Origin of the sequence: Mesorhizobium sp. B2-7-2 (assembly GCF_006440775.1) — a bacterium.
Taxonomy (GTDB): domain Bacteria; phylum Pseudomonadota; class Alphaproteobacteria; order Rhizobiales; family Rhizobiaceae; genus Mesorhizobium.
The window spans coordinates 1-57,671 of the sequence record NZ_VFTZ01000027.1; the positions used below are offsets into that span (position 1 = coordinate 1).

Genomic DNA, 57,671 nt, shown 5'->3' on the forward strand with positions numbered 1-57,671 from the left:
TAACCCCTGCGGGTCAGCGGTCATCGAAAGCGACCGCACTAAAGGCCGAATACATGACCGCTCCAGACTTACGCCGCCGCCGCCATTTTGCCTCTTGCCCAAAAGGGGCCGTCCATACATGACGATGTTGGGTTGGCTTCAACCAATCCCCAGCGTTTGCGCTGATTTCACGGAAATGAACGGAAAATCCTGCTCGAAGACAAACGGCAACCTCTCAAAATCCCTGTGTTGGTGAACCAGTTCCTCGGCACGGGATTTTCATTTCCGCAACGTCAGCACAAACGCCAGGGTGGCCGAAGCCTCCCAACCTCGTCATTCCAGGGCGGAGCAGCCGCGAAGCGGCGTCGCGGAGACCCTGGAATCCATTCCGTGACCTTGATCGAAGGTGCAGCGGAGCAGAATTCTGCACCGTGGCAACGCTCGGATGCCACGGAGTGGATCCTTGGGTCTACGCGTCCGCTTCGCTCCCGCTCCGCCCGTGGATGACGACGGTGGGGCGTTCCGCGCCGGCGGTCCGTGATCGGCACGGCGATCGAGCGCAGGCTCCAGTTGCTCGTCGACAATGGCGAAGGCATCGGCCCTCGCCTTGTCGATGGCTTGCCCGGAGCGGCACGACCGGTGATAAGACTATGTTCGCAATGCGAACTTTCTTGCATCTCCGGAGCCGCCCCGATGGTCAAGTTCCTGCCGCTGAAAGAGGCGGTCGCGGAAAACCTGCATGACGGCGATACGGTCGCCTTCGAGGGTTTCACCCATCTGATCCCGACCGCCGCCGCGCATGAGGCGATCCGCCAGGGCTTTCGCGACCTGACGCTGATCCGCATGACGCCTGACCTGATCTACGACCAGATGATCGGCATGGGCATGGCGAGGAAAATCCTCTTCTCCTATGTCGGCAATCCTGGCGTCGGCCTGCTCAGGCGCGCCCGCGACGCCATCGAGAACGGCTTTCCGCGGTCAATCGAGGTCGAGGAGCACAGCCACGCCGGCATGGCCAATGCCTATGAGGCGGGCGCCGCCGGCCTGCCCTGCGCGGTGTTCCGCGGCTATCGCGGCGCCGGCCTTGCCGCGGTCAATCCGAACATCAAATCCGTAACATGCCCTTTCACCGGCGAGGTGCTGGCCGCCGTCCCGGCGATAAGGCCTGACGTTACCTTCATCCACGCGCAGAAGGCGGACCGCAAAGGCAATGTGCTGGTCGAGGGCATCATCGGCATCCAGAAGGAGGCCGTCCTTGCCGCAAAGCGCGCTGTTGTGACGGTCGAGGAAGTGGTGGACAATTTCGACGACCTCCACCCCAATCTCACGGTGCTGCCGAACTGGACGATCGCGGCGATATCCGTCGTGCCCGGCGGCTCGCATCCCTCCTACACGCATGGCTATTACGAGCGCGACAACGCCGCCTATCTCGAATGGGACGAGATCGCCGCCGATCGCGGCCGCTTCCAGGCGTGGATGCAGCAGAACGTCATGGAGAGCAGCCCGGATGACTTTGCCGGCCGCGTCGAGCATCTGAGGAAAGCCGCATGAGCGACGCGAAGGATATTGGTTTCACCCCGAACGAGATGATGACGATCGCCGCCAGCCGCGCCTTGAAGAGCGACGATGTCTGCTTCGTCGGCATCGGCGCGCCGTCGGCCGCCTGCAACGTCGCGCGGCTGACCCATGCGCCCGACATCACGCTGATCTACGAGAGCGGCACCATCGGCGCCGCCCCCGACGTTCTGCCGCTGTCGATCGGCGACGGCGAATTGTGCGAGACCGCGGTCGCCACCGTCTCCGTGCCGGAGATGTTCCGCTATTGGCTGCAGGGCGGCCGCATCTCGATCGGCTTCCTGGGCGCCGCCCAGCTCGACAAATTCGGCAACATCAACACAACCGTCATCGGCGACTATGCGCATCCGAAGACCCGCCTGCCCGGCGGCGGCGGCGCGCCGGAAATCGCCACCTCGTCAAAGCAAGTCTACATTACCATGGCGCAGTCGAAGCGCGGCATGGTCGAAAAGATCGACTTCTTCACCTCCTTCGGCCATGGCGAAGGCGGCGATCATCGCAAGCGGCTCGGCATCGACACCGCAGGGCCGATGCTTTTGATCACCGACCTCGCCATCTGGAAGCCGGACCCGGCGACCAAGGAGTTTACCGTGGTGTCGCTGCATCCCGGCGTCACGCGCGAGCAGGTGCAGGAGACCTGTGGCTGGACGGTCAAGTTCGCCGAGGCTCTTGACGAGACGCCGGCGCCGACGGAACTCGAGCTGAAGACATTGCGCGACCTGCACGCCCGCACCAAGGCGGCGCATCAAGGAATCGCCGAAGGGAAAGCTGCCTAGATGATCGACGCCTTCATCTGCGATTACATCCGCACGCCCATCGGCCGCTTCGGCGGCTCGTTGTCCTCCGTCCGCGCCGACGATCTTGGCGCCATCCCGTTGAGGGCCTCGGTCGAGCGCAATCTGGGCGTCGACTGGTCGGCCGTCGATGATGTCGTCTATGGCTGCGCCAACCAGGCCGGCGAGGACAATCGCAACGTGGCGCGCATGGCGCTGCTGCTTGCCGGCCTGCCGCAGGACATCCCCGGTTCGACAGTCAACCGCTTGTGCGGCTCGGGCATGGATGCCGTCACCATCGCCGCGCGCGCCATCAAGTCCGGCGAAGCCGAATTGATGATCGCCGGCGGCGTCGAATCGATGAGCCGCGCGCCCTTCGTCATGCCGAAGGCCGACGCCGCCTTCTCGCGCAATGCCGAGATCTACGACACCACCATCGGCTGGCGCTTCGTCAACCCGCTGATGAAGAAGCAGTATGGCGTCGAGTCCATGCCGGAGACCGGCGAGAACGTGGCCGAGGATTTTTCCGTTTCCCGCGCGGACCAGGACGCCTTCGCCATGCGCAGCCAGGACAAGGCGGTGGCCGCGCAAGGAAGCGGCCGGCTGGCGAAGGAGATCACGCCGGTGACCATCCCGCAGAAGAAGGGCGATCCGGTCGTCGTCTCGAAGGACGAGCATCCCCGGGCCGGCACCACCATAGAAGCGCTGGCCAAACTGCCGACGCCGTTCCGCCAGGGCGGCAGCATCACCGCCGGCAACGCCTCTGGCGTCAATGACGGCGCGGCCGCGCTGATCATCGCCTCCGAAGCGGCGGCGAAGAAGCATGGCCTGACGCCGATCGCTCGCATCCTCGGCGGTGCCGTCGCCGGTGTGGCGCCGCGCATCATGGGCATCGGTCCGGCGCCGGCCACCAAGAAGCTTTGCGCTCGCCTTGGCCTGACGCCCGAGCAATTCGACGTCGTCGAATTGAACGAAGCTTTCGCCTCGCAAGGCATTGCCGTGCTGCGCCAGCTCGGCATCGCCGAGGACGCCGCGCACGTCAATCCGAACGGCGGCGCGATCGCGCTCGGTCACCCGCTCGGCATGTCGGGCGCGCGCATCACCGGCACGGCGGCGCTCGAGCTGCGCGAGCGCGGCGGCAAGCTGGCTTTGGCCACCATGTGCATCGGTGTCGGCCAGGGCATCGCCATCGCGCTGGAGCGGGTTTGACGGCCCAGGCAGATCAATAGGGCAAGCCGACATAGTTTTCGGCGAGTGCGGTCGATGCGGCTCTCGAATGCACGAGATAGTCGAGCTCGGCTTCCTGGATGCGTTGGCCGAACTCTCCCGTCTCCGGAAAACGGTGCAGCATTGTCGTCATCCACCAGGAAAAGCGCACCGCTTTCCACACCCGCGCCAGCGCCTTGGCAGAATAGGCGTCGAGTCCTGTCTGCGAGCCGTCGCGATAGAATTCACGAAGCCCGGCAAACAGATAGCGCACGTCGCTGGCAGCGAGGTTGAGGCCTTTGGCGCCGGTCGGCGGCACGATATGGGCGGCGTCTCCGACCAGGAACAGCCTGCCGAAGCGCATCGGCTCGGCGACGAAGGAGCGCAGCGGCGCGATCGACTTCTCGAACGAGGGGCCGGTGGTGACGGCGGCAGCCGTCGCCGGCGGCAGGCGGCGGCGCAACTCGTCCCAGAAGCGGTCGTCGGACCAGGCCTCGACGCGCTCGTCGGCGGGAACCTGCACATAGTAACGGCTGCGTCGCGGCGAGCGCATCGAGCAGAGCGCAAAGCCGCGCTCATGATTGGCATAGACCAGCTCGCGGTCGGCCGGCGGCACCTCGGCCAGCACGCCCAGCCAGCCGAACGGATATTGCCGCTCGAACGTCTTCAGCGCGTCCTCTGGCACCGAGCGGCGGCTGATGCCGTGATAACCGTCGCAACCGGCAATGAAGTCGCAGTCGATGCGATGCGTGAGGCCGTCCTTGTCGTAGGTGACGAAGGGCGACGCGCCGCCGAAATCATGCAGCGCGACATTCGACGTCTCGAAGGCGGTCGGGAGACCCGCCGCTTCGCGCTTCTGCATCAGATCGAGCGTCACCTCGGTCTGGCCATAGACGGTCACATGCTTGCCGCCGGTGAGCGCCGTCATGTCGATGCGATGCGCGCGGCCGCCGAAGGCGAGCGAGATGCCGGCATGCTGCAGGCCCTGGGCATAGAGCCTCTCCGCCGCGCCCGCTTCGCCGAGCAGGTCCACCGTGCCCTGTTCGAGCACACCGGCGCGCACCCGCCCAAGCACATGCTCGCGGCTCGACCGCTCGAGGATGATTGTCTCGACGCCAATCGTGGCAAGCAATTGGCCGAGCAACAGCCCGGACGGCCCGGAGCCAATGATGGCGACCTGCGTGCGCATCAATGACCGAGGCTCTCGACCTGCGCGGCCAACTCTGCCGCAAGCCTGAGCGCGGCCGCCGTCGCCACGACCATTTGCGGCAGGATAAGCCATTCCAGCGTCCAGGCCGAACCCGAGCGCTCCTGCTCATGCACCAGCGCCTGGTGCATTCCGGAAAGCTGGATGGCATTGAAGCGGGCGAGCGCCACCAGGGCTTCCGCCTTCACGGGATTCTGCTTATGCGGCATAGTAGATGAACCGCCGCCGCCGGTGAGCTTGATGTCGGTGCCCGCCTGCGCCATCAGCGCAACGTCCTGCCCGAACTTGCCGAGGCTGCCGGTCACCAGCGACAGCCAGCCGGCGAACTCGGCGAGCGCGTCGCGCTGATTGTGCCATTGCGGCGCGTCGGCAAGGCCGAGCTTGCCGGCAAGCGCGGCGCGCACTGCGGCGGCCTTGTCGCCGAGCTTTTCCAGCGTGCCGGCGGCACCGCCGAACTGCACCACCAGCAGCCGGCCGGAGAGCTCCTTCAAACGCTCCTGGTGACGCTGGAGCGGCGCTCGCCAGGAAGCGATCCGGTCGGTCACGGCGATCGGTATCGCCGGTTGCATGCGCGTGACCGCCATCATCGCCCTGCCCTCGAAATCCTGTTCGAGTCCGGCGAGCCGCACGACGTTCTCGCTGAGCAGCAGGCCGACATGCTCGACCGCCTCGCCCAGGCGCAGCACCAGCGACGTATCGATCACATCCTGGCTGGTGGCGCCGAAATGAACGTGCGCATCGTGCGGCACGCCAACAGCAGCCTTGATCTGTCGCACCAGTTCCGGCACCACGACGCCGTCGGTGGCGACGCCGGCGCGCAGCTTCGCCGTGTCCGGCCGGAACGCCGCCAGCGCTTTCACGATCGCCGCCGCATCGCAGGGTATTGCGCCGCACTCGGCTTCCGCCTCGGCCAGCGCCCGCTCGAAGCTGAGCATCGCGGCGATGTCGGCTTCGACGGAAAAATGTCTGGCCGCCTCTTCGTCGCCGAGCAGGCCGGAAAGCAGCGGGTGATCGAAGGGCGAAACGGTCATGGCGGCCACGGTCAGCTGTCGAAAAAGACCGTCTCCTTTTCGCCCTGCAGGTGGATGTCGAAGACGTAAGTATCGCGTTGGCGCTCGGCGATCAGCGTCGGCACACGCAGGCGATGCTCGATGCGGGCGAGGATCGGGTCCTCGGCATTGGCCTTTTCCTCGTCCGAAAAATAGAGCCTGGTGTGCAGGCCGACATTGATGCCGCGCGCCGCGATCCAAAGCGTGATGTGCGGCGCCATCAGGCGCCCGTCGCGGAACGGCACGCGGCCCGGCTTGATCGTCTGGAACAGGCAGACGCCCGTTTCCGTGTCGGTCGGCTGCCGGCCCCAACCAGGGAAATTCGGATCGGCTGCGCCGCGCATCTCTGCCGGTGAATTGTAGAACCCGTTGGCGTCCGCCTGCCAGATCTCGACCAGCGCCTCCCTCAGCGGCGTGCCGGTGCCGTCGAGCACGCGAATGCGCAATTCGATGCGCTCGCCCTTGGTCTGGTCGTTGATCATCGACGAGCCGAGGTCGCTCGCATAGACGCCGCCGATGCCGCAGAAATTGGGCGTGAGCCCGATATGCACATAAGGTCCGGCGGTCTGCGAAGGGCTCTCCTTCAACCGGTCGAGCGACTGTGCCATCAGTTGCCCTCCGGTCTGTTCTCGAACAGCGTCGAGCGTCGCCCGCGCAGCACGATGTCGAACTTGTAGGCGAGCGCATCCATCGGGATCGTCGACTGCATGTCGAGCGCGGCGATCAGCGCTTCGATGGCTGCCTTGTTGGAGATCCCGCCGACGATCGGGCAGCGCCAGATCAACGGATCGCCCTCGAAATACATCTGCGTGATCAGGCGCTGCGCGAAGCCGTGGCCGAACACGGAAAAATGGATATGCGCCGGCCGCCAGTCGTTCGGTCCGTTGGGCCAGGGATACGGTCCGGGCCTGATGGTGCGCAAGGCGTAGCCGCCGTCCTCGCCGGTAATCGCGCGCCCGCAGCCGCCGAAATTCGGATCGAGGGGCGCAAGATACCCCTCCCTCTTGTGTCGGTAGCGGCCGCCTGCATTGGCTTGCCAGAGTTCGAGCAGCACGCCGGGCACGCCGTTGCCGCGCTCGTCGAGCACCCGCCCATGAACGATGATGCGCTCGCCGATGGCGCTCTCGCCGGGTCTGGCGAAATTGTGTATCAGGTCGTTGTCGAGCTCGCCGAGCATCGCATGGCCGAACACCGGGCCGGTCGATTCCGACAGCGTGTTGTCGAACGACACCAATGCCTTCTGCGGCGAGCGCAGCACCGAGCTTTTGTAGCTTGGCGTCAACGCCGGCGGATGCCATTGGCGGTCGCGCTGGAAGAAGGCGCCGGTTTCCGGCGCCCGGTTGGAGCCGGTCTCAGCCATGAGCGGCCCCGTCCATCTGCGCAAACACCTCCTTGGCGATCTTGAAGGCGCGATTGGCGGCCGGCACCCCGGCATAGATCGCGACATGCAGGAAGGCTTCGCAGATGTCGTCGCGCGACGCGCCGGTGTTGGCGGTGGCCCGCACATGCAGGGCGACCTCCTCGTCATGGCCAAGTGCTGCAAGCAGCGCCAGCGTCACGATCGAGCGTTCGCGCTTCGACCAGCCGGGTCGCGCCCACACCGTTCCCCAGGCAGCCTCGGTGATCAGCTGCTGGAACGGCCGGTCGAAATCGGTCGCGGCATCCTCGGCGCGGTCGACATGCGGATCGCCGAGCACGGCGCGACGGACCTCGAGCCCGGTCCGGTGGCGGTGCTTCGCGACATCATCCATGAGCAGACCTTCCCCCAGGCAATGAGGCGACGAAATCGCGGATCAAGGTGACGAGCGCCTCGGGCTGCTCGATGCACGGGATGTGTCCCGCGTTGCGGATCACCTCGAAGCGCGCGCCGGGGATCAGATCCGCCAGCGAGCGAACAAGGTCGGGTGGCGTCGAGCCGTCCTGATCGCCGACGATGCAGAGCGTCGGCGCAGCGATACGCCGCGCCGCGTCGGTAAGATCGGCATCGCGCACCGCCGCGCATGTCCCGATATAACCAGGCAGCGCCTGCCTGATCAGCATGTTGCGGCAGCCGGCCAGCTCGGCCGCGCGCCTGGCATGGAAATCGGGGGTGAACCACACTTGCAGCACGCCGTCGGCGATCGCCTCTATGCCGTCGCGCTCGACGGTCGCGATGCGCGTGTTCCAGCTCTCGGCGGTGCCGATCTTGTGCGCTGTGTCGCTGAGGATCAGAACCTCGACGCATTTTGGATGGCGGGTATAGAGCCGCTGCGCGATCAGTCCGCCGACCGACAGGCCGAACAGCACGACCTTGTCGAAACCGAAATGATCGATGAGACCCAGGAGGTCGTCGACATGGTCGTCTATCGAATGAACCCCGTTGCCGATGTCGGACAGGCCGTGGCCGCGCTTGTCGTAGACGAGCATCGGCATTTCGCCTTCAAGACGCGCGACGACGTCGTCCCAGATCCGGAAGTCGGTGCCGAGCGAATTGATGAAGATGATTGGGCGCGAAATGCCCGTCGCCTCAATGTAGCGGTGGTGCAGCGTGACGCCGCCTATGCTGACGAATGGCACGGTTCCGATCCTCCGAACCCACATTGCACCAGCTATTTGGTTCGGTAAATCGAAACCTCCAGGGTTGCTTCGGCGGGTTCCCTAGGCGGGAGCTTGCTGCCTATCCGAGCGTCAGCCCCGCCTTCTTCGCCTCCTCGCGCAGGAACGGCAGGCCGACCTCGATCACGTCGCGCGGATCTTCCGCCACCGGCCGCCAGACGGCGAGCCCGCCGGCAATGTCGACATCGACATGGTTCATGCTTTCGAGCGTGATCGCGCCCTGATAGCCGATGTCGGCGATAGCCTTCATGCAGGCTGCCCAGTTGAGCATGCCTCGCCCCGGCACGCCGCGGTTCGCCTCCGACACATGCACATAGCCGAGATAGGGCGCCGCCGCCTCGAAACCGGAGGCAAAGCTCTCCTCCTCGATATGCATGTGGTAGGTGTCGAGATGAATGAAGATGTTGGGCGCGCCGATGCGCTCGATGATCTTTGCCGCGTCGATGCCGCGGTTGATCAGATGCGTCTCATAGCGGTTGCAGGGCTCGATGCCGAGCTTCAGGCCGCGGGACTTCGCCGCCTTCGCCGCGCGTTCGAGGAAACGGCACATACCGTCGATTTCCCTTTGCGTCGGCGCGCGGCCGGTGGTCTTGCCGATCGTGCCGTAGGTGACGCCGCCGAGCGCTTCCGCGCCGACCTCATTGCAGACCCGGAAAGCCGGTTCGAGGAAATCCAGTGCCTCGTCCGGCCGTTCGACCACATCTAGCGCGCGCGGCAGGCCGAGCGAGGGGACCAGTTCAACACGATAATGATTGGCAAAGCTGCGCGTCCGCTTGGTGTCGATCTCCTCAGGCCGAAGCAAAGGGATCTCCATCAGCCCGATGCCGTATTCCTTGAGCCTGTCCATCTGCGGCTCGATGCGGGCGAGGTCCCAGACAGGCGCGATGGCGAAAGTGTGCAGCCCGAAAGTGTTCATGTCAGCCTCGTTGCTCATGCGCCGCCGCTGCGGCCGTATCGCCGCCGCCGACGATGCGGCTGACGACTTCGTTCATGTTGGTTCTGGCGGTAACGAGATCGGCATCCGCCCTGCCGTGGCGCAGCACGACAATGCGATCGGTGACCGACAGCACGTCGTTCAGCCGGTGCGAGATCAGGATGACGGCAATGCCTTCCGACTTCAGCCGCCGGATGAGGTCGAGCACGCTCTGCACCTCGCGCACGGCCAGAGCCGCCGTCGGCTCGTCCATGATGACGAGTTTTGGATTGAAGGTGAGCGCACGCGCGATCGCCACCGTCTGCTGTTGGCCGCCGGAGAACGAACCGACCGACCGGTTTATTGACGGCAGATGTGCGCCCAGCCGCTCGATCATCTTCGACGCCTGGCGATCCATCTCGCTTTTGTCGACGAAGCCCGGGAACAGGCCGAGCAACTTTTTCGTCGGTTCGCGACCGAGGAAGATGTTCGACGCCACGTCCTGCTGCTTGGCCAAAGAAAGATCCTGGTAGATCATTTCGATGCCGAGGCGCCGCCGCTGACCGGGGTCCAGCGCCAGGATATCCTTGCCGTCGAACTCGATCGAGCCGGTGTCGGCACGGTAGATGCCGGTGATGGTCTTCATAAGCGTCGACTTGCCGGCGCCATTGTCGCCGACCAGCCCGACCACCTCGCCGGCCGCGACCGAAAGATCGACGCCATGCAGCACGTCGACCGCGCCGAAGCTTTTGCGGATGCCGCGCAGCGAAAGCAGGGTCATACGCGCGACTCCTTCCGCACCTGGTACTGGTCGATGAAGACGGCGAGGATCAGCACCGCGCCGATCGCCATCTGCTGGTAATAGGATTGCACGGCAAGCAGCGTCAGCCCGTTCTGCAAGACGCCCATGATCAGCGCGCCGATCATGGTGCCGAGGATCGAGGCGCGGCCGCCGAACAGATTGGTGCCGCCGATGATCGCCGCCGTGATGGCGGTGAGCTCGTAGTTGATGCCGGCGGTCGGGTCGCCGGCATTGACGCGGGCGGTGAACAGCAGGCCGGCAAGCCCGGCCAGCGCGCCCGACAGCGTGTAGATGATGCGGCGGTGATGCTCGACGCGGATGCCCGCGGCTCGCGCTGCACCTTCGCTATCTCCCAGCGCCAGCGTGTGGCGGCCGAAACGCGTATAGGCAAGCACCGCATGCGCGACGATGGCCGTCAGCACCAGGATGATCACCGGCATCGGAACGCCGAACGGCCGCCCCTGCCCGATATAGACGGCCTCCGGCGGCAGTCCGTAGATCGCCCTGCCCTTCGAGATGACCAGCGCCAGCCCGCGCGCCAGGCCCAGCATGCCGAGCGTGACGATGAAAGCCGGCACGAAGGCGCGGGTGACCAGCTGGCCGTTGATGTAGCCGGCAATCGCGCCTGCGAGGATGCAGGCGGCGACGGCGAAGACCGACGGCCAGCCGAGATTGACCGCCACGAAAGCGCCTGCGACGCCCGCAAGCCCCATGACCGAGCCGAGCGACAGGTCGAGCCCGCCGGAACCGATGACGAAAGTGGCGGCGATCGCCAGCACGCCGATCGTCGAGGTCGCGAGCAGGATGTTGAGGAAATTGCTGAGCGACAGGAAATAGGGCGACAAGAGCGCCATTGCCGTGCTCAGCGCCAGAAGCACCACCAGCGACTCCAGCCGGATGTGGAGCCTTTCGACGGATGCTCGCTGCACCCGAGCCCAGAAGCCGGGCTGTTCAGAAGCCATGTTTTCTACCCTTCGGGTAAGGGAGTAGGGGAGTAGGGGAGTAGCGAAGGCAAGGAAGATGGAGGCTGGTCGGAGAAGCGCAGACATCGCTTCCCCTATTCCCCTACTGCCTTACTCCCCTACTCCCTTCCTTTCACTATTTCACATATTGCAGCATCGGCTCCTTGCCGGCGTCGATCACGTCCTTGGTCAGCACCAGCGTGGGTACTGCGATGCTGTCCTCGACCTTCTCGCCGGCCAGCGCCTTCTTGACGTTCTCCACCGCCTGCTTGCCGACCAGATAGGGAAGCTGCGCCACCGAGGCATTGAGGCGGCCTTCCTTGATCGATTTCACCGCATCGACATTGCCGTCGACGCCGATGATCGTCACCTGCGAACCCTTGCCCGCCGCATAGACAGACTCGACTGCACCAAGCGCCATGCCGTCATTGGCGCAGAAGATGGCGACGAGATCGGGATGCGCCGTTAGCGTGTCGGTGGCGATCGAAGCGGCCTTGCCGCGATCCCAGTCGCCCGGCAGTGAAGCGACGATTTCGAGGCCGGGCGCCAGCTCCTTCAGCTTGTCGGCAAAGCCCTTGGCGCGCTTCTCGCCGGTGATGTTGCCGGACAGGCCTTCGATCACCAGCACCGGACCCTTGGCGTCCTTGCCGAGCTTGTTGGCGAGATACTCCGCGCCCTGCGCGCCGGCGGCGATATTATCGGAGCCGATATGGAAGGTGACCTTGACGCCTTCCTTGTCGAGCACCGCCTGGTCGAGATTGTTGTCGAGGTCGACGATCTTGATGCCGGCCTCCTGCGCCGACTTCAGGCAAGGCAGAAGGTTGGTCGAGTTGATGGCCGCGGTGATCATCGCCACCGGCTTGCGTTCGAGCATGGTGTTGCAAAGGTTGAGCTGCGGCTCGGCCGCCTGGTCGCTCTCGGCCGCCTGCTGGAAATATTTCACGCCGGCTTCCTTGGCGCCGTCTGCGACGCCCTGCGCCATCGCGCCCCAGAACGGGTTGGCCAGTGTCTTCATCAGCACGCCATATTCGCCGTCCTCGGCCTTGGCGACGCCGACGGCGGAAAACGCAAGCGCGACGCCGATGGCAAGGGTAAATCGATTTATCCTCGGGAAATGCGATATCATTCTATCCTCCGTTGATCCTTGGCGCCGGATGCCACGGCCAGGGCCGGCGCATGCTTCCGCTCACGACAATGGGGGCTGTTGTCGGTCTCCTCCCCCGGAATGCGGACCGTCGCCTGGCGAGCCAACGGATTCCCGCATCAACACCTGGCAGGGCTCGAGCCGCGCCGTGGGCGGTCCCACATCACCCTCGACCCTGCGAAACAAAAGGTTCATCGCCTCGCTGGCGATCCGGTGCACCGGCTGCACCACGGCGGCGATCGCCGGCCATGTTACCTGCATCCACTCCGCGTCGTCGAAGCCGACCAGCGAGATGTCGTTCGGGCAATGCCAGCCGCGCCGGCGGAATTCGGACAGCGCGACGAGCGTGCCCTTCAAAAGCAGCGAATAAACGGCGGTCGGCCGCTCTCCCCTGGCGAAGTATTCGCGCAGCGAGGACCTCAGCGGCTCGACGCTGACCTCCGAGGTGATGACGTCGATGCGCACCGATGGGTTGAGCGCCAGCGCCTGGCTGCGAAAACCTTCCAGGCGCGCCCGCACCGTCGCCGCCTGCTCGGCAAGGCCGATGACCAGGATGTGGCTGTGCCCATTGCCGATCAGCATCCGCGCCACTTCGGCGCTGGCGGCGAAACTATCAGCCGATACCGTGTCGAAAGCGTCGTCGGACAAGACGCGGTCGATCAGCACGCCGGTCATGCCGTGGGCTTTCATGAAGGCGGCCGCCGGACCATGCTCGTTGCGCACCGGCGCCAGCACGACTCCGGCAACACGCCAGTCATGCATGCGGGCAAGGATTTCCTTCTCGCGCGCCTCCGATTCACGGCTCGATGCGGCGACCAACGTGTAGCCGCGCTGCTCAGCAAGGCCTTCGAGCTCGGTGACCATCGAACCGAAAAACTCGCTTTCGAATTCCGGCATGATGGCGCCGATGATGCGGCGCTTGGCCCTGCGCATGTCAGAGGCTAAAGGATCGACGCGATAGCCCAGATGCTCGACGGCATCGAACACACGCTGCGCGTTTTCCGGCTTGACCGTGGTGACGCCGGCCAGCACCTTGGAGACGGTGGCCGCGGACACGCCGGCATGGCTTGCCACGTCGTGGATCGACGGACGCCGCTGCCGGGTTTGGTGTTGCGCCATTGACCTCCTCCCGAGGGCCGGCAGCCGATTTTCTGCCTCGCTATTGTAATCGATAAATCGATTTTTCGTTCTTGTAAATCGTTTCATCGGGAGTAAGACTTGAATGCGTGATTGACGCGATCCAATCGCGCCCGGAGGAAAAACATGCCCGACAAAGCCTTGCCGCTGGTCATCAGCGCGCCCGAACCGCGCACATTAGAGCTCATCTTTACGCCGCCGCAGCTGGCGCGCCTGCGCAAACACTATCGCATTGTCGAGACCACCCCGGAAGGCGTTGCCGCCCTGCCCGCCGAAACTCTGGCCGAGGCGCGTTTTATCATCGGCCAGCCGCCGATTTCAGCTGAGACGCTGGAGAAGCTGAAGGCGCTGCGCTGCATCTTCAACGTGGAGACCAACCTGCTCAACAACATGCCCTATGAGACGCTGTTTGCGCGCGGCATCCATGTCGTCACCACCGGCCTGGTCTTTGCTGAGCCGGTCGCGGAACTCGGCCTTGCCATGGCGCTGAACCTTGCGCGCGACATTGTCGACGCCGACCTCGCTTTCCGGCAGGGCAAGGAGCTCTGGGGCGGCGACGGCAACCAGACGGCGCGGCTTCTCTCCGGCGCAGATGTGGGCATCATCGGCTTCGGCGATCTCGGCCGTGCGCTCAACCGCCTGCTGGCCGGCTTCCGCACCCGCACGAAAGTTTTTGATCCATGGCTGCCGCCGTCGATCCTGATCGACAACGGCGTCGAGCCGGCCTCGCTGGACGAGGTGCTGTCACAAAGCGATTTCGTCTTCGTCGTCGCCTCGGTGACCAGCGAGAATCAGGGTTTCCTGGGCGCCGACGCCTTTGCCAGGATGCGCAAGGGCGCGGCCTTCATCCTGCTCAGCCGCGCCGGCGTCGTCGATTTCCCGGCATTGATCCAAGCGGTGAAGAGCGGCCACATCGTCGCCGCGAGCGATGTCTTCCCGGAGGAGCCGCTGGCAAAGGACCATCCCGTCCGCACCTTGCCCGGCTTCCTGCGTTCGGCGCATCGCGCCGGCGCGCTCGACGTCGCCTTCAAGCGCATGGGCGACATGGTGCTGGAGGACATGGACCTTATCGACCGCGGTCTGCCGCCGCTGCGCTCCAAGCGCGCCGAGCGCGAGACGGTTTCGCGCATGCGCTCCAAGCCGGTCGACAGGAATTAGTGGCACTGCACAGGGGATTTTGACCGGTCCGCTCTGTTTGCGTTGGCAGGTGGAGATTGGCCGAAACACCCATCGCGATCGTCATTCTAGGGCGAAGCAAGGAGCGAAGCTCCGTCGCGAAGACCCTGGAATCCATGCCGTTACCTTCGCCGAGGCGTGTAACGGAGCAGAATTCTGCACCGTGGCGGCGCTTCCAAGTCGCGGCATGGATTCTATGGTCTGCGCCGCGTCGCTTCGCTCCTTGCTTCGCCATAGAATGACGAGGTTGGGGCGGCTTCAACCAATCCCCGGCGTTTGCGCTGATTGCACGGAAATGAATGGAAAATCTTGCACCAACGGCAACCTTTCAAAATCCCTGTGTCGGGGAACTAGTTTCGAATAAGCCAAAGCGCGCGGCGCGCGATTTGCCAGGCCGTCCCCCACATGTCGCCGGGCCGCCGCGGAAGCGCGGCTGAACACGCTCAAGCTGACAGGTGCGGCAACGCGGCAGCGCGAGCTTGGACTGAGCGGCTTGAGCCGGGCGGATTTCCTGGCCGACAGGCCTAAGCGACGAGATCGCTCCTTGGCGTTTGCATGGCCGGCCCTCCGAAATTAGCCTCGAGCCAGGCAATGGCGCTCGCAACATCCTCGATGGCGAAGCGCGCGGTGGTCTCGCCCTGCGGCTTGACGCGGATCGAAATTCCCCCGGCGGCATTGACCGTTTCGAAGCCGTTCTCGTCGGACGTGTCGTCGCCAAGGAACACAGGACGCCTGCCGCTGAACGGACCAGTCTGCATGAAGCGCCGGATCGCGGCGCCCTTGGCTGCTTCGAGCGGCATCAACTCGACGCCGGCATTGCCGGCGATGACACGGTAACCTTTCGGCAGGCGCTCAAGCGCTGCCTCGACCAGTTCCGTCGCCCGTGCCAGAAGCTGGGGTGCTGCTCTCGTGTGGATGGCGAGCACAGGTCCCTTGCGCTCGACATAGACGGCCTTGCTTGCCAGCTCCAGTTCGATCTCGTCGGCGAGCGCCGCCATGTCCGCCGGCTCGTCGGCGGCCTCGATCCGGCCATCCGGCGCAAGCCTGTGCTCCAACCCATAGAGGCCGGCGATCCTGAGCTTCAAGGGATCGAACAGATGGTCCACGGCCGCGATCGAGCGGCCGGTGATGAAGGCGAGCGCGCCGTCCAGCCGCCGTTCGATCGTCTGCAGCAATTGCCGCAACTCGGCGCTGACCGACACGCTGTCGGGATGCGCCGCGTGCTCCAGCAAGGTGCCGTCGATGTCGAGGAAAAGCGCCCACCGGCCTTCGGGAAGCGGCGGGGTAAGGTCTGCCTGACTATTCATCGGAATCCGACTGCCTGTTTGCGTTCGAACATGGAAACGACGTTGTCGCCGGTGGGGCCCGAAGGCCGATCGTATAAAGCCGTGACCCGGTCGAGGTCGCCGCGCTTCCTGAGCCGAGCCGCGTCGAGCAGCATGCTGCCGGCCCAGCGATAGACATTGTTGTCGCGCACGATGTCGCGCATGCGCCGCATGCGCTCGTGCTGCTCGTCCGGCCCCATGGTCATCGCCTGCAGCATCGCCTCGCTCATCATCGCCGCATCGTACGGATTGACGATCAGCGCCTCCAGCAATTCGCGCGAGGCGCCCGCGAAGGTGCTGAGCAGCAGCACGCCCTGCTCATCGTCGCGCGACGCCACGAACTCCTTGGCGACGAGATTCATGCCGTCATGCAGGCTGGTGACGAGGCAGATGTCGGCGGCGCGATAAAGCTCATAGACCGCGGCTTGCGAATGGTGCTCGGCCACCATGACGACCGGCCGATAGGATTTGCTGCCGTAGCGCTGGTTGAGCTCGTCGGCATAGCGCAGGCATTCATCGTGAAGCTGCTTGTAGGCAGGCAGCGTGCCCCGGCTTGGTGCGGCGATCTGCAGGAATACGACGTTGCCGATCGTTTCTGGATGACGGATGAACAGTTCCTCAAGCGCATGGAAGCGATCGAGGATGCCTTTGGTGTAGTCGAGGCGTTCGACGCCGACGCAAAGCTTGGCGCCAGCTGGAATTCTGAACCGCTTGCGCACGCGCGCCCGGCACTCCTCGACGCTCGGAAGCGTTTTCAGCAGCTCGACCGGCCACTCGATCGAGATCGGATAGGAATGCACCAGCGTCACCTGGCCGCCATAGGAAATGGCCGCGTCGGCTCGCTCGATCCGGCTTTCCATGAAACGGTCGACGCTTTCGGTGAAGTTGTTGGCGTGGAACTGGGTGTGGAAGCCCACGATCGAGCTGCCGAGCAGGCCGTCGAGGATGCGCTCGCGCCATGGACAGATGCTGAACACTTCCGAGTTCGGCCATGGTATATGCCAGAAGGTGATGACGATCGCCTCCGGCAGGCGCTCGCGGATCATGCGCGGCAGAAGCGCGAAGTGGTAGTCCTGGACCAGCACGATCGGCCGCTCGTTGCGCGCCTCGGCAACCACCGTCTCGGCGAATTTGCGGTTGACGGCCTCATAGGCCTCCCAGTCGGATTCGCGGAAGATCGGACGCGTGAACGCGATATGGCAGAGCGGCCACAGGCCCTCATTGGCGAAGCCAAGATAATAGCCCTGATATTCGTCGTCGCTCAGCCAGACGCGGCGCAGCGTGTAGGAAGGATTGCCGGGCGGCACTTGCACGCGGTCGTTCCTGTCGACCACCGTCCGGTCGGCAGTGCCGCCGCCATAGGCGATCCAGGTGCCGGCGCAAGCGCGCGTGATCGGTTCCAGCGCCGAGACCAGCCCGCTCGCCGGCACGACAAGCTCGACGTTGCCGTCCCTGGTTTCGTTGTGGATATAAGGCTCGCGATTGGAGACGATGATGACCTGCGCATCCGGTAACTCGTCCGCGAGGATCTTGCGCAACGTCTCCGGCGACCATGTAACCAGCGCCGCGTCGACCGACTGCCCGTTCTTCTCGAATTCGCGCAGCACCTTGCGCGCGGCCTCTGTGGCGAAGTCGTCGCCGGAGCCTGCCATAGCCGGTACCCTCGGGTGATTGCGACGGTACCGGGATATCGAAATGAAAATCGCGAATGCGGAAAGTCCAATGCTTGCGAGAATAAGGACCAGTAACAGAACGCTATATTGTGTCATTGAAATGCCAGGCTGCCTCCGGCTGTCCGCTCATTGTTTTCGTTCTTGCCGGCTGCGGACGGCAGACCGGTCCACCTGTGCAACGCATAAGCCGGCCATGGGTTCCGACATTTTTCGATTGTTGAACGCGGGCTTGCGACGCATTCTTCTAAGTCCGCACGATAAGCGGCACCTGGCCTTCATGCCGATCGGAAAGGAAAGCGGCGACACGGTCGCCGACCCGCTGGAAGGTCACATCGACGACCTTGTCCCCGACACTCAGATGCCGGAGCATGAGAGTGTCGATACCGATCGGCAGCCTCGGGCGCGTGACATGCAGTTCGCCTTTCCACCCATCGATTTCCAAGCCCAGACAGGCCTGCATCAGCATGAAGGTAGAGCCTGCCGACCAAGCCTGCGGCAGGCAGGCTACTGGATAGGCGATCGGCGCTTCGCCCGGCGCCCGGGCGAAACCGCAGAACAATTCAGGCAGCCGCATATTGAAATGCACGGCCGATTCGAAAGTACCGCTCATCAGCCGCACCACGCTGTCGCGCTCGCCGTAGCGCGCGAGGCCCACGCCGCAAAGCGCGGTGTCGTGCGGCCAGATCGAGCCGTTGTGGTAGGACATCGGGTTGAAGAACACCGCATCGTCGGCGAGCGTCCGCAGTCCCCAGCCGGAATGGAAGGCGGCCGACAGCAGCTGCTCGGCGACCAGCTTGGCGCGGTCGGGCTGCGGCAGCCCGACGAAGAGTAGATGCCCGGCATTTGTCGTTCGAATCTTGCAGGGCTGGCCCTCGCCATCGATGGCCAAGGCATAGAAATTCAGGTCGTCCAGCCAGAAATCGCGTTCCACGGCGACCCGCATTTCCTCGGCGCGGTTTTCCCAGTGCTCGGCATCCGCGAATTCGCCGCGGCGGCGCGCGAGCGCCGCCAGGCCGCGGAAGGCGGCAAAGACATAGCCTTGCACCTCGACCAGCGCGATCGGCCCCTTGGGGATGCGGCCGTCGGCGTGGAAGACTGAATCGAAACTGTCCTTCCACCCCTGGTTGGCGAGGCCGGACTCGGCGGCGCGCTGGTAGGTGACGAAGCCGGTGGCGCGGCTCGCCTCCTCCGTCCATTCGGCGGCGGCCTTCAGCGAGGGCCACAATTTGTCGATGAAGGCCATGTCGCCGGTACGGTCGGCATAGGCGGAAGCCAGATGGATATAGAGCGGCGTGGTGTCGACGCCTCCGTAATAGCGGCCGAAAGGAAGCTCGCGCAGCGCCGCCATCTCGCCCTTGCGCGTCTCATGCATGATCTTGCCGGGCTGCGAATCCGAAAAGGGCGACGTTTCGGTCGCCTGGTGCTCGGCCAGAAAAGCCAGCACCCCGCGCGCCAATCCAGGATTGAGCCAAAGCATCTGCAGGCTCGAGATCACGCCGTCGCGGCCGAACGCGGTCGAAAACCACGGGATGCCGGCATAGGGATAAGGTCCGGTCGAAAGCTCGGTGGTGAGCAGCGCGACATCGGCGCGGGCGCGCTCGACCCAATCGTTGAACACGCGCCCCGAGCTGTGCACCGTGGCGCCGTGCCTGCGCTTGGCGCGCATGCCGAACCGCGCGCGCGCCGCCGCGGCGCGGAAGCGGTCGCGATCGGGCGGGTCGGCGATCGCGGGGCCGACCTCGACATAAAGCACCTTTCGACTGCGCTTGGTCACGGCGATGAGGAAATCGGCGCGATTGTCGCTCAACTGGTCTGGCGCCTGCGAAAAGGAGATTGCCGAAAGTCGCGGCAAGCCGTCCAGGCCATCATAGCCGAGCAGGACTGTGGTCTTGTCGGTCTTGGCGATATGCGTGGTGCCCCGCTTCACCCGGGTCGAGCCGCGCACCTCGAACATGTCGCGAAAGTCGGCGGCGAAATGCAGCGACGCGGTTATGGTGGAATGCTCGCGGCTGTAGTTGGAAAGCGTGATGCGCTCGAACAGCCTGTCCTGCCAGATCAGCCTGACGCGCTCGATATGGATCGCGCCCTGCGGCATATCGCGGCCGGCAGCGCTTTGAATAGGCAGGTTGGTCAGGTTGGACGTGAACAGCACATTGTCCTGGCTGAGCGATGCACCGAGCAGCGACATCGGCCTGCCGCCGATGGTCAGCCGGAATTCAGACAGCACGCGGGTGTCGTCGCGGAAGAACCCGTCGCCCGAACCCCTGATGTCGCCATAGGCGTCGGCGACGGCGAAGCAGTCGCCCTGCTTGAGGGCAAAAAGCCGGTGCGGTTCTCGCGGCGCCGTCTCGTCAAGCGAGGAAAGGGCCACGGCAGGATCGAGCTTGCGCTCGTCGAGCTCCGTCATTCGTCACCTCTTCGGTTGCCCCACCCTAGAGCATGATGCCGAAAAGTGTGAAGCGGTTTTCGGACGACATCATGCTCTATCTCTTTGATTTAGTGCCGGATTCAGATTTCAGGTCGAACAGACCTGAAATCATCCGGCTCTAGGCAGTCAAGGTCAGGAGGCCCTGGCCTCCGGCATGCCGGTCAGACGCATATAGGCAGAAAGGTAGTCGCGCGCCATTCTTGTCGCCGAGAACCTTTTCTCGAAGACCGCCCTCACCTGCCGCCGGTCGAGTTCGAGAAGCGCGGGCATCGATGCGACCGCATCGTCGACATTGTCCACGACGAAGCCGGTGACGCCATTGTCGACGATCTCCGGCAGGGCGCCGTTGTTCCAGGCGATCACCGGTGTGCCGCAGGCCATGGCCTCGATCGCGACGAGGCCGAACGGTTCGGGCCAGTCGATCGGGAACAGCAGGCCTGCCGCGTTGCCCAGGAATTCGGCCTTCTCGTCTTCCGTGATCTCGCCGACATAGTCGATGCGGTCGCCATCGATGAGCGCCTCGATGTTGTCGTGGAAATAGGCGCGATCGTCGTCGCCGATCTTGGCCGCCAGCTTCAGCTTCAGCCCGGACCGACGCGCGATCTCGATGGCGCGGTCCGGCCGCTTGTCGCGCGACAGGCGGCCGAGGAAAGCGAGATACGGCTCTTCCCCATGTGGTTCATAGGTCGGCTGGTAGGCATCGAGCGGCAATCCGTGATGGATCGTGGCCAGCCAGTTCGCATCCGGCAAACCGCGCTTCTGGCTGTGCGAGATCGAGATCATCGGGAAACGCGGGAAGCGTCTGTAGGCCGGCGCCAGGTCGACATAGTCGAGCCGGCCATGCGGCGTCGTCACCGTGCGACCTGCGATCTGCTCGAAGAACGGAAAATGCAGGAAATGGCTGAGGTGGAAATGAATGACGTCGAATTCGCCGGCGCGTTCGCGCACATCGGCGAGCATCGCCAGATGCGCGGCGATTTCCGATTTCTTTGGCCGCGGGTCGAGGCGTATCGCCTGGTCGCGGCCTGGCACCAGTCGCGCCGATGTCTCGCTGTCACCGCTCGCGAACAACGTGACGTCATGCCCGAGCTCGACGAGTGCTTGGGTGATATAGAAGACGATCCGCTCCGTGCCGCCGTAAAGTTTCGGCGGCACGGATTCATAAAGCGGCGCTACATGGGCTATGCGCATCTGGTCCCTCAGCTGTTGACGCGAGGCAAAATGCGTCAGCCGCGAGATCGTTCCTGCCCAATTGGTCGCTGGTCCGGTCGATATCCGCTCGACCGGGCAAGACAGGCCCCGTACGGCTTTCAACCTCGCCGCTCTCTCCGGGCTCGATGCCGGGGCGGCAAGTAACTAAATCAACTTGATTTTCTAAAGCGGCATTCTAGGGTTGCCGTGGCTGGTAACTATCTCATGATCCCCAAGAAAGCCATCTCCGGCACCAATCTCGAGCAGGCGAAATCGCACAACCGGCGTGTGGTGATCGAAGCGATCCGCATCAACGGCGCGCTGTCGCGGGCGGCGATCGCGAGGCTGACGGCGCTGTCGTCGCAGACCATTTCCAACATCGTCGAGGAATTGGAAGCGGCCGGGCTGCTGCAGCCTGAAGCAACGCTGAAGGGCGCGCGCGGCCAACCCGCCGTCCCCTACTCGATCAACCCCGATGGCGGTTATTCGGTCGGCCTGCAGCTCGACCACCAGATGGCCGTCGGCGTCGTGACCGATCTCTCCGGCACCGTGCGTGCGCGCATCGAGAGAGATGTCGACCGACCGACTCCCACGCAGGCCATGCCGCTGCTAGCCGCGATCTCGAGCGACCTGATCGCAACGAGCCGGCTGAACCGCACGAGACTGCTCGGCATAGGGATGGCGATGCCCGGGCCGTTCGGCGTCGAAGGCATGACTTCGGTCGGCCCGACCGCCCTTCCCGGCTGGCAGGACTTTCCGGTGGCCGAAGAACTGGAGCGCCTGACCGGCATCGCCGTGATCGTCGAGAACGACGCCACAGCGGCGGCAGTAGGCGAGCGGCTTTATGGCGTTGCCCGCAAGCTCGACAGCTTCGTCTACCTCTTCATCGGAACAGGCCTCGGCGCCGGCCTCTTCCTCGACGGCCATCTCTACAAGGGCAGCCGCCATAATGCCGGCGAGATCGGCCACATTATCGTGCGGCCGGGCGGCCTGCCCTGCGACTGCGGCAAGCGCGGCTGCCTGGAGCGCTACGTCTCACTGCGCGCCGCTTATGACAGGCTCGACCTGCCGGACCCCGATCATGCCTCACCCGACCTGCTGGAAGAGCTTTTGGCAAGCGGCGACAGCCGCTTCGAAGCATGGCTCGCCGAGGCGGTCGAGCCATTGCGGCAGGCGATCGACGTCCTTGAAATGGCGCTCGATCCCGAGACCGTCGTGCTCGGCGGCTTCATGCCGCTGGCGGTGATCGAGGCACTGGCCGGCCGGCTGGAACCGCTCCATCTCTCGGTGAGCTCGACCAGCGCCCGTACCACGCCGCGCGTCGTGGTCGGCGCCGCGGGAAAGGACACATCCGTCCTCGGCGCCGCGGCCCTGCCGATCTTCTCGGAAACCAACCCGCAATTCGACGTGCTGCAGAAGCCGGTGGGCTGATACGCTGGCGTTGAGCCAGGTTCCTACGAGGAACCGGGTCCCGCAGCGGTCACCCGCCACACCGTGTTGCCGACATCGTCGGCGATCAGCAGCGCGCCGGATTTATCGACGGCAACACCGACCGGACGGCCCCTCGCCTCGCCCTTGTCGTTGAGGAAGCCGGTGACGACATCCTGCGCCATGCCGTTGGGATGCCCGCCGCTGAACGGCACGAAGACGACCTTGTAGCCGTTGAAGCGGGAGCGGTTCCAGCTGCCATGCTCGCCGACAAAGGCGCCGCCGCGATAGGATTGCGGCAGGTTGTTCGCGGTGTAGAAGGCAAGCCCAAGCGGCGCGACATGCGAGCTCAGCGCGTAGTCCGGCGGGATGGCCTTGGCCACCATGTCCGGCCGCTGCGGCATCACGCGCGGATCGACATGCTGGCCATAGTAGCTGTAGGGCCAGCCATAGAAGGCGCCGTCCTTCACCGAGGTCATGTAGTCCGGCACCAGGTTCGGCCCGAGCTCGTCGCGCTCGTTGACCACCGTCCAGAGCGCCTTGGTTTCAGGTTCGAACGTCAGGCCGTTGGGATTGCGCAGCCCGCTGGCGAAAATGCGCGAGCGGCCGGTGGCGCGGTCGACCTCCCAGATCGCAGCGCGGTCCTTCTCGGCCTGGATGCCGTTCTCGGTGATGTTGGAATTCGAGCCGACGCCGACATAGAGCAGCGAACCGTCCGGGCTCGCCACCAGGCTCTTCGTCCAGTGGTGATCGATCGGCCCGCCCGGCAATTCCGTCAGCACTTTGCCCGGCGCCGTGATCTTCGTGTCGCCCGGCTGATAGGGGTAGCGCATGATGGCATCGGTGTTGGCGACATAGAAGTCGTTGCCGACCAGCGCCACGCCGAAGGGCGCGTTGAGATGGTCGAGGAACACGCCCTGGTAATCCGGCTTGCCGTCGCCATTGGTGTCGCGCAAGAGCGTGATGCGGTTGCTCGGGCCGGTGTCGCCGCCGGAGGTGACCCAGCTTTCGACCAAACCCATGACGATGTCCTTCGGCCGCTTGACCGATGCTTCCTTCGGCGCCTTGGACTCCACCACCAGGATGTCGCCATTGGGCAACATGTAAAGCGAACGCGGATGCTGAAGCCCCTTCGCCATCGCCTCGATCTGCAGGCCTTGCGCGACCGTCGGCTTTTCATTGTTCTTCCAGCCGACCACCGAGGCCAGATGCATCGGCGGGAAAAGGTACTGGTTTATCTCCGGCAGTTTCGGATTCGGGCCGATCTGCGCGTTCGGGTCGGTGTTGTCGTCGCTGCAGCCGGCAACGCCCAGGGCCATTGCGCAGCAAAGCGCCGCGGTCGTCCATTTGATTGCGCTGTCAAGTCGCCTCATCGGCCACTCCTACATGATGGCGATAGACCAGAGCCCAGCCGAGCCAGCCGGTGAAGATCAGGATGATCACCACCAGCGCCGACAAGATCAGCCCGGTCGGCACCACGGATGTCCAGGCGTCGCGCGTGTGGACGAGCATGTTGAAGAAGGACAGCACGAGCACGGCGGCGTTACCCCCCATGTGCAGCCATGCAGTCGGCTGAGCGCGTATCCTGCGGTCTCCAAGAAAGTCGGTAAGCCCTGCAATGGCGGCCAAGATGGCGACAATGACACCCACGGTCAGGAGCCAGGCCGAGAAATTGGCCCAAGTCATTTCCGCAGTCCGCCAGTAGGCGATATCGGTGAGCAAGGTCCCGACGAAACAGGCGATCGGGATGGTGACAAGCATGGGGTGGATGGGATGGCCGGCAATGCTTGCCGTGGATTGCGGATTTTCCATGCGGAAGCTCCTTTCCGCGCTGCAGCTTTGATGTAACAGCGCAAAAAGGCGAATGTTCCGCCGGAATTTCTCGCGCTCACCGGAAGGTGAACGTCCGTTTGTCAGCCGAGGCTACTGCCGGCCAGGCTCTCGCGGCCTCGTCAACTCCGCGGGTGGACCTGCGGTATCGCCTCGTCGAGCGAGCGCTCGAACGCATCGACCAAGGCGTCGACCTGCGCCTCGGTGATGATCAGCGGCGGACAGAAGGCGATCGCGTCGCCCATATTGCGCGAGATGACGCCGTTCTGCTGTAAGAAGCCGTTGACCAGCGCGCCGAGCGCTGCCGGCTTGCCCCAAGGAGCCTTGGTTGCCTTGTCGGCGACGAGCTCGACGGCGGCGATGAGACCGACGCCGCGCACCTCGCCCACCAGCGGATGCGAGGCGAGTTGGCGCAGTCGCGCCTGCAGATGCGCGCCGACCTTGCGCGCATTGCCGACCAGGTCGCGCTCCTCGATCAGCTTGATGTTCTCCAGCGCCACGGCGGCTGCGACCGGATGACCGCCGCCGGTGAAGCCGTGGCCGAAGGTGCCGATGCGGTCGCTCTCGTCCGCGATCGGCTCGAACACACGATCGTTGATCAGCAGCGCCGAGATCGGCAGGTACGACGAGGAAATCTGCTTCGACAGCACCATGATGTCTGGCTTGATGCCGAAGGTGTGCGAACCGAACATCTCGCCGGTGCGGCCGAAGCCGCAGATAACCTCGTCGGCCACCAGCAGGACGCCGTATCTCGACAGCACCGCCTGGATCTTTTCCCAATAGCCGGCAGGCGGAACGACGACGCCGCCGGCGCCCATGATCGGCTCGCCGATGAAGGCCGCGATCGTTTCGGGTCCCTCGGCAAGGATGAGCTTTTCCAGCTCGTCGGCGAGCCGTGCGGAGAACTGCTCCTCGCTCTCGCCGGGCTCGGCGTCGCGCCAGTGATGCGGCGTCGAGGTGTGCAGGATGTTGGCGATCGGCAGGTCGAAGGAGAGATGGTTGTTGGGCAGGCCGGTCAGGCTCGCCGAGGCGATGGTGACGCCATGATAGCCGCGCTTGCGGCTGATGACCTTCTTGCGCGCCGGCTGCCCAAGCGCGTTCGATCGATACCAGATCATCTTGATCGCGGTGTCGTTGGCCTCCGAGCCGGAATTGGTGAAATAGGCCTTGCTCATCGGCGCCGGCGCCATCTGCACCAGCTTCTCCGCGAGATCGATCAGCGGCGAATGCGCCTTGGAGCCGAAGTCGTGATAAAAGGGCAGCTTCGACATCTGTCTTGTCGCCGCTTCGACCAGCCGCTTTTCCGAAAAGCCGACGGCGACGCTCCACAGGCCCGCCATCGCCTCGATGTAGCGGTTGCCGGCAATGTCCTCGACATAGATGCCGTCGCCCTTTTCGATGATCAGCGGACCGGTTTCCTGGTGCCTGCGAGCGTTGGTATAGCCATGCATGTGATAGCGGATGTCGCGGGCTTCAGGCGAATTCGGTGTGGCGTCCATCGTGGTGGCTCCTGTGTGCAGGCGTGCAAAAACGGAAATAGGACAGCTCCTCTGATCGAGAAGTCCGAAGATTCCGCCTTGCATTGTGGCGGTTGATGCCTCATCGCGCTGGCTGATCGCAAGAGCCGCGATGTCGGGATCGATAGCGCCAATACGCCTCGGCCTGTCTCGGCAATGGGCGCAGCAGGGATCAGGACATGGAACAGGTCGATTGCATCATCGCGGGCGCCGGCGTGATCGGTCTGGCGATTGCGCGCAAATTGGCGGCACTTGGCCTCGATACCCTGATCGTCGAAGCGGCAGACGCCATCGGCACCGAAACGAGCTCGCGCAATTCCGAAGTCATCCACGCCGGCATCTATTACCCGCAGGGTTCGCTGAAAGCCCGGCTCTGCGTAGCGGGGCGCGATATGCTCTATCGCTACTGCGCCGACCATTCGGTCCCTCATCGCCGCTGCGGCAAGCTGATTGTTGCGACCGACGAGACGCAGGAACCGGTGCTGGCCGCCATTCGCGCCAACGCCGACGCCTGCGGTGTCGATGACCTGCGCTTCCTGACCGCCCAGGAGGCGCAAGCGCTGGAGCCGGCGCTGCATTGCACCGCAGCACTACTCTCGCCCTCGACCGGCATTGTCGACAGCCACGGGCTGATGCTTGCCCTGCTCGGCGATGCCGAGGAGAGCGGCGCAATGCTCTCGCTCAACACCCGCATCGTTTCCGGCCGCGTCGAGGCCGGCCGCATCGTTCTGCGGACGATGGATTGCGCGAGCGGCGCAGAGTTCGAGATCGCCGCACCGCGTCTCATCAACGCGGCCGGTCTCGGCGCGGTCGCGCTTGCCGGCTCGATCGAAGGCTTCGGCCGGCAATTCCTGCCGGCGCTTCGCTACGCCAAGGGCAATTATTTCTCGATTGCCGGGCGGGCGCCGTTTTCACATCTGGTCTATCCCGTGCCCGAGCCTGGCGGCCTCGGCGTCCATCTGACCCTCGACCTTGCCGGCACTGCCCGTTTCGGACCCGACGTCGAGTGGACGGACACGATCGACTATCGCGTCGATCCGGCACGCGGCGAGCGCTTCTATGCCGAAATCCGCAAATACTGGCCCGATCTGGCCGACGACAGCCTGCAGGCAGCCTATAGCGGCATTCGGCCGAAACTGTCAGGCCCGGGCGACGCCAACGGCGACTTCGTGATCCAGGGTGCCGCGACGCATGGCATCGAGGGCCTGGTCAACCTGTTCGGCATCGAAAGTCCCGGCCTGACCTCCAGCCTGGCGATCGCCGACCACGTGGCGCGCGTCCTGATGCCGAAAATCACCCGAGGCGACGGGCATGCCACTTCAGATGATCGTCCATGAAGGTCGAGATGAAGTTGTAGGAATGGTCGTAGCCTTCCTGCATGCGCAGGGTGAGGTCGATGCCTGCCTTCTTGCAGGCCTCTTCGAGCAGCCATGGGCGCAGGCCATCCGGCAGGAAGCCGTCAGCGGTGCCCTGGTCAACGAGGAATTCCGGAAATCGCTTGCCGTCCTCGATCAGCAGTGTCGCATCATAGGCGCGCCAGTTCTTTTCGTCCGCTCCGAGATATTTTTCGAAGGCCGGCCGCGACCAGCCGGCCGTCGACGGCTGCACGATCGGTGCGAAGGCCGAGCAGCTCCGGTAGCGCTCGGGATTCTTGAGCGCGATCGTCAGCGCGCCGTGTCCGCCCATCGAATGGCCGAAGATGGCCTGGCGTGACATGTCGACCGGAAAATTGGCGGCAACGAGCGCCGGCAATTCCTCGGCGATATAGGAATACATGCGGTAGTTCTTCGCATAAGGCTCTTGCGTCGCATCGAGGTAGAAGCCGGCGCCGCAGCCGAACTGCCAATTGTCCTTTTCGTCCGGAACGTCGGGTCCGCGCGGGCTGGTGTCGGGGCACACGACGACCAGTCCGAGCTCGGACGCCAGACGCCGGTACTCGCCCTTGTCCATGACATTTGCGTGCGTGCAGGTAAGGCCGGACAGATACCACAGGACCGGGAGCCGCCCGTCCTTGGCCTGCGGCGGCACGAAGACCGCAAAGGTCATGTCGCAGGCACAGACTTCGGAAGCGTGCGAATAGACGCCCTGGATTCCGCCATGCGATTTGGAGATGGAAACGACCTTCATCGGTTCTGCCTTTCGTCAGCAAATCTCGATCTGGCATAACCGCCACCTGGGGGCTCGCGCAACCTTGCGCCTTGCATATCTGTTCCTCCGTTGCCGGAAACATCGGGAAAGACGCGCGTTGCACGTCCGATTATCTGAACGCCCTTTTGGCTTTCCTTGTTTGAGGTCGCCGCCAGCGGGAGTAATAGTCGCGTCGGAATTCATGAGGAGGAGACAATGACGCTGAACTTCGACCCGAGGGCGAAGGCCGCGACGCTCTACCATGGCGAATTCCGGCCGATGTTCATCGGCGGCAAGTGGGTCTCGGCGCAATCCGGCCAGCAGATGCAGGCGCTGAACCCGGCAACCGGCGAAGTGCTGGCGACGGTGCCGCGCGGCGGAGCCGCCGATATCGACGCTGCGGTGGCCGCGGCGCGAGCGGCCTTCGAGGGCCCATGGTCGAAATTCTCGCCTTACGAACGGCAATGCGTGCTTCTGCGGATCGCCGACCTCTTCGAGAAGCATTGGGAAGAGCTCAGCGTCTCCGACACGCTCGACATGGGGTTGCCGATCACCCGCACGCTGGCCAACCGGCGCCGGGTCATCGGCATGCTGCGCTTCTATGGCGGCATGGCGACCGCGCTGCATGGCGAGACGATCGACAATTCCATCCCCGGCGAGATCGTCACCTTCACCCGGCGCGAGCCAGTCGGCGTCGTCGGCGCGATCATTCCCTGGAATGCGCCCACCGCCGCCTCGATCTGGAAGATCGCGCCGGCTCTGGCTACCGGCTGCACCATCGTGCTGAAACCGTCCGAGGATGCCTCGCTGACGCCGCTCTTGATCGCGCGGCTGATGCAGGAGGCCGGCGTCCCCGACGGCGTCGTCAACATCGTCACCGGGACCGGCGCCGAGGCCGGCGCGCGGCTTGCAGAGCACCCGGACGTCAACAAGATCGTCTTCACCGGCTCGACGCTGACCGGCCAGGCGATCGCCCGCGCCGGCGTCGCCAACCTCAAGCGCGTCTCGCTGGAGCTCGGCGGCAAGTCGCCGATCATCGTCTGCCGCGACGCCGATATCGACAAGGCCGTGCCGGTCGCGGCGATGGCGGTGTTCGTGCATTCCGGTCAGATCTGCATCGCCGGCTCGCGCCTGTTCGTGGCGCGCGAGATCCATGACGAGTTCGTGCGCCGGGTCGCCGAGTTCGCCGGCAAGCTGCGCATCGGCCACGGCATCGAGGCGGAGACGGAAATCGGGCCGCTGATCAATGCAAGGCAGGCCGGCAAGGTGGAAGGCTACATCAAGGCGGGCAGCGACGAAGGTGCCCGGCTGGTCGCCGGCGGCTCAAGGCTGACGGGCGAGCTCTATGACGGCGGCAACTTCATCGCGCCGACCGTCTTCGGCGCGGTGTCGGACAAGATGACGATCGCGCGGGAAGAGATTTTCGGGCCGGTCATCTCGGCCATGCCCTTCGATACGCTGGATGAGGTTGTCGCGCGCGCCAACGCGACGCCTTACGGTTTGGCGGCTGGGATTTTCACCACCAGTCTCGGCGCCGCGCACAAGCTCGCACGTCGAGTCAAGGCCGGCTCGGTCTGGGTCAACATGTATCACGCCATCGACCCGGCGGTGCCGTTCGGCGGCATGAAGATGTCCGGTTACGGCCGCGAAGGCGGCGTCGAGCACCTGCACGAATATCTGGAGACGAAGGCGATTTGGATCCAGACCGACTGATATTCAGGTGCGACCGGCCTGCGACGCTCGGTTTCTCAGGCCTGCGGCGGCTCGCCGGCATAGGCGCGCGCGATAAGAGCCCGGATCGGTTCCCGCTCCAGCGCCCGCGGGTTCCAGTAGGGATTGGCCAGCGCGCGGTCCGTCGCGATGTCGATCCCGTCGGGCGGCATGCCTATCTCAGATAGAGCGCGCCTGGCGCCGATCCTGCCCGCAAAATCGTAGAGAGCCATGGCAGGATCGTCCGCCTTCAGCACGGCCCGCAGGGTTTCCATGACGGCCGGAACGGCGGGCGCGTTATAGGCCAGCGCATGCGGCAGCACGATCGCATGGGTCTCCGCATGCGGCAGGTCGAAACTGCCGCCGAGCGTGTGGCAGAGCTTGTGGTGCAGCGCCATGCCGACCGAGCCAAGGCAGATGCCGCAGAGCCAGACGCCGTAGAGCGCCTCGGAGCGCGCACCACGGTCATGCGGGCTCCCGGCGATGACCGGCAAGGCGCTCACCAACGCGCCGATGGCCTCAACGGCCATCAGGTTTATCAGCGGGTTGCTTTCCCTGGCATAGAGCGCCTCGACCGCATGGGCGATGGCGTTCATGCCGCTCGTTCCCGACAAGGAAGCAGGAAGCGTCATCGTCAGGTCGACGTCGTAGATGACCACTTCCGGCAGCACCTTCGGGCTCGATTGGGTGATTTTCACGCCATCCTTCGTCTCGCCGAGAATCGGCGTCATTTCCGAGCCGGCATAGGTCGTGGGTATCACGATCTGCGGCAGGTCGGTGCGCAAGGCGATCGCCTTGGCGAGGCCCGTCGTGGAGCCGCCGCCGACCGCAACCAGCCCGTCGGCCTGGAGTTCCTTCACGACCCGCAGCGCGTCCTCGGTCACCGACACCGGCGTATGCATCGTCGCCTTGGCATAGACGCCGGCCGCGGTGCCGCCCAGCGATCCGGCAAGACGCCGGACATCGGCCTCGCGCGGCGGCGTTGCCAGCACGAGCACGCGTTTCAGCCCCAGCCGGTCGATCTCCTCCGGCAATCTTGCGATGGTGCCAGATCCGAAGACGACGCGTGCCGGCTGGCCGTTATAGACGAAGCTTTTCATCGAGCCTCTCCTCCGTCAGCCGCGATTGTCAACACGCAGCAGGAAGGGATTGATGCCGACGCTTTGCCAGACATTGGCGGCATTGAACGGATCGGTCAATTAGTGTCCAATATGGACAGACGCCAGCCGGATGCCGTCGTGACGGCTTGCGACGAAGAGGCGCGCACCTACAGCGTGCACGGTCCGGGATTGTTCGCGGCCGGAAGCGGATATCGACCGATTGCGTCGTGCCGTCGGGAACAAGCGCAGCCGCGAGATCGCCGTGGTCTCAGGCGATCCGCTGCTCGAACTGTGCGATGTCCGCGCTCTTGCGCAGACCGGTCGCGACGACGGATACGCGGAACTTTCCCGCCAGTGCGTGGTCGAAGATGGCGCCGACGATGATGTCGGCATCGGCGTCGACTTCTTCCCTTATCCGTGTCGCGGCTTCATCGACCTCGAACAGCGTCATGTCCATGCCGCCGCAGATCGATACGAGCAGGCCCCTGGCGCCGGACATGGAGGCTTCATCGAGCAGCGGATTGGCGATCGCCGCCTCGGCCGCGATCTTGGCGCGCCCCTCCCCGGAGGCCTCGCCGGTTCCCATCATCGCCCGGCCCATGTCGCGCATCACCGACTTCACGTCGGCGAAATCGAGATTGATCAGGCCTTCCTTGACGATCAGGTCCGTGATGCAGCCGACACCCGCGTAGAGAACGCGGTCCGCCATGGCGAAGGCGTCGGCGAATGTGGTCCTGGCGTCGGCGACCCTGAAGAGGTTCTGATTCGGGATGACGATCACCGTGTCGGCGCTCTCGCGCAGCCGTTCTATGCCTTCCTCGGCCGCCTGGGTCCTGCGCTTGCCTTCGAACACGAAAGGCTTGGTGACCACGGCCACCGTCAAAATGCCGGCATCGCGCGCGGCACGCGCAATCACCGGCGCAGCACCGGTCCCCGTGCCGCCGCCCATGCCGGCGGTGATGAAGCACATATGCGTTCCCGCCAGGTGATCCATGATCTCGTCGATGGATTCCTCCGCGGCGGCACTGCCGACCTGGGGCAGCGATCCTGCGCCGAGGCCCTCGGTCACGTGCGCGCCCAGCTGGATCAGCCGCGACGACTTCGACATGGTGAGCGCCTGCGCGTCGGTGTTGGCGACGACGAACTCGACGCCCTGCAGCCCTTCGGCGATCATGTTGTTGACGGCGTTGCCGCCGGCGCCGCCGACCCCGACAACGGTGATCTTGGGTCTCATCTCCAGGATTTCCGGCTTGGCGGTCATTTTCTCATCTTTCTACCGAGGCGCCCGTGGCTCCGCCGCACGATCATGCGGAACCGGAGCAACGAGCACACGAATCAGGCGATCCCCACCAACCGTAGGGAATCAGAGCAGGCGCCTCCCTGCAAGGTCCGCTGACATTCTGCAAGCGCAAACGCCCCGGCCAGGAGCCGGAAAAGCGTCCAGACGCTCGGATGATCCGAGCCGGCGTCGCTGCAGAAAATTCTATTGCGTCACCGAAGTGGAGGTGCCCCAGGTGTCCGACAGCACGTAGCCTTGCGGATAGGGATCGGTCGGATCGAGGTAATAATTGTGCTCTCCTGTGATCCAGGCCCTGCCCGTTATCTGCGGCACGATCGCCTTGCGCCCCGCGACTTCGGTGAGTTCGAGGATCTTGCCGGTGAAGCGCGAGCCGATGATCGATTCATGGATCAGCACCTCGCCTTCATTCATCTGGCCCCGCGCCTGCAGCACAGCCATGCGGGCCGAGGTGCCGGTTCCCGTCGGGCTGCGGTCCGAGCGACCTGGCGAGACGATGCAGGTGTTGCGCGTGACGTTGCCCGGTCCTTGGAACGGCATGGCGAACTGCACGATGGACACGCCGCGCACATTGTCGAACTGCGGATGCACGACATCGAGCTGCTCGCGCGCCGCGCGGCGGACTTTCTCGCCGACGACGGCCAAGTCGCGCGCCTCGTCGGGCGTGACCGAGAAGCCGAGCGCCGGCGCATCGACAATCGCGTAGAACATGCCGCCATAGGCGATATCGGCCTTGATCGTGCCGAGCCCTTCCACCTCGATATCGGCGTCGAGGCGCTCGGCGAAGGCGGGAGCATTGCGCAGCGTGATCGACAGGCATTTGCCGTCGCTGCATTCGGCGCGCACCTCGATGACGCCTCCGGGCATATCGAGCTTGAAGCGCGTCACGGGTTCCTGCATCGGCACCATGCCGGTCTCGAGCAGCACCGTGGCCACGCAGATCGTGTTGGAGCCGGACATCGGCGGATATTCCGTCGGTTCCATGATAATGGCGCCTGCGGCGCAATCCTCGCGCGTCGATGGCAACAGCAGATTGACATGGCGGGCAACGCTGCCGCGCGGCTCACAGATCAGCATGCGCCTTATATGGTCGTGATCGCGTTCCATCGTGATCATCTTTTCCATCATCGTGCGACCTGCGGGCGGCAGCACGCCTCCCACGATAACGTCGCCGATCTCGCCCTCGGCGTGGCAGCCGACGACGCGGATGCTGGTTCTGGTGCGCATTGCTTTCTCCCCGTCCGCCGCGACTATCGGCCTGTTTCATGTTCCGGCGGATCGGCGCCGCAACCCCGGCCTGACGCGCGCGCTTGAGCCTGCCTGCCGATGGGCCCGAAGGATACCCATCGCCCCTTGGCGGCGCCATTATGTTTTTTGCCAGCGTAGTCGCCGGATCTCCGATCGGCACCTCGAGACCTCTGCCCTTTCGCCAGCGACAGATGCGGCTCGGCTCGTAGCATGGGTCTGCAGCGAGCCCTCGGCAGCGAAGGCCAGCCCGTCTGGAAGTCAAGCCAGTCCGAACCGCTCGACGGCGCGCATGATGCCGCGCAGTTCGGCGAGGCCCTTGAGCCGGCCGATCAGCGAATAGCCCGGATTGATCCTTGTCTTGCCGATGTCGTCGGCGAGCAGATGCCCATGGTCAGGCCGCATCGGAATGCGCCAGTCGGCGCGGCCTTCCCTGCGACGGCGCGCCTCCTCCTGCATCAGCGCGAGGATGACGTGCGCCATGTCGGTGCCGCCTTCGAGATGCTCGGCCTCGTGGAACGAGCCGTCATCCTCGATGGTGACGTTGCGCAAATGGACGAAATGGATGCGCTCGGCGAACTCCTTGACCATGGCGACGATGTCGTTGTCGGCGCGCGTGCCGTAGGAGCCGGTGCAGAAGGTCAGGCCATTGGCCGGGCTGTCGACGACTTTGAGGATGAAGCGCGCATCCTCGGCGGTCGAGACGATGCGCGGCAGGCCGTAGAGCGAGAATGGCGGATCGTCGGGGTGGATGCACATGCGCACCCCTGCCTCTTCGGCCGCCGGAATGATCTCGCGCAGGAACCAGGCGAGGTTGTCGCGCAACTCCTTCGGCCCGATTGCATCATAGTCAGCCAGGGCCTCGCGAAAGCTGTCGCGGTTGTAGGCGCGCTCGGTGGCGGGCAAGCCGGCGATGAGATTGCGCTCGATCCTGTCGATCTTCTCGTCGCCGAGCTCCTTCAGCCGCGCTTGCGCCTCGGCGATGCGCGCAGGCGTGTAGCCGGCTTCGGCATTCCGGCGCTTCAGCACGAACAGATCGTAAGCCGCGAAATCGATCGCATCGAAGCGCAGCGCGTAACCCGTCGTCGGCAAGCGGTAGGCCAGATCCGTCCGCGTCCAGTCGACGACCGGCATGAAATTGTAGCAGATCGTCGCGATGCCGGCCTTCGCCAGGGCGCGGATCGTGTCCTTGTAGAAACCGACATAGCGGAGCCGCTCCGGCGAACCGATCTTGATCGAGTTGTGGACCGGAATGCTCTCGACCACAGACCAGGTCAGCCCCGCCGCCTCGATGATGCGCTTGCGCTCGAGGATGTTTTCCACCGGCCAGACACGCCCGTCATAGATGTCGTGCAGGGCCGAGACCACGCCTGTCGCACCCGCCTGCTTGACATGATCGAGTGTTACCGGATCGTCCGGGCCATACCAGCGCCAGCACTGTTCCATTGCCGCTTTCCTCTGTGAGGTGCGCAACTTATTGTTGGACCACAATGCGAGTCAAATACGCGCGCGACAGGCTGGCTTGCGCCTATCCGATGAGCCGCCATCTCGATTTCGCCCTGCGCCTCCTGCCGGAAAAGCCGGCTTCCGAGACGTGACCAAAGGAGTTCAGCAATGAAGGATTTTGACGGCAAGGTCGCGCTGGTGACCGGAACGACCGGGATCGGTCTCGCAACCGCCAGGCGCCTGGCCGCGGGGGGCGCTACGATCGTCGCCTGCGGCATCGACCGTTCGGCCAATGCCGCGATGCGAGCGCAGTTGGAAAGCTCCGGGGCCGGCGCGCTGGTCGTGGACACCGACGTCTCCGTGCCGGACCGGGTCCGAGACGCCGTCGCGGCGGGCGTCGAGCGTTTCGGCGGCCTCGACGTGATCGTCAATTCGGCGGCGGTCCATCCCTATGGAACCGCGACGACGACCGACTGGGAAACCTGGAACAAGGCCATGACGGTCAATGTCGGCTCGATCTATCTGACCGCCCGTTTCGGCATTCCGGAAATGATCAAGCGCGGTGGCGGCGCGATCGTCAATGTCGCCTCGGTGCAGGGTTTCGCCTGCCAGCAAAACGTCGCCGCCTATGCCACCACCAAGGGCGCCATCCATACGCTGACGCGTTCGCTGGCGCTCGACTATGCGGCCGCAGGCATCCGGGTCAATTCGGTCAGCCCCGGCTCGATCCGCACGCCGATCCTCGAGAAGGCCGCGCGCGGCGACAACGGCAGCGATGCCGATGTCGAGGAAGCCTACAGGCGCTTCGGCGCGGCCCATCCCCTCGGCCGCATCGGCGAGCCCGAGGAAGTGGCGGAGCTGATCGCCTTTCTGTGCTCTTCCAAGGCCGGCTTCTGCACCGGCGCGGACTACAAGATAGACGGCGGCTTGACCGCCGGCATCGGTGTGAAATGACCATGAAGATCGGGCTTGGCTTTACCGGGAGTCGCTGACTCAATTTCCGATTTGCCCCGCCAGGGGATGAGCGCTGTGGATGCCTACAAGACCTTCGGCATCATGTGACGGGCTGCGGCCGACCTGCTCAGGTCCGCGGCCCGGCCCTCCTGTTCAGGATTTGTCGCTTGGAATCGAGAACGGCAAAACCGCAACAGTGGGTTTGTCCGGCGCCAGCGTTGTTGTTGCTGCACCCCGACTGTCGGATCAGGCCGCGAGCCGGCGCCGCCGGCCCGATGCCAACCGACTTCACCCGCTGGCTCCGGCCGGCGGTTTTTTAAATCATCAATTTGGCGGTCCGTCTGTTAGATGCCTGTGAGTCTCGAAAATGCGTAACTTTTCAGGATATCCCAGCCGCAGCGTCGTGTTGCATTGGGGGCATCTGAAAGTGGCAATGACCTTGAACCATGAGCCCTTCCGGATGATTGGATGCTGGCATCTTGGACAATCAAATCTGAGATATTCGTGATTTAAGCTCTCTGGGATCGGCAATCAAAACACCCCCGATTGATGCAGATCCCCCAATCTCAGGTGATGGTGGGCATCCACGAACTGGCAATGAAGAGACTATGCTCGCCAGCACCCACCAATGGACTTCTCTGGAAGATGTTTCGTGGCCGGGACCTATGAGTTGCCGGGTAAGACGTTGGTCTCACGCAGGGTCCGACTGACGGACAAGGCACAGCTGTTCGCGCAACAGCGCAGGCTCTCCCTCGTTGCCAAATCGCCTGCCGCACACGTTGCCAGATTGCGCATTCCTGGGCACCCAGTAGCTGCCCGTCGGCTTCGGTCACGGGCTCTTTGTTACGCCGAATTTTAATCACGGGAAGCATTGCCTCTCCTGATGGTGCAGCACTCCCAGCAGTAGAGGAGCTGCCCGACGTCCTTCGTTCAAAGGGCGTAACCATTAGCCAGAGTTGATATAGAGGCCGCCAGCCGACTTTTTTAAAGTCGGTTAGGCCCGGCGGTTCATCCCGATCCACCCCAAAACGGCGGACTGTCGGGCCGCTCTGGTCGGCAGCGTCCTAAGAGCGGATATGACGCGGGAGTGTTGTCGAACAGCCCACCTTTTCGGCATATCCAGCTTACCGGACCGCGGCCCGGCCTTTGACAGGAATAGAACCAAATGAATTTGACGGTGTTTGGGATTGGCTATGTCGGTCTCGTCCAGGCCGCTGTGCTGGCCGAGGTCGGCCATGAGGTGGTGTGCGTCGATATCGACGAGAAGAAGGTGGAGCGGCTCAACCAGGGCTTGGTGCCGATTTTCGAACCGGGCCTGGAGGCCCTCGTCAGGGAAAACCACGCGGCCGGCCGCATCCGCTTCACCACCGACGCGGCAGCGGCGGTCAGGCATGGCCAGATCCAGATGATCGCGGTCGGCACGCCGCCCGGCGAGGATGGCTCGGCCGATCTGAAATATGTGCTGGCCGTCGCCGAGACCATCGGCCGTGAGATGGACAGCGTCAAGATCGTCGTCGGCAAGTCGACCGTGCCGGTCGGCACTTGCGAGAAGGTGAAGGCCAGGATCGCCGAAACGCTGAAGAAGCGCGGCCGCGAGGATCTCGCCTTCGACGTCGCCTCGAACCCCGAATTCCTCAAGGAAGGCTCGGCGGTCGCCGATTGCATGAAGCCGGACCGCATCATCGTCGGCACCTCCAGCGAGGACACCGAGATGGTGATGCGCGAGCTCTACGCGCCGTTCAACCGCAACCACGAGAAGATGATCGTGATGGACGTGCGCAGCGCCGAATTCACCAAATATGCCGCCAACTGCATGCTGGCGACCAAGATCAGCTTCATGAACGAGATGGCCAATCTCGCCGAGCAGCTGGGCGCCGACATCGAGGAGGTGCGCAAGGGCATCGGCTCGGATCCGCGCATCGGCTACCACTTCATCTATCCCGGCCTCGGCTATGGCGGCTCGTGCTTCCCGAAGGACGTGCGCGCGCTGATCAAGACCGCCGAGGGCGTCAAGTTCGACGCCAAATTGCTGCGCGCCGTCGAGGAGCGCAACAATGCGCAGAAGTCGGTCCTGTTCGACAAGGTCAACCACTATTTCAAGGGCGCGCTCAGGGACAAGACCTTCGCCGTCTGGGGGCTGGCCTTCAAGCCCAACACCGACGACATGCGCGAGGCGCCGGCGCGCACGCTGATGGAAGCGTTGTGGGCGGCCGGCGCCAAGGTGCAGGCCTACGATCCCGAGGCGATGCAGGAGTGCCAGGCGATCTACGGCCTGCGCGAGGATCTGCTTTTGTGCGGCACCAAGGAGGCGGCGCTGCGCGGCGCCGACGCGCTTTTGATCTGCACCGAATGGAAGAGCTTCCGCGCGCCGTCCTTCGACGCGCTCAAGGACGCGCTGACCACGCCGGTCATCTTCGACGGCCGCAATCTCTACGATCCCAAGGTGATCGCGCGCTACGGCATCGAATACTTCTCGATCGGCAGGATGGCGGCATGAGGGCGCCAAATAGACATCTTACTTCAACATATCCGACAGGGCAGCTGTAGTTCCTATCATTGTGGCCGGAGCGCTTCTTCGGTTGCGCAGCCCGCGTTCTGCTCTCAATCCGGCACGGGATCCCTATTTCCAAGCGCCTCGAGCATCGTTGAGAAGATGCTGCCGACCTCCTCCGAAATCTCTTCTGATCGAATTCCAGCGTTTTTTGCGTCGCTGGTTAATCGCCTTGCAAGCTCTTGCGCTAAGATTGTGTCAGATGATGAATGATGCGGCAGATTGCTATCCATCCACTCCTGTAGGAATTTCAGGCCTCGTTCACTCACTGTAAAACCATTCCAGGGTTGTATCCATGACTAAGCGCAATCAAGCTTGACCAGTTTATCCACGCTATAATTTGTCACCGCGGGGATCGTTCCCTATTCAAACTCGCATATGGCTCATATTGTCCGCGCATGGAAAGACGGCACGCCATCCGACGGGGAATGGACAGGCTTTGGGAAGTCTACGACGTAGGCGACCAAAAAGTTTTGCTCGTTGACGGAATTCCTTTGGCGCATTTGCGGGTCGAAGAAGCGCTGGACGCTCTGGACCTGCTAGAAGGCGGCTTCCTCGTTCCAAGTGACAGTCCCCTGGTAGGGTGAAGTGATTGTCGACAGCCGTTTCTTCCACAAATATCTCCGCGCCAGCTTGCACACCTGCCACCCCGAGAGCACGCACGGGGTAGCAGATGCCGTCGTTCGCAAATTCAGATACCCACATGGTTCGTTCGCATGTTTCACCCACAATTGGTCCGAACGGATATGTTCGTTCTGGCGAGATTGCGAAAACCTTGCTGGCTAGGCCCAGCGGCTAGCCGCTGCCACCAGCTGCTCCAGACGCCGTGTTCCCCAAACCGTTGCGACTCTCCTCTCGAACATAGCTCAACTAAACGCCTGGCTAGGTGAACCTCTTCACATGCGGATGATCGGGTCCGCTGCCGGCGGAACTCGCTAAGTGCCGTCGATGCAAAACCGGTCGTATAGCCGGTCATATAGACTGCGGTATTTCCAAAAGACCGTCCGAAGGACAGCAACCGAGTTGATCGCGCGTTGCGCGCTGTAACTATCTTCAAAACTTTTTTCAGTGGATATCGTGTACCGAACCGCTGAGCGCGACGTGCCTTTTGGCAACATAGACCGTGGCGCTAGACGAGCCATTCAGAATGCAAATCTGCCCCGCCCCGCGCCGCGGCATCAGCTCTCCATGTCGTACGGCTGTTCTTTAAGTCTGACGGCCCGTCGTCACGAGGCGGGCGCGAAATTTTTCGATGTACACCTCTAGCGTCGCCAGCATCATCAGAATGATCGATGAAATGGTTTGTGCAGGCGGCGATAACTGACGCTATCCATAGCGTGAGCCCGTCATGTCACCAGCCTACTCAGGATCGGAACTCGCGATTGAATATCCGCGGACGGATTCTCAATCGGCGGCATATAACAAATGGACGAACGTCCCGGAATACGCTCTCGACCAAGGCGGCCCTGTCTTGCGCCCCTATCAGCGGATGGACGCTGATTATGCCGATGTCGCCATTGTCGATCATTTGAAAAATGTGGCCAGTCAGTATCCCGAAAAGCTGGCGATTACCGACGCAACCAACCGCTTCACTTATTCGGAACTCGTCTCGGCTGTCGAAGCGCTGGCTAGCCGCATCCTCGCCATCACTCCCGCCGGCAACGCCGTCGGTATTCTTCTTGCGAATACGGCCTTCTTTCCGTTGGCGATGCTGGCGAGCATGGCCGCAGGGCGGCCTTTGGTACCTCTGAACACGAGGGATCCGGACACCAGGATCAATGCGATCGTGTCCGAGGCGCGGTTATCGACCATCATAGGGGATGGAGATGTCCGACCCACGGGCCTGCCGCGAGCTGTCGGCTGGATAAATGTCTCGCCCCGCGGCGAACCGAAGAGCGATCGCGTTCCCCAGCTCCATCCGGTATCCGTCGATGCCCCCGCGATCGTCCTTTACACTTCGGGCAGTACAGGTCGGCCAAAAGGCATCGTCAACAGTCAACGCAGCCTGCTATGGCGTGTTCAGCAATATGTAAACGCCTGCCACATCAACGCGCAGGATGTATTCCTGCCTCTCACGGGACCGGCCACCATCGCCGGGTGTCGAGAGGTGCTGGCCGCCCTTCTTACCGGCGCCACATTGCATCTTCTTGAGGTCGAAGCCGTAGGCTTGCGCGCGGTTTTACACCGGATGCAAGCCGAGGGAGTGACTGTCACTTACCTGGTGCCGGCTCTCCTGCGTGCGCTTATGGCGAACAAATCAGAAGACGCATTCCGCAGTCTCAGGGTGGCTCGGATCGGCGGCGAAAAGGTTTCACGGTCTGACATCAAGCTGCTACGCGACGCCGTTTCAAGCAACTGCCTGGTGCAGATCGGCTACTCGTCAACCGAGACGACAGGATCACAATGGTTTGTACCGACCGATTGGCCGGAGCAGGCTGCCTCGGTTCCCGTTGGATGGCTTCTTCCAGGGATTAGTTTTGCGATCATCGACGAGCAAGGACGCCCGGTGCCGCCCGGCGGGACTGGAGAGCTTGTCATAAAAAGTCCGTATGTCTTGCTTGGCCATTGGGAGAACGGCGTCGTCGTGCCCGTGGCTGCAGACCCCGAAAACCCGTCCGTCCGCATCTTTGAAACGGGTGACCTCGTTCAACTGGACAACCATGGCCTGCTACAGATCATCGGTCGCAAGGGACGTCAGATAAAAATCAATGGCCGACGCGTTGAACCCGCGGAACTGGAGCGGGTTTTGCGTGGCGCGCCTTCCGTCGAGGACGCTGTAGCGATTGTGACGGCGTCAACGGAACTCATCGCCTTTGCCGTACCTCGCGGGCCGGCCACTTCCAACTTCGCGGACGATCTCCGCCATCTTGCCCGGACGACGCTGCCGCCGCCTCTATGCCCATTGAGACTGCACGCCATTGCCGAAATTCCACGCCTGCCGGGCGGGAAGGTCGACATGGCGAGGCTCGCCGAATTGGACGGCGCAAGCGTGAGGCAGGACCGCATTGTCCAGGCTCCGAATACAGGACCCGAACGGACTATCCAGCAGATCGTGCAACGTGCCTGGACCAAGATTCTGAACACGCGCGTTGCCGCGGGACGTTGGGATGACGCCGGCGGCGATTCGCTGAAGCTGCTGCATTGTGTCATGGAGATCGAAAGCGTCCTCGGCCTGGAGATCGACCTTGAACCTTTCACCGTCGGAATGAATTTCGACGAAATGGTGAAAGCCGTCGCGGCCGCGAAAGCAGGTAACGAGCAGGCCAGCTCGCGCAAAGAGCATCCGCCAATTCTCTTCCTGCTCCCGGGGTCTGTCGGCTATGGCCCTAGCCTTGCCGCCTTCGCGGCCTCCATGGGTAGAACCGCCCGGGTTATCCCGATCAGGTATCCAGCCCTGGCAATGATACTGCAGGGAAAAAACTCGGTCGCAGATATGGCCGAGGCCGCGCTCGACCAGATACGCCGCGCCCAGCCTGAAGGTAACGTACGACTTCTCGGCCATTCGCTTGGCGGCGTCGTTGCTTTTGAAGTTGCTTCAAGACTGCTGGCTGTCGGGCGAAATGTGAAATTTCTGGGCATCCTCGACACAAGCCTGCTCGGTGAACGGAGCACTTACCGAGAGACGGTCGTCCGCACAATTCATCGAATCCGAACCAATCGGATTACCGCCTACAGAATGGCTTGCCGCGCCCTTGCAAAAGTCGTGGTCCGAATGGGCTACGAGATGCAACTGGCCCGCTTGCTTGATCGCTATGCCCAGGAGAAATTCAACGCGACCAGCTTTAGGGCCAAGCTGGAGCTTCAGGAAGTTTTGAGGGCAAAGGCGTTTTTTCAGTGGCTCCAGACGCCAAGACCCCGACTGCCGATCACCGGTACCCTATTTCGCTGCGCCCGTCCTGGAATGCCTCGCGCCATCGGGTGGGACAATGCTTTCGCAGACCTGGATGTGATCCCAATCATCGGCACCCACATCGACATGGTCTCAGAGCCTAACGTGGCCTCCAACCGCCCGCTCATCGAGGCGGCCGTGGCCCGAACTTATCTGCCGGAAGAATCTCGCCAGGGGGAGGAACGGTCATCGACGTGATCTCGGGGTTTGGCAAGGATGCCCTGGTGCTCGACGCTCGTGCCGAGGTCGATCGCATCGTAGAAGCCTTGCGCCGACAAGTCTTTGGTACACTCCGGCGCCGAGGCGTCGTTGTCGGCCTCTCCGGGGGCATCGACAGCTCCGTTGTCGCGGCGCTCTGCGTCGGCGCGTTGGGGAAAGATAAGGTCCTCGGCCTGTTCATGCCGGAATCCCATTCTTCCGGCGACTCGCTGCGGCTTGGCCGAACGGTTGCATCGCAACTTGGTATCGACTCGATCGTTGAAGACATCACGCCTGCCCTGGAGGGCATCGGTGCCTATTCACGTCAGATCGAGGCGATCCGGACCGTCGTTCCCGCCTACGGTCAAGGCTGGAAGTGCAAGCTGGTGATGGCGTCGGTTCTGGAAAGCAACGGCATCAACATTACCAGGCTGACGGTCGAGGATCCGGATGGCCAAGTCGACACGGTCAGACTGCCACCCGCAACCTATCTGCAGATCGTCGCCGCCACCAACTACAAGCAACGCGTGCGAAAGATGACGGAGTATTACCATGCGGACCGTCTCAACTACGCGGTGGCAGGTACGCCAAACCGGCTGGAGCACGACCAAGGCTTTTTCGTCAAACAGGGCGATGGAATCGCCGACGTGCTGCCGATCGTCCACCTCTACAAGACGCAAGTCTATCAACTAGCGGAGTATCTCGGGATAGACCCCGAGGTGCGGCGCAGGCCACCAACCACGGATACGTTCTCCATGGCGCAGAGCCAGGAGGAGTTCTATTTCGCATTGCCATATCACCTGACGGATTTGTGTCTCTATGGCCTGAACCACGGCATTTCTGCCAACGAGATCGCAGCGGTCGCCGGCCTCACTCCCGACCAGGTTCAGAAAGTCTTCAAGGACATTGAAAGCAAGCGGCGCGCAGCGCGTTATCTTCACGCGAGACCCCTGCCCGCCGTCGAGATGGACGAGGGCTGAGCGTGTGCGGCATAGCCGGAATCGTGGCACTGGACGCTACAGCGGCGCGGCCTTCACGCGAGGCGCTCCTGCGCATGGCTGGGTCGCTCGTGCATCGCGGTCCGGACGAACACGGTCTCTACCGCGACAATCGCGCGGGGCTGGCCCACGCACGCCTTTCAATTGTCGACCTTTCGAGTGGGCAACAGCCGCTTGCCGACACGGGCGGCAAGGCCTGGATTGTCTTCAACGGCGAGATTTTCAACTACGTTGAGCTTCGCGAAAAGCTGGTCGCGCTTGGTCATCGCTTCCGCACCCGCAGCGACACCGAAGTGGCGGTTCATGCATATCGCGAATGGGGTGACTCCGCTTTTGAGCGCATGAACGGCCAATGGGCAATCGCGATCTGGGATTCGCTGGCCGGCCGCCTCGTCCTATCGCGCGATCGGTTCGGCATATGCCCCCTGCATTTTTGCGAGCACGCCGGGCGCCTCTATTTTTCCAGCGAAGTGAAGGCCATTTTCGCGGCCGACGCGGCTTTGCCGCGAGCCTTTGATCCAGCCGGTATTGATCAGACGTTCACTCTCTGGACGGTGGTTCCGCCGCAAGGCGTGTTCAAGGGGGTTCGGGAACTCAAGCCTGGCCACATTCGCGTCTATGAGAACGGAACCGTTCGTGAGCAGGCATTCTGGAAACCCAGCTATCCCGAGGCGTTCGACGAACGCCGTGAATTCCCAGGGTCGCTCGATGATGCCGTGGACAAAGTGCGCGAGGCTCTGCAGTCGGCGACGGCGCTGCGGATCGACCAGGCCGATGTGCCTGTTGGCTGCTACCTGTCTGGCGGACTCGACAGCTCGCTTGTCGCCATGATGGCAAGCCGCATCGCCGGCGACCGCTTCCAGACATTTTCGCTGCGGTTTGCCGATGCTGAATATGACGAGACCAGCTACCAGCGATTGGTGGTAGGCGCGACCGGCAGCGAGCACCACGAGGTGACGGTTTCTCGCAGCGATATCGCCGATGTCTTTCCAGAGGTGATCTACCACACCGAACGTCCGATCCTGAGGACCGCGCCGGCGCCACTGCTTCTGCTTTCAAGATTGGTACGCGAGCACGGAATCAAGGTCGTGCTGACGGGCGAAGGCGCGGATGAAATGTTCGCCGGCTACGACCTGTTCCGGGAAGGCAAGGTGCGCCGCTTCTGGGGGCATCAACCATCCTCGACGAGACGCGCGCGATTGCTGGAGCACCTGTACCCCTATCTCACTCGTTCTCCGGTGCATCAGCAAGCAATGGCGCGTCAGTTCTTCGGATACGACATCCACGCCCATGATGCGCCAGGTTTCGCACATGGCACCCGTTGGCGCACGACCAGCGCTCTCAAGCGGTTGTTTTCTGCCGACATGAAAGCCGAGACCGAACCGAACAACGCGGCCGCCGCGTTCCTTGCGCGCCTGCCCGCCGAATTTTCGCGCTGGGACTCTCTCGCACAAGACCAGTATATCGAAATCCAGACTTTGATGTCCGGCTATCTGCTCTCCTCGCAGGGAGACCGAATGCTGATGGGCAACTCTGTCGAAGGGCGCTTCCCGTTCCTCGACGATGACGTTGTAAAACTCGCGAACTCGCTTCCAGCCAAATACAAGCTGCGCGTTCTGGATGAGAAGCACGTGCTGAAGCGGGTGGCCGAACCGATCCTGCCGCCGGAAGTCATCGCCCGCAAGAAACAGCCCTACAGGGCGCCGAACGCCCAATGCTTCGTTGCCGACAATGCACCAGCCTATGTGCGCGAGGCACTTTCGGAAAGAGCATTGCGCGACGCAAATGTCTTCGATGCGGAGTCGGTCGCGCGCCTGCTGGGCAAGTGCCGAGCCAGGACCGTGGACCAAGATCTTTCCAATTCCGACAATATGGCGCTGGTGGGCGTGCTCTCCACCCAGCTTCTTCACCAGCAGTTTATCGCAAGCCGCCCCATCGGCAGGCAGAAGATCGAGCTCAGCGTCGACGTTGACCATGAGATCAAGGAAGAGGTGTTGGCATGATGCATGGAGCCATACCGCTGTTGCACGATTATCTCAGGCACTCGGCCGACCGGCTGGGTGACAAGGTGGCGCTGGTCTGCGGCGGGCAACGCGTGACCTATGCCGAGATCGAGACCCGTGCCAACAGCGTTGCGCAACACCTGGCGGACGCCGGAGTGACGCGCGGCGATCGCGTGATGATCTTCGCCGACAACACCGTCGAGACGGTCGTCAGCTTCTGGGCCGTGCTCAAAGCGAACGCCGTGGTGTGCATCGTCAACCCGCTGACCAAGAGCGACAAGCTTCTTTACCTGCTCAACGACTGCCTGCCGGCCGCGCTGATAACGGACAACCATCTGACCTCGGTCTTCAGCGAGCCGGCCCGCAACTGTCCGTCACTGCGCCGGATGATTGTCTCCGGGCCTATAGATGACGCCGAGTTGATGCAACTGCCCCATGCGGTTCGCTGGGACGTTGCGATTGCCGGCAACAGGGCGGCACCGGCGCGCCGATGCATCGACATTGATCTCGCCGCCATAATCTACACGTCAGGTTCTACCGGCGAGCCCAAGGGCGTGATGCTGACGCACACAAACATGATGGCGGCTTGCACCTCGATCGCATCGTACCTTGAGCTCGGCGAAGACGAAGTGATCCTGAATGTCCTGCCCTTGGCATTCGACTACGGCCTATATCAGATGATCATGGCGTTCCGCACTGGCGCCCGTCTGGTGCTTGAACGCTCGTTTGCTTTTGCAGCGCAGATCCTCGGACTGGTCAAGCAAGAGCGAGTTACAGGCTTCCCGGGCGTGCCTACTATTTTTGCGGCGCTCTCGGAGCTCAAATCGCTGAAGGACCAGGATTTTTCGAGCATTCGCTACGTTACGAATACCGCGGCCGCCCTGCCGTTGAAGCATATTCTCATGCTCCAGGACCTTTTTCCGAGCGCGCGCATCTATTCAATGTACGGGCTCACCGAGTGCAAGCGCTGCACCTACCTGCCGCCCGAGGACCTCGAGCGAAAGCCGTCGAGCGTCGGGATAGCCATCCCGAACACGGAAATGTGGATCGTCGACGACGATGACAAGCGGGTCGGCCCCGACGTCGTCGGCCAGCTCGTCATCCGGGGGGCGACCGTGATGAAGGGCTACTGGGGCAAGCCAGAGGCGACCGCAAGGAAGCTTAAACCTGGTCCTCTGCCCGGTGAACAGGTCCTCTACACCGGCGACTACTGCCGGATCGACGCGGAAGGGTACCTTTATTTCGTAGGTCGTGGCGATGAGATCATCAAATCCCGTGGCGAGAAGGTCGCGCCCAAAGAGGTTGAGAACGCGCTTGTTGGCATTCCAGGGGTGCGGGAGGCCGCCGTGATAGGCGTTCCGGACGAACTTCTTGGGCAGGCGGTGAAGGCGTTCGTCGTGATGGAGCAAGGAAGGTCCATCGACGAGAAACAACTGCAGAAGGAATGTCAAAGGCGGCTGGAAAATTTCATGGTGCCAAAATCAATTGTTATCGTATCCAGCCTGCCAATGACAGATACGGGAAAACTTAAGAAGACGGCTTTAGCATAAGCCGTTTTCCACGAGACTTGACGTCAATTTTCTTATTTTAATCGGGGAAGCAAAATGTTGTCCAGCGAAGACAGGATAGAGACTTACAGCGAGAAAATTCGAGGGTTCCTGGCGTCCAACTTCTATGTTGCCGACGCTGAGGCTCTGGAAAACAATACGTCCCTGCTCGACCAAGGTATCGTCGACTCGACGGGAGTCCTGGAGGTCATCGGATTCATTGAGGAAACCTTCGGCATTATCGTCGAAGACAGCGAGCTTCTGCCTGAGAACCTCGATTCCATCCAAGGGATTGCACAATACGTCATCCGAAAAAAGAACTGATCATAGCTGTCTCCCGAACGACAGCATTGGGAAAAGCGGGTTTGTCGTGAGCCAAGAAATCAGCGTCGAGGATGCCTACAGCAAAGGGCGCACCATCTTCATGGGGCTGGAGTTGCTCGTTGCACCTGGCGCGCTTGTGCCGCGCCCGGAGACGGAACTGCTGGGCACAGCCGCCCTCGGCGCCTTGGATCAGTTGAGGACTGCAGAACCCCGCGTTATCGACATGTGCTGCGGCGCAGGCAATCTGGCATGCGCCATAGCGCACTATGCCCCCACCGCTCGGATCTGGGCGAGCGACTTAACTGATGGGTGCGTCAAAGCCGCACGCCGCAACGTCGACCATCATGGACTGGCAGGCCGCGTTTCGGTGCTGCAGGGCGACCTGTTTGAGCCTCTCTCCGGCCCGGAACTTGTCGGCAGGATCGACATGATCGTCTGCAACCCGCCATACATCTCGGAAAAGCGGCTCGAGGGCGACCGCTCTCACTTGACCGAGCTCGAGCCGCGCGAGGCGTTTGCGGCTGGCCCTTACGGCCTGAGCATCCACATGCGGGTGATAAGAGACGCGCCGCAATACCTGCGGCCAGGTGGCATGCTGCTGTTCGAGGTTGGCCTTGGCCAGGACCGGCAAGTCGTGAGCCTGCTCAACCGCGCAAAGGCCTACGAGAATATTGGCACGATCTCGAACGAAGCTGGCGAGGGCCGTGTCGTTGTCGCCCATATGAAGAACCCCGATGAACCAGGCGCGTCGAATGTCTGATCGGGTCACTTTCCTCATCCAACAGACATCAAAACGTGATTCGACAAAGGGCAAAGCCCGTCAATCTTCAAATGGCCAATAAACGCTCGCTTTCCAGGGTCGGTTATCCCCAGCTTGTTCGTGGCGATTCACGATTTAGCGTCCGAGCGTCACGATTTTGCTGCATTTTGATAAAATTTGACGAATGTTAGCTTGATGTAATGTTCGGGGTGGGCGGGTCACAACGAAAGGTAAGATCTTGTCCTACGCTGACAGCGTCCACGAGGCCGTGCGACAATCTCGACTGAGAGATCGCGCGTCGTGAGGGAACATCGTACGCAACATTTGCTCTCAGCCATGTCGGGTTGTTGGTCCGGGCTGGTTGGCATTGGTCTCTTTTCGGCGGTGATAAACATTCTAGCCCTGACCGGCTCCGTCTACATGCTGCAGGTGTATGACCGTGTGCTTCCCTCGCAGAGCGTTCCGACGCTCGTGGGATTTACGGTCGGCATGCTGGGCCTCTATGCCATATACGGGCTGCTCGATTTCGTGCGGCTTCGCTTGCTGGTTCGAATCGGCAACCGCCTTTACAGAAATCTGCAGCACAAGGCCTTCACCATATCGCTGTCGGTACCCCTGGTCGCCGGGCAGGAGGCGAACCGGGTGCAGCCGCTTCGCGACTTGGACCAGTTGCGCGGCTTTCTCTCCGGCCTGGGGCCGACCGTTTTTTTCGACGCCCCGTGGATGCCGTTTTACATGGTGGTCATCTACCTGTTGCACCCTTCCCTTGGGCTGCTGGCAACCATCGGCGCCGTTGTTGTCGTGCTTTTGACCGTGGTCGCAGAAATTGCCGGCCGCGGCCCCGCAGCCAGAACTTCCGAAACACTGGTCGCGCAACGCATCCTTGCCGATGCAGGCCGCCGCAACGCGGAAGTCGTTCAGGCGATGGGTCTCTCCGCCAGGCTTGGCCGACGCTGGGGAGAAGTCAGCCATGCCTATCTCAAGAACCAGGAACGGCTCTCCGACATCGTGGGCGGAACTGGATCATTGTCGAAGACACTCAGGATGGCGTTGCAATCGAGTGTGCTCGGGCTGGGCGCATATCTGGTGATCGGGGGGGACGCTTCCCCGGGTGTGATCATCGCATCTTCCATATTGCTTGGCCGCTCTTTGGCGCCGGTCGACGCCGCGATCGCAAACTGGAGAGGATTTCTGGCCGCGCGCCGAAGCTATTCCGACTTGACTGCAGCGCTCGATGCTTTCGATAGCCAAAGCGCTCCCATGGAGCTTCCCAGCCCGCGGGGGCAGCTCTCCGTCGAGGAATTGACGATAGCCCCTCCAGGCGCACAACGGCCGACGGTTCTAAATGTAAGCTTTCGCCTGGCGAGCGGCGCTGGGATGGCGGTCGTCGGCCCTAGCGGTTCCGGGAAGACAACGCTGGTGCGTGCCCTGGTCGGAGTATGGAAGCCAATTCGGGGAACCGTTCGATTGGACGAGGCTGCTCTCGATCAGTGGAGTTCGGAACTGCTCGGTGCTCATATCGGCTATTTGCCGCAGGATGTCGAACTGTTCGATGGAACTGTTGCCGACAACATCTCGAGATTTGGTGGCCAGAGCGACCCAAAAGGCGTCATGGCAGCCGCTCGAGCGGCGGGTGTCGACAAGATGATCATGCGATTGCCTCAGGGGTTCCAAACACGAATCGGCGAAGGCGGGACGGCCCTGTCGGCCGGGCAGAGGCAGCTAGTCGGACTGGCCAGGGCACTTTATGGCGATCCGTTTCTTGTCGTGCTCGACGAACCGAATTCCAACTTGGATTCAGACGGCGATGTTGCGTTGGCGGGGGCGATCCTGGCGGTGCGTCAGCGTGGCGGTATCGTGATCGTCGTGGCGCATCGCCCCTCTGCGCTCGTCAATATTGACCAGGTATTGGTCATGTCGAACGGGATGGTCCACGCATTTGGCCCGCGAGAAGATGTTCTCTCGAATGTCGTCCGCCCCTTCCCCCAGCCGGCAGTGGTTCCGCTGCAAAAAAATGCCGGCAACGCTTGAGGTCTTATTCCGTGTCTGACGCGACGATTTCCTATGCTCGTGTCGACGACGCAAGTCGTTGGCTCGGAACGAGGCTGACCAAAGATCCGGATGGCATCCGTGCCAACCTGGTTCTGGGCGTGGCAACCACCGCCTTTCTGCTCGTTGGCGGAGGGACCTGGTTGGGATTAACCAAGATCGCCGGCGCTGTGATCGCGCCAGCGACCGTTGTGGTCGAAAGCAGTGTAAAGAAGGTCCAACATCGGACCGGCGGCACCATCGGCGGGATCTTCGCCCAGGATGGTGATCATGTGCGTGCCGGCGCCGTGTTGGTCAGGCTTGACGACACGCTCACACGCTCAAACCTGCAGATCGTCAGTGAAGATCTCGACCGGGTCACCATCCGTCTGGCCAGGCTCGAGGCAGAGCGGCAAGGGCTGCCGGAAATGCAGGTTCCACCCAGTCTGCGCGTGAGGATGAGCGACCCGCGGGTGGCTGCTCTTGTCAACGGAGAACGTGCCTTGTTTGAAAGCCGGGCTACGGCATTGGCTGGCCAAAAGGCGCAGTTGCAGAGCCGCTCGATGCAACTCAGACATCAGATTGACGGTCTCAAGGCTCAGCTTGCCGCGACGAATGACTCCCTGGATCTCCTTACCCACAGCCTTGCCGACGTCCAAGCTCTTTACTCCAAGAAATTGGTGTCCAAAGAGCGACTGAGCAATGTCAGCCTGGAAGAGGCTCGTTCTCGCGGTGAATCGGGGCGACTTGTTGCAGCAATCGCTGAGGTGCAAGCCCACATCAGTGAAACGGACTTGCAGGTGCTTCAGCTCGACGAGCAGATGCGCAGCGATGTGACAAGCGAGCTCCGCGAAAACGAAGCGAAGCGCACAGAACTCGAAGAGCGCAAGATAGTGGCGGACGACGAGCTCGCAAGGACAGATATTCGATCTCCCCAGACCGGGACGGTGCAAGAATCCTCTATCCACACCGTCGGAGGCGTAATTGGGCCGGGAGAGGTGCTCATGGTGGTTGTACCCGATACCGACAACCTTGTTGTGGATGCGCTCATTCCGCCGACCCGGATGGATGATGTCCAGCCCGGGCAGCGGGTATCAATCCGCTTTCCCTCTTTCGACGTCGGAACGACACCCGTCTGCGAGGGTTCGGTGAAGCGTATCTCCGCAGATTTGATCAAGGATCAGGAACGCCAGCTTTCCTATTTTTCGGCTCGCATCCACGTCGACAACCAGGCCACCTGCCTGAAGGGAGAGAAAATCCTAAAACCGGGCATGCCCGCCGAAGTTCACATAAGCACCAACGAGCGCAGCGTCTGGTCGTATTTGCTTAAGCCATTGACCGATCAGATTTCCCGGGCCTTCAAGCAATAGCAGGACCGCAAACGCGGCCCCCGCGGCTAACGCCCTACTGGCTTGCTGCACGTCCTAGATCGCTGCTGAACCTCACCTCGATCGTATCTCCCGGAAGCACTTCTGAATCTTCTTCGACGAGTTGTTTGCGCCATTCTTCACCAATCTTGCGCACGATGGTGATCTGGGTCTGAATCGCTTCTCCGCTTACCGGCAACGGCAGAGCGGACGCGCCAGCGGGCTGTAATTTCTGGCTAGTGGCGTGGAGCCTTGCGGTGGTGTCGGCAAGACGGACATCGGTATCCTTCAACTCGGTCAGCAAACCGATCCTTCGCAGGTTTTCATTGCGCTCGCGTTGCCTGAGATAATCCTCCTGCTGGCGTCGCGCCCGCATGAGCTCGACCGATGTCTGAAGCTGCCCATTGGAAGAGAGAAGCGCGGAGCGCCTGACGTCAGACAGCCTGGCGTTGGTCAGATTGCCCGCTTGAAACAATTTCGTCACGCGAGCCAGGTCATCCTCATCCGCCTTGACCCCGTCGCTCTCGACCTGCTGGCGCTTGGTCAGAACGTCGATCTGCGCCGCGGCATCCTTTGCGCCCTGATCAACGTAGCTTTGCTCCTGCTGGAAGTTATCGAGAGAGATCTTCAGCGCCTCTCCCTCGGCGTCGGCAATGGCCGAGCTGAAGGCGGCAGACAATGGTGACCCTTGGGGGGGCTTGGTATCGAAACTTGGCTGATCCTGCAGTTCGGCGCGAATGCGAGCACTGTGGTAATAGTCGCGGGTGTATTCCCCCCAAAGCGATTCATAGTCGCGCTGCAGATCAACCGGGTCGGGACCAGTCTGATTTACGCGTGAGCGCAAAAGGCTGAGACCGCCAGACACCGCAATCGCCTGTCTCACCGTCATGAGAGGCCGATATGCCTGCTGGCCGGGAGTGAGCACCTCGCCAGTCACGTAGATCGGACGATATTCCGCGACTATCGCGGTCACATCGCCAGGTTGGACAACGATCATCTGCTCTCGCCCATCGGGCAAACGCTGGTGAAATATCTTGGTAGGCAAGATCGTTTCCATGCGGGTCTGCAGTTCGGCAGGTGTCAGACCGCCGATTGATATCTTCCCGACTTGGGGAAGCGCGATCGTACCGTCCATCTGGATTACCGCACGTTGAGTTCGTTCCGGTATCGAAGAGATTCCTATTTCGACGATGTCGCCGGGAGAGAGATGGTAGGCTGGCCGTACGTCCGCCGCGGAGGCAGCATCAACCGCAGCCAGCACACCTATCGCTGCAAGAAGATTTCGGTTCATGAATGCCATCGGTGACATCTCCATTCAGTTCGACTTCGCCTCTTCCGACCAGTCGACGCGGGTGACGAAGTCATAAACAGGTCCGCCGGGCACACCCCAGTTGCTGGACCAGATTACCTGCGAGCCATCGGGCGACGGCGAGGCATGGGTCTCGCTGCGGTAGTCGAAATCAACGCTGCGCGTTTGCGCTATGCGCCGAACCTCTCCGCTGCCATCGAGGCGCAGCGCGATAACCTCTCGTGCATAGGGTGCCATTTCCGGACGGGCCGAAACCTCATTCGGGTCGCCGCCGTAGCTCAGGAACACCCAGCCAGGTTTGTTCAAAGCACGCAGAGAAGCATGCGAGGCCTCGCCGTATTTCATAAGCGCAGTTATTTTCCCGTCAGACAGCCGGCGTTTGATCACCTGATAGCTGTCCGGATAGGATTTGCTGATGCCGACGTAGATCTCGCTCCCATCGGCGTCGACCGTCATGTCGCCATGCCCCGGCCGATGATGCTCTGTCCACTGCTGGCCTGGAGCGCCGTCGATCGAAAAAATAAACGCCTGTTCGGTGCCGTCCGCCAGTGCCTGGATGCAGAGAATATTTTCGCCCAGAGGAGAGATCGAACAGTTCTCATTGACCCCAGCAAGCCGCCCAAGTGCGATATCGGCAAACTTGCTATGCTGCTTGAGATCGTACGCGAAGACGACCTCGGCACCGTCCGATCGAAGTGCACGCACTGCCAGGCGGTTACCGTCTCGGCTCGGGTTGCCTTTGCCTGGTCCGAAGTGCAGATCCCGATAGTCCTTTGAATCGAACAGCACATCCTCGTGATTGGTCCGCGGCGCCCAGGTCGATATTCGTCGGCCTCCAACGCAAATCATCAGATCCGCATTTTGGGGATGCCACTCACATTCGCCCGATCGATCGCGCTTCAGCAGCGGTAGGAATGTGTGTCCGTCGAAAAAGCACATCCCGTTGCAGCCGTTGGTTATAACGAGAAGGCTCTGGTCCGCATTCCAGGCTTGGGCGCTGGAATAACGGTGGCTGCAATAATCTTTTATACACGCGACCCCATTTCCAAGCGGCCCGGATTTTGTGATCCGGGTGAATGTTTCCCCAAACGCGGGATCGACCGTAGGACGCAGATAGTCCGGCAACTGCATCGCCGGCGTCGCAACAAAGTACGTTGACGTATTGCTCGCCTGGCTTGCGGCAGCATGCGGACCAAGGCACGCGATAGCGAAGATCATCGACAACGCTAGTCGGCGACGACAAGTCATGTCATGTAGCCCATTTCCCGGCGCACCCGCCCCTCGCTGAGACGCGCTTTCCACCATGATATGGTGCGCTCCAACCCATCTCGCAGATTGGTACGGGCTCGCCATCCGGTCTGCGTTTCGAATTGCGTCGAGTCTGCAAGCAGCGCGCGAACCTCGGAGTTCTGTGGGCGCAAGCGGCTTTCATCTCGATAGACAGGCTTCTTCGATCCGCTCAACTCGACCACCAGGTCCAGGACCTCCGCGATCGTCGCGGCACGCTGGCTTCCGGCATTGTAGGCATGGCCGAATTTGAGTTCCGCCACGCCTGCGGTCAGGAATGCCGCGGCCGTGTCTTCGACGAAGGTTAGATCGCGGATAGGGCTCGTATCCCCGACCATGATAGCCGAGCAGTTCTTGTCGAGGGCCTGCCTGATTATGGTCGGCACTATCGCCCTCTCGCTCTGGCGTGGGCCGTAGGTATTGAATGGGCGCAGAGTTACGACGGGAACATCAAAAGACCTGGCGTAGGCTTCGGCCATCATGTCGGCCCCGATCTTGGATGCCGAATATGGAGACTGGCCCTGCAGCGGATGAGATTCCTTGATAGGCATGGTCAGCGCCGTGCCGTAGACCTCGCTGGTCGAGGTGTGCACGACGCGTTCCGTGTCCCACTGACGCGCTGCCTCGAGAACATTCATCGTCCCCATGACATTGGTTTCTACGTATGACTGGGCAGCCGCGTACGAATATGGAATCGCGATGAGGGCAGCCAGATGAAAAACCACAGCTTGGCCGCGCATGATCCTGTTCAGGAACGCGCTGTCGCGCACGTCGCCACGCACGGATTTCAGGTGGCCTCGGATGTTGTCCGGCAAATCGTCAAGCCAGCCGTGACTGTCGAACGAATTGTAGAGCGCTAATGCTGTGACATCCGCGCCGTTGCGGACCAGCGCCTCGGTGAGATGCGATCCGATAAATCCATCGGCGCCCGTGACCAGTACCTTTTTGCCTTTGTAGTCCATGACCAATCGTCCCTCTTGTCATGTCCACTCTGACGGTGACACTCACCGGAGTGTCAGCCCGACTGCGCCTAAGTCGCGATCGGCGACTGCGGTACCCGGCCTAGAACGGCTAGAAAACCGCGGGCCATCCAGACGGCGTCAGCCGCCAAAGTTCGCTGCGGATAATAGGAAAGGTCGATCCTGGCCTTGGCGGGAAACAGGGTCTCGCGATAGTACAGCACCGGATCCGTGAACTTCGGATAGAAACTCGCTTCGTTGCGGAAGAGAACCTGGCTCGGACCGAGTAGGCCAGGCTTGTACTGCAAAACAGCCTCGGCGCCGCCGTGGAAACAATCGGCGAACGCCAGGCTCTCCGGTCGCGGCCCAATGATTGCCATGTCGCCTATGATCACATTCCATAGTTGCGGCAGTTCATCGAACTTTGTCGCGGCAAGCACGCGCCCTATCGTTGTCATGCGCTTGTCGTCGGCGACCGTCAGCGCGAGGCCGTGGGGATCGCATCGCACGTCGAACTTGCGGAACTTGTACATGCGAAAAGGCTGAGCCCCGGCGCCCAAGCGGGTTTGTGCAAACAAAACGGGCCTACCGCCCTCGGCCAGAAGGGCGATGGCGATCAGCAGCATCAGTGGCGCAAACAAGACCGCAGCAACGCTCGCAATAGCGATGTCGATCAAACGCCGCGCAGACCCATGGGCCGAGACTGCAACGAAGCGTCGGTGGAGGGATTGATCTGTCGCATTCATGCGGCCGTTCCCGCTTTAGTACAGCCGCTCACCGCAGTTGCCAGAGCCTCCACAACCGCTTCGACCACCGCTGAGGTCATCTGCGGGTGAAGTGGAATCGTCAATTCCCGCTGAGCAAAGTCTTCTGTTCGCGGCAATTGGGTCCCGGGAAAAAGCTCGCGGTACAACGTCATCCGGTGCACGGGCGGATAGTGGATCGTTGTTTGGATTCCCTGGTTGCGCAGTTCGTCGATAACGGCTTGCCTGTCGGCGTATCGCGGCAAAAGTATCGGCATGATGTGGTGCGCCGACCTCCGCGATTCACTGAATGGAACGGCTATTGCCGGGCAGTGTGTTGCAATGAGTCGCCGATAAAGGACGACGAGGATACGCCTTACTTCGTTCCATTCTTGCAAGTTTCCCAACTGGACAAGTCCGATTGCGGCCCGCATCTCGTCCATACGGTAATTGAACCCAAGCATGGTGACGTCATACTGCGGCGTGCGGCTGTTTAGCCGCTGGTGTGTGCCGGTGGTCATCCCGTGCCCGCGCGCTTGGCGAATCCTTTCGAGCAGTTCATGGTCTTGGGCGATTACGGCGCCACCCTCGGCGGTTGTCATGTTCTTGTTGCCGTAGAAGCTGAAGGCCGCGGCAACGCCGAAGGTCCCTACTTCTCTCAAGCCAGGAGCATGCGCCGCGTCTTCAATGATGTGCAGTCCCCGTACACGAGCGAACCTTTGCCATTGTTCTCGATTGGCCAGATACCCGGCGAAGTGAACGAGAATAATGGCCTTCGTTCGCGGCGTGCATCGGGCCTCGGCTTCCGCCAGCGACATCAACGGCAAGTCGGCTGATTCAATATCGACAAAGACGGGAGTTGCACCGACATAGAGCACTGAGTTCGCGGTTGCCACGAAAGTTAGCGACGGAACCAGCACCTCATCGCCCGGGCCAATGCCAAGTCCGTGCAAAATGAGATGAAGCGCCGCAGTACAGGAACTCACTGCAACGCAATCGTCCGCGCCATGCATGCGGGCAAACGACTCTTCAAACAATCGAACCTGCTCGCCCATGGTCAACCAGCTGCTATCAATGACCTTTGATAGAGCCGCCTTCTCCGGAACACCCAAAATCGGGGCACTGACCAAGAGCATGGTGACCTCACTCCCAAATCATCATTCGTGTTTGAGTTTCTCGCTGTTTGTCAGGCAGCCGCTGCCGCGACTTCGATCGAAGCCGACTGCTCTTCCCAGGAAATGGCTTGAGCATTCTGGAAATCGTCGACGCGGCCGATATCGAGCCAGAGTCCGTCATGCTTGTAGACATGGACGACCGTGCCTTGCTGCATCATCTGCAGCATCAAGTCGTCGAATCCGAATGGAATGCCGGAGGGAATAAAACTCAGAACATCCGGATTCATGCAGTAGATGCCCATGCTAACGAGATGAGAAAGCGTCGGCTTCTCGCGGAACATCTGCACTGCATCGTCGACTTCGTCGATGACGCCGAAATCCATCTTGATAAGACGGTTGGCGGTAGCGATGGTCACCGGATCCTTGTGCTTGCGGTGGGCAGCTGTGAATCGGCTGAGGCTAAGATCGGTGAGAACGTCGCCGTTCAGCACGATAAAGGGTTCGGTCAGTTCATCTCGGATGAGCGACAGTGGCCCGATGGTGCCCAGCGGCTCCATCTCCTGAGTGTACCGTATTTTCAGGTTCCATTGCGAACCATCACCGCACACGCTGCGGATGAGATGGCCGAGATACCCGGTCGTGATGTAGACCTCTTCAATGCCATTGCGTCGCAGCCACTTGAGAAGCAGCTCGAGCACGGGCCGGGCACCAATTGGCATCAGCGGCTTCGGCAACACCGACGTAAAGGGACGAAGTCGTGTTCCCATTCCACCGCATTGAATAACCGCTTTCATCCGATCCTCC

General features: G+C 62.5%; 47 protein-coding genes. 17 read left to right on the forward strand and 30 right to left on the reverse strand.

Annotation, left to right across the window (positions count from 1 at the left end):
• The first annotated feature begins 672 nt into the window (after nucleotides 1-672).
• From FJ425_RS26840 to pcaF, 3 genes are read left to right on the forward strand one after another with little or no spacing between them, the layout of a single operon-like run.
• On the forward strand, nucleotides 673-1,530 hold the full coding sequence (locus FJ425_RS26840; RefSeq protein ID WP_140727214.1) for a CoA transferase subunit A: 858 nt from the start codon (nucleotides 673-675) through the stop codon (nucleotides 1,528-1,530).
• Nucleotides 1,527-2,330: a CoA-transferase subunit beta gene (locus tag FJ425_RS26845; protein WP_140630622.1), complete on the forward strand. Its 804-nt coding sequence runs from the start codon at nucleotides 1,527-1,529 to the stop codon at nucleotides 2,328-2,330. The genes FJ425_RS26840 and FJ425_RS26845 overlap by 4 nt, the downstream gene beginning before the upstream one ends.
• Complete coding sequence (gene pcaF / locus FJ425_RS26850; RefSeq protein WP_140630620.1) at nucleotides 2,331-3,536, forward strand: 3-oxoadipyl-CoA thiolase; 1,206 nt, start codon at nucleotides 2,331-2,333, stop codon at nucleotides 3,534-3,536.
• A gap of 13 nt (nucleotides 3,537-3,549) precedes the next feature.
• On the opposite strand, the gene pobA is transcribed toward pcaF, so the two are convergent.
• The 11 genes from pobA to FJ425_RS26905 form a co-directional block, all read right to left on the reverse strand.
• Entirely contained in the window at nucleotides 3,550-4,722 is a 1,173-nt protein-coding gene (gene pobA, locus FJ425_RS26855) for a 4-hydroxybenzoate 3-monooxygenase (RefSeq protein WP_140630617.1), read from the reverse strand.
• On the reverse strand, nucleotides 4,722-5,771 hold the full coding sequence (locus FJ425_RS26860; RefSeq protein ID WP_140630615.1) for a 3-carboxy-cis,cis-muconate cycloisomerase: 1,050 nt from the start codon (nucleotides 5,769-5,771) through the stop codon (nucleotides 4,722-4,724). Before FJ425_RS26860 ends, pobA begins: the two co-directional genes overlap by 1 nt.
• A gap of 11 nt (nucleotides 5,772-5,782) precedes the next feature.
• Nucleotides 5,783-6,397: a protocatechuate 3,4-dioxygenase subunit alpha gene (gene pcaG, locus FJ425_RS26865; RefSeq protein WP_140630612.1), complete on the reverse strand. Its 615-nt coding sequence runs from the start codon at nucleotides 6,395-6,397 to the stop codon at nucleotides 5,783-5,785.
• On the reverse strand, nucleotides 6,397-7,149 hold the full coding sequence (pcaH, locus tag FJ425_RS26870; RefSeq protein ID WP_140727217.1) for a protocatechuate 3,4-dioxygenase subunit beta: 753 nt from the start codon (nucleotides 7,147-7,149) through the stop codon (nucleotides 6,397-6,399). Before pcaH ends, pcaG begins: the two co-directional genes overlap by 1 nt.
• Nucleotides 7,142-7,540 carry a 4-carboxymuconolactone decarboxylase gene (gene pcaC, locus FJ425_RS26875; RefSeq protein ID WP_140727220.1) on the reverse strand — a complete coding sequence of 133 codons (399 nt, stop codon included), beginning with the start codon at nucleotides 7,538-7,540 and terminating at the stop codon, nucleotides 7,142-7,144. The genes pcaH and pcaC overlap by 8 nt, the downstream gene beginning before the upstream one ends.
• On the reverse strand, nucleotides 7,533-8,345 hold the full coding sequence (pcaD, locus tag FJ425_RS26880) for a 3-oxoadipate enol-lactonase (RefSeq protein WP_140727222.1): 813 nt from the start codon (nucleotides 8,343-8,345) through the stop codon (nucleotides 7,533-7,535). Before pcaD ends, pcaC begins: the two co-directional genes overlap by 8 nt.
• 100 nt (nucleotides 8,346-8,445) lie before the next feature.
• On the reverse strand, nucleotides 8,446-9,318 hold the full coding sequence (locus tag FJ425_RS26885) for a sugar phosphate isomerase/epimerase family protein (RefSeq protein WP_246678016.1): 873 nt from the start codon (nucleotides 9,316-9,318) through the stop codon (nucleotides 8,446-8,448).
• Nucleotides 9,302-10,078 carry an ATP-binding cassette domain-containing protein gene (locus FJ425_RS26890; RefSeq protein WP_140546490.1) on the reverse strand — a complete coding sequence of 259 codons (777 nt, stop codon included), beginning with the start codon at nucleotides 10,076-10,078 and terminating at the stop codon, nucleotides 9,302-9,304. Before FJ425_RS26890 ends, FJ425_RS26885 begins: the two co-directional genes overlap by 17 nt.
• Nucleotides 10,075-11,061, reverse strand: a complete 987-nt coding sequence (locus FJ425_RS26895) for an ABC transporter permease (RefSeq protein WP_140727225.1) — start codon at nucleotides 11,059-11,061, stop codon at nucleotides 10,075-10,077. The genes FJ425_RS26890 and FJ425_RS26895 overlap by 4 nt, the downstream gene beginning before the upstream one ends.
• Before the next feature lie 136 nt (nucleotides 11,062-11,197).
• On the reverse strand, nucleotides 11,198-12,187 hold the full coding sequence (locus FJ425_RS26900) for a substrate-binding domain-containing protein (protein WP_140727228.1): 990 nt from the start codon (nucleotides 12,185-12,187) through the stop codon (nucleotides 11,198-11,200).
• Nucleotides 12,188-12,247: 60 nt separating this feature from the next.
• Entirely contained in the window at nucleotides 12,248-13,324 is a 1,077-nt protein-coding gene (locus tag FJ425_RS26905; RefSeq protein ID WP_140727230.1) for a LacI family DNA-binding transcriptional regulator, read from the reverse strand.
• A gap of 144 nt (nucleotides 13,325-13,468) precedes the next feature.
• Between FJ425_RS26905 and FJ425_RS26910 the strand changes: the two genes are divergently transcribed.
• Nucleotides 13,469-14,500, forward strand: a complete 1,032-nt coding sequence (locus FJ425_RS26910) for a hydroxyacid dehydrogenase (protein ID WP_140727233.1) — start codon at nucleotides 13,469-13,471, stop codon at nucleotides 14,498-14,500.
• Nucleotides 14,501-15,042: 542 nt separating this feature from the next.
• Here FJ425_RS26910 and otsB read toward each other — a convergent pair.
• The 4 genes from otsB to FJ425_RS26930 all read right to left on the reverse strand — a co-directional run bounded on the left by otsB (nucleotide 15,043) and on the right by FJ425_RS26930 (nucleotide 21,135).
• Nucleotides 15,043-15,825: a trehalose-phosphatase gene (gene otsB / locus FJ425_RS26915; protein WP_140727236.1), complete on the reverse strand. Its 783-nt coding sequence runs from the start codon at nucleotides 15,823-15,825 to the stop codon at nucleotides 15,043-15,045.
• Complete coding sequence (locus FJ425_RS26920) at nucleotides 15,822-17,612, reverse strand: trehalose-6-phosphate synthase (protein WP_140727239.1); 1,791 nt, start codon at nucleotides 17,610-17,612, stop codon at nucleotides 15,822-15,824. Before FJ425_RS26920 ends, otsB begins: the two co-directional genes overlap by 4 nt.
• A 148-nt stretch (nucleotides 17,613-17,760) precedes the next feature.
• The gene (locus tag FJ425_RS26925; protein WP_140727242.1) at nucleotides 17,761-19,923 is read right to left on the reverse strand and encodes an amylo-alpha-1,6-glucosidase; all 2,163 of its coding nucleotides are present in this window, start codon (nucleotides 19,921-19,923) and stop codon (nucleotides 17,761-17,763) included.
• Between the two features lie 153 nt (nucleotides 19,924-20,076).
• Entirely contained in the window at nucleotides 20,077-21,135 is a 1,059-nt protein-coding gene (locus FJ425_RS26930) for a glycosyltransferase family 4 protein (RefSeq protein WP_140727245.1), read from the reverse strand.
• Between the two features lie 225 nt (nucleotides 21,136-21,360).
• Here FJ425_RS26930 and FJ425_RS26935 point away from each other — a divergent pair, with 225 nt between their 5' ends.
• The gene (locus tag FJ425_RS26935) at nucleotides 21,361-22,566 is read left to right on the forward strand and encodes an ROK family transcriptional regulator (RefSeq protein WP_140727247.1); all 1,206 of its coding nucleotides are present in this window, start codon (nucleotides 21,361-21,363) and stop codon (nucleotides 22,564-22,566) included.
• 23 nt (nucleotides 22,567-22,589) lie between these two features.
• On the opposite strand, the gene FJ425_RS26940 is transcribed toward FJ425_RS26935, so the two are convergent.
• From FJ425_RS26940 to FJ425_RS26950, 3 genes are all read right to left on the reverse strand, one after another.
• Nucleotides 22,590-23,882, reverse strand: a complete 1,293-nt coding sequence (locus tag FJ425_RS26940; protein ID WP_246678033.1) for a sorbosone dehydrogenase family protein — start codon at nucleotides 23,880-23,882, stop codon at nucleotides 22,590-22,592.
• 40 nt (nucleotides 23,883-23,922) lie between these two features.
• Nucleotides 23,923-24,375 (reverse strand): DUF2231 domain-containing protein, encoded by a 453-nt coding sequence (locus FJ425_RS26945; RefSeq protein WP_140630578.1) that lies wholly within the window; start codon nucleotides 24,373-24,375, stop codon nucleotides 23,923-23,925.
• Nucleotides 24,376-24,515: 140 nt separating this feature from the next.
• Nucleotides 24,516-25,892, reverse strand: a complete 1,377-nt coding sequence (locus FJ425_RS26950; protein ID WP_140727253.1) for an aspartate aminotransferase family protein — start codon at nucleotides 25,890-25,892, stop codon at nucleotides 24,516-24,518.
• A 197-nt stretch (nucleotides 25,893-26,089) separates the two neighbouring features.
• Here FJ425_RS26950 and FJ425_RS26955 point away from each other — a divergent pair, with 197 nt between their 5' ends.
• Nucleotides 26,090-27,247 (forward strand): NAD(P)/FAD-dependent oxidoreductase, encoded by a 1,158-nt coding sequence (locus FJ425_RS26955; RefSeq protein ID WP_140727256.1) that lies wholly within the window; start codon nucleotides 26,090-26,092, stop codon nucleotides 27,245-27,247.
• On the opposite strand, the gene fghA is transcribed toward FJ425_RS26955, so the two are convergent.
• On the reverse strand, nucleotides 27,204-28,037 hold the full coding sequence (gene fghA / locus FJ425_RS26960; RefSeq protein WP_140727259.1) for an S-formylglutathione hydrolase: 834 nt from the start codon (nucleotides 28,035-28,037) through the stop codon (nucleotides 27,204-27,206). The genes FJ425_RS26955 and fghA overlap by 44 nt on opposite strands.
• Nucleotides 28,038-28,253: 216 nt before the next feature.
• On the opposite strand from fghA, the gene FJ425_RS26965 reads away from it, so the two are divergent.
• The gene (locus FJ425_RS26965) at nucleotides 28,254-29,750 is read left to right on the forward strand and encodes an aldehyde dehydrogenase family protein (protein WP_140727261.1); all 1,497 of its coding nucleotides are present in this window, start codon (nucleotides 28,254-28,256) and stop codon (nucleotides 29,748-29,750) included.
• A gap of 35 nt (nucleotides 29,751-29,785) precedes the next feature.
• Here FJ425_RS26965 and FJ425_RS26970 read toward each other — a convergent pair whose 3' ends face one another.
• From FJ425_RS26970 to uxuA, 4 genes are all read right to left on the reverse strand, one after another.
• Nucleotides 29,786-30,847: a maleylacetate reductase gene (locus FJ425_RS26970; RefSeq protein WP_140630563.1), complete on the reverse strand. Its 1,062-nt coding sequence runs from the start codon at nucleotides 30,845-30,847 to the stop codon at nucleotides 29,786-29,788.
• A 268-nt stretch (nucleotides 30,848-31,115) separates the two neighbouring features.
• A complete protein-coding gene (gene ftsZ / locus FJ425_RS26975; protein WP_095769817.1) occupies nucleotides 31,116-32,108 on the reverse strand; it encodes a cell division protein FtsZ in 993 nt (330 codons plus the stop codon).
• A 222-nt stretch (nucleotides 32,109-32,330) separates the two neighbouring features.
• On the reverse strand, nucleotides 32,331-33,371 hold the full coding sequence (locus FJ425_RS26980; RefSeq protein ID WP_140630561.1) for a proline racemase family protein: 1,041 nt from the start codon (nucleotides 33,369-33,371) through the stop codon (nucleotides 32,331-32,333).
• 279 nt (nucleotides 33,372-33,650) lie between these two features.
• Entirely contained in the window at nucleotides 33,651-34,835 is a 1,185-nt protein-coding gene (gene uxuA / locus FJ425_RS26985; RefSeq protein WP_140727263.1) for a mannonate dehydratase, read from the reverse strand.
• A gap of 168 nt (nucleotides 34,836-35,003) precedes the next feature.
• Between uxuA and FJ425_RS26995 the strand changes: the two genes are divergently transcribed.
• Both FJ425_RS26995 and FJ425_RS27000 read left to right on the forward strand, forming a co-directional pair.
• Nucleotides 35,004-35,789 (forward strand): glucose 1-dehydrogenase, encoded by a 786-nt coding sequence (locus FJ425_RS26995; protein WP_140727265.1) that lies wholly within the window; start codon nucleotides 35,004-35,006, stop codon nucleotides 35,787-35,789.
• Between the two features lie 1,165 nt (nucleotides 35,790-36,954).
• Complete coding sequence (locus tag FJ425_RS27000) at nucleotides 36,955-38,286, forward strand: UDP-glucose/GDP-mannose dehydrogenase family protein (protein ID WP_140727267.1); 1,332 nt, start codon at nucleotides 36,955-36,957, stop codon at nucleotides 38,284-38,286.
• A 104-nt stretch (nucleotides 38,287-38,390) separates the two neighbouring features.
• Here FJ425_RS27000 and FJ425_RS27005 read toward each other — a convergent pair whose 3' ends face one another.
• Nucleotides 38,391-38,573: a DUF768 domain-containing protein gene (locus FJ425_RS27005; RefSeq protein WP_140545337.1), complete on the reverse strand. Its 183-nt coding sequence runs from the start codon at nucleotides 38,571-38,573 to the stop codon at nucleotides 38,391-38,393.
• Nucleotides 38,574-39,688: 1,115 nt separating this feature from the next.
• Here FJ425_RS27005 and FJ425_RS27015 point away from each other — a divergent pair.
• From FJ425_RS27015 to FJ425_RS27050, 8 genes are all read left to right on the forward strand, one after another.
• Nucleotides 39,689-42,427 (forward strand): AMP-binding protein, encoded by a 2,739-nt coding sequence (locus FJ425_RS27015; protein WP_181176067.1) that lies wholly within the window; start codon nucleotides 39,689-39,691, stop codon nucleotides 42,425-42,427.
• A complete protein-coding gene (gene nadE / locus FJ425_RS27020; protein ID WP_181176069.1) occupies nucleotides 42,424-43,407 on the forward strand; it encodes an NAD(+) synthase in 984 nt (327 codons plus the stop codon). Before FJ425_RS27015 ends, nadE begins: the two co-directional genes overlap by 4 nt.
• 2 nt (nucleotides 43,408-43,409) lie before the next feature.
• On the forward strand, nucleotides 43,410-45,428 hold the full coding sequence (gene asnB, locus FJ425_RS27025; RefSeq protein WP_140727269.1) for an asparagine synthase (glutamine-hydrolyzing): 2,019 nt from the start codon (nucleotides 43,410-43,412) through the stop codon (nucleotides 45,426-45,428).
• Nucleotides 45,425-46,978 (forward strand): AMP-binding protein, encoded by a 1,554-nt coding sequence (locus FJ425_RS27030; RefSeq protein ID WP_181176071.1) that lies wholly within the window; start codon nucleotides 45,425-45,427, stop codon nucleotides 46,976-46,978. The genes asnB and FJ425_RS27030 overlap by 4 nt, the downstream gene beginning before the upstream one ends.
• A gap of 54 nt (nucleotides 46,979-47,032) precedes the next feature.
• Nucleotides 47,033-47,299 (forward strand): acyl carrier protein, encoded by a 267-nt coding sequence (locus FJ425_RS27035; RefSeq protein WP_140691210.1) that lies wholly within the window; start codon nucleotides 47,033-47,035, stop codon nucleotides 47,297-47,299.
• A 46-nt stretch (nucleotides 47,300-47,345) separates the two neighbouring features.
• Nucleotides 47,346-48,059, forward strand: coding sequence for a class I SAM-dependent methyltransferase (locus FJ425_RS27040; protein WP_140727271.1), 714 nt, complete (start codon nucleotides 47,346-47,348; stop codon nucleotides 48,057-48,059).
• A 336-nt stretch (nucleotides 48,060-48,395) separates the two neighbouring features.
• Complete coding sequence (locus FJ425_RS27045) at nucleotides 48,396-50,090, forward strand: type I secretion system permease/ATPase (RefSeq protein WP_140727285.1); 1,695 nt, start codon at nucleotides 48,396-48,398, stop codon at nucleotides 50,088-50,090.
• Between the two features lie 11 nt (nucleotides 50,091-50,101).
• Nucleotides 50,102-51,457 carry an HlyD family type I secretion periplasmic adaptor subunit gene (locus tag FJ425_RS27050; RefSeq protein ID WP_246678020.1) on the forward strand — a complete coding sequence of 452 codons (1,356 nt, stop codon included), beginning with the start codon at nucleotides 50,102-50,104 and terminating at the stop codon, nucleotides 51,455-51,457.
• Between the two features lie 34 nt (nucleotides 51,458-51,491).
• Here FJ425_RS27050 and FJ425_RS27055 read toward each other — a convergent pair whose 3' ends face one another.
• The 6 genes from FJ425_RS27055 to FJ425_RS27080 form a co-directional block, all read right to left on the reverse strand.
• Nucleotides 51,492-52,754, reverse strand: coding sequence for a polysaccharide biosynthesis/export family protein (locus tag FJ425_RS27055; protein ID WP_140727273.1), 1,263 nt, complete (start codon nucleotides 52,752-52,754; stop codon nucleotides 51,492-51,494).
• A gap of 15 nt (nucleotides 52,755-52,769) precedes the next feature.
• A complete protein-coding gene (locus FJ425_RS27060) occupies nucleotides 52,770-53,981 on the reverse strand; it encodes a hypothetical protein (RefSeq protein ID WP_246678022.1) in 1,212 nt (403 codons plus the stop codon).
• Nucleotides 53,982-54,007: 26 nt separating this feature from the next.
• Entirely contained in the window at nucleotides 54,008-55,012 is a 1,005-nt protein-coding gene (locus tag FJ425_RS27065; protein WP_140545349.1) for an SDR family NAD(P)-dependent oxidoreductase, read from the reverse strand.
• Nucleotides 55,013-55,080: 68 nt separating this feature from the next.
• Nucleotides 55,081-55,755, reverse strand: a complete 675-nt coding sequence (locus FJ425_RS27070; protein WP_140630536.1) for a sugar transferase — start codon at nucleotides 55,753-55,755, stop codon at nucleotides 55,081-55,083.
• On the reverse strand, nucleotides 55,752-56,888 hold the full coding sequence (locus FJ425_RS27075; protein WP_140545351.1) for a DegT/DnrJ/EryC1/StrS aminotransferase family protein: 1,137 nt from the start codon (nucleotides 56,886-56,888) through the stop codon (nucleotides 55,752-55,754). The genes FJ425_RS27070 and FJ425_RS27075 overlap by 4 nt, the downstream gene beginning before the upstream one ends.
• Nucleotides 56,889-56,938: 50 nt before the next feature.
• Nucleotides 56,939-57,661, reverse strand: a complete 723-nt coding sequence (locus tag FJ425_RS27080) for an NDP-sugar synthase (protein WP_140545352.1) — start codon at nucleotides 57,659-57,661, stop codon at nucleotides 56,939-56,941.
• Between the last annotated feature and the right edge of the window lie 10 nt (nucleotides 57,662-57,671).

Coding starts and splice junctions, on each gene's coding strand:
- FJ425_RS26840 (WP_140727214.1), top strand. CDS start 673: ATGGTCAAGTTCCTGCCGCTGAAAGAGGCGGTCGCGGAAAACCTGCAT.
- FJ425_RS26845 (WP_140630622.1), top strand. CDS start 1,527: ATGAGCGACGCGAAGGATATTGGTTTCACCCCGAACGAGATGATGACG.
- pcaF (WP_140630620.1), top strand. CDS start 2,331: ATGATCGACGCCTTCATCTGCGATTACATCCGCACGCCCATCGGCCGC.
- pobA (WP_140630617.1), bottom strand. CDS start 4,722: ATGCGCACGCAGGTCGCCATCATTGGCTCCGGGCCGTCCGGGCTGTTG.
- FJ425_RS26860 (WP_140630615.1), bottom strand. CDS start 5,771: ATGACCGTTTCGCCCTTCGATCACCCGCTGCTTTCCGGCCTGCTCGGC.
- pcaG (WP_140630612.1), bottom strand. CDS start 6,397: ATGGCACAGTCGCTCGACCGGTTGAAGGAGAGCCCTTCGCAGACCGCC.
- pcaH (WP_140727217.1), bottom strand. CDS start 7,149: ATGGCTGAGACCGGCTCCAACCGGGCGCCGGAAACCGGCGCCTTCTTC.
- pcaC (WP_140727220.1), bottom strand. CDS start 7,540: ATGGATGATGTCGCGAAGCACCGCCACCGGACCGGGCTCGAGGTCCGT.
- FJ425_RS26885 (WP_246678016.1), bottom strand. CDS start 9,318: ATGAGCAACGAGGCTGACATGAACACTTTCGGGCTGCACACTTTCGCC.
- FJ425_RS26890 (WP_140546490.1), bottom strand. CDS start 10,078: ATGACCCTGCTTTCGCTGCGCGGCATCCGCAAAAGCTTCGGCGCGGTC.
- FJ425_RS26895 (WP_140727225.1), bottom strand. CDS start 11,061: ATGGCTTCTGAACAGCCCGGCTTCTGGGCTCGGGTGCAGCGAGCATCC.
- FJ425_RS26900 (WP_140727228.1), bottom strand. CDS start 12,187: ATGATATCGCATTTCCCGAGGATAAATCGATTTACCCTTGCCATCGGC.
- FJ425_RS26905 (WP_140727230.1), bottom strand. CDS start 13,324: ATGGCGCAACACCAAACCCGGCAGCGGCGTCCGTCGATCCACGACGTG.
- FJ425_RS26910 (WP_140727233.1), top strand. CDS start 13,469: ATGCCCGACAAAGCCTTGCCGCTGGTCATCAGCGCGCCCGAACCGCGC.
- otsB (WP_140727236.1), bottom strand. CDS start 15,825: ATGAATAGTCAGGCAGACCTTACCCCGCCGCTTCCCGAAGGCCGGTGG.
- FJ425_RS26920 (WP_140727239.1), bottom strand. CDS start 17,612: ATGACACAATATAGCGTTCTGTTACTGGTCCTTATTCTCGCAAGCATT.
- FJ425_RS26925 (WP_140727242.1), bottom strand. CDS start 19,923: ATGACGGAGCTCGACGAGCGCAAGCTCGATCCTGCCGTGGCCCTTTCC.
- FJ425_RS26930 (WP_140727245.1), bottom strand. CDS start 21,135: ATGCGCATAGCCCATGTAGCGCCGCTTTATGAATCCGTGCCGCCGAAA.
- FJ425_RS26935 (WP_140727247.1), top strand. CDS start 21,361: ATGATCCCCAAGAAAGCCATCTCCGGCACCAATCTCGAGCAGGCGAAA.
- FJ425_RS26940 (WP_246678033.1), bottom strand. CDS start 23,882: ATGGCCCTGGGCGTTGCCGGCTGCAGCGACGACAACACCGACCCGAAC.
- FJ425_RS26945 (WP_140630578.1), bottom strand. CDS start 24,375: ATGGAAAATCCGCAATCCACGGCAAGCATTGCCGGCCATCCCATCCAC.
- FJ425_RS26950 (WP_140727253.1), bottom strand. CDS start 25,892: ATGGACGCCACACCGAATTCGCCTGAAGCCCGCGACATCCGCTATCAC.
- FJ425_RS26955 (WP_140727256.1), top strand. CDS start 26,090: ATGGAACAGGTCGATTGCATCATCGCGGGCGCCGGCGTGATCGGTCTG.
- fghA (WP_140727259.1), bottom strand. CDS start 28,037: ATGAAGGTCGTTTCCATCTCCAAATCGCATGGCGGAATCCAGGGCGTC.
- FJ425_RS26965 (WP_140727261.1), top strand. CDS start 28,254: ATGACGCTGAACTTCGACCCGAGGGCGAAGGCCGCGACGCTCTACCAT.
- FJ425_RS26970 (WP_140630563.1), bottom strand. CDS start 30,847: ATGAAAAGCTTCGTCTATAACGGCCAGCCGGCACGCGTCGTCTTCGGA.
- ftsZ (WP_095769817.1), bottom strand. CDS start 32,108: ATGACCGCCAAGCCGGAAATCCTGGAGATGAGACCCAAGATCACCGTT.
- FJ425_RS26980 (WP_140630561.1), bottom strand. CDS start 33,371: ATGCGCACCAGAACCAGCATCCGCGTCGTCGGCTGCCACGCCGAGGGC.
- uxuA (WP_140727263.1), bottom strand. CDS start 34,835: ATGGAACAGTGCTGGCGCTGGTATGGCCCGGACGATCCGGTAACACTC.
- FJ425_RS26995 (WP_140727265.1), top strand. CDS start 35,004: ATGAAGGATTTTGACGGCAAGGTCGCGCTGGTGACCGGAACGACCGGG.
- FJ425_RS27000 (WP_140727267.1), top strand. CDS start 36,955: ATGAATTTGACGGTGTTTGGGATTGGCTATGTCGGTCTCGTCCAGGCC.
- FJ425_RS27005 (WP_140545337.1), bottom strand. CDS start 38,573: ATGGATAGCAATCTGCCGCATCATTCATCATCTGACACAATCTTAGCG.
- FJ425_RS27015 (WP_181176067.1), top strand. CDS start 39,689: ATGTCACCAGCCTACTCAGGATCGGAACTCGCGATTGAATATCCGCGG.
- FJ425_RS27030 (WP_181176071.1), top strand. CDS start 45,425: ATGATGCATGGAGCCATACCGCTGTTGCACGATTATCTCAGGCACTCG.
- FJ425_RS27035 (WP_140691210.1), top strand. CDS start 47,033: ATGTTGTCCAGCGAAGACAGGATAGAGACTTACAGCGAGAAAATTCGA.
- FJ425_RS27045 (WP_140727285.1), top strand. CDS start 48,396: ATGTCGGGTTGTTGGTCCGGGCTGGTTGGCATTGGTCTCTTTTCGGCG.
- FJ425_RS27055 (WP_140727273.1), bottom strand. CDS start 52,754: ATGGCATTCATGAACCGAAATCTTCTTGCAGCGATAGGTGTGCTGGCT.
- FJ425_RS27060 (WP_246678022.1), bottom strand. CDS start 53,981: ATGATCTTCGCTATCGCGTGCCTTGGTCCGCATGCTGCCGCAAGCCAG.
- FJ425_RS27065 (WP_140545349.1), bottom strand. CDS start 55,012: ATGGACTACAAAGGCAAAAAGGTACTGGTCACGGGCGCCGATGGATTT.
- FJ425_RS27070 (WP_140630536.1), bottom strand. CDS start 55,755: ATGAATGCGACAGATCAATCCCTCCACCGACGCTTCGTTGCAGTCTCG.
- FJ425_RS27075 (WP_140545351.1), bottom strand. CDS start 56,888: ATGCTCTTGGTCAGTGCCCCGATTTTGGGTGTTCCGGAGAAGGCGGCT.
- FJ425_RS27080 (WP_140545352.1), bottom strand. CDS start 57,661: ATGAAAGCGGTTATTCAATGCGGTGGAATGGGAACACGACTTCGTCCC.